General features: G+C 37.7%; 42 protein-coding genes and 2 tRNA genes (1 of these 44 cut by a window edge). 17 read left to right on the top strand and 27 right to left on the bottom strand.

From position 1 onward, the window contains the following. From MR041_RS04780 to MR041_RS04790, 3 genes are all read right to left on the bottom strand, one after another. A protein-coding gene (locus MR041_RS04780) for a triple tyrosine motif-containing protein (protein WP_242092443.1) crosses the window boundary here: on the bottom strand, nt 1-17 show its beginning. Its footprint begins 2,785 nt before the window's first position; the window shows 17 of its 2,802 coding nt (coding positions 1-17); the start codon lies at nt 15-17; the stop codon falls past the left edge of the window. A 438-nt stretch (nt 18-455) separates the two neighbouring features. Further along, nucleotides 456-1,130, bottom strand: a complete 675-nt coding sequence (locus MR041_RS04785; RefSeq protein ID WP_242092444.1) for a head GIN domain-containing protein — start codon at nt 1,128-1,130, stop codon at nt 456-458. Nucleotides 1,131-1,208: 78 nt separating this feature from the next. Beyond that, nucleotides 1,209-3,449 (bottom strand): ribonuclease R family protein, encoded by a 2,241-nt coding sequence (locus MR041_RS04790; protein WP_242092445.1) that lies wholly within the window; start codon nt 3,447-3,449, stop codon nt 1,209-1,211. A gap of 644 nt (nt 3,450-4,093) precedes the next feature. On the opposite strand from MR041_RS04790, the gene rpiB reads away from it, so the two are divergent. The 3 genes from rpiB to MR041_RS04805 are packed head-to-tail and all read left to right on the top strand — an operon-like array spanning nt 4,094 to nt 5,913. Beyond that, nucleotides 4,094-4,528: a ribose 5-phosphate isomerase B gene (gene rpiB, locus MR041_RS04795; RefSeq protein WP_242092446.1), complete on the top strand. Its 435-nt coding sequence runs from the start codon at nt 4,094-4,096 to the stop codon at nt 4,526-4,528. Next, nucleotides 4,529-5,446, top strand: coding sequence for a cation diffusion facilitator family transporter (locus tag MR041_RS04800; protein ID WP_242092447.1), 918 nt, complete (start codon nt 4,529-4,531; stop codon nt 5,444-5,446). Between the two features lie 23 nt (nt 5,447-5,469). Continuing rightward, nucleotides 5,470-5,913, top strand: coding sequence for a GNAT family N-acetyltransferase (locus MR041_RS04805; protein WP_242092448.1), 444 nt, complete (start codon nt 5,470-5,472; stop codon nt 5,911-5,913). 4 nt (nt 5,914-5,917) lie between these two features. Here MR041_RS04805 and MR041_RS04810 read toward each other — a convergent pair whose 3' ends face one another. The 4 genes from MR041_RS04810 to rnpA form a co-directional block, all read right to left on the bottom strand. After that, nucleotides 5,918-7,393: a T9SS type B sorting domain-containing protein gene (locus tag MR041_RS04810; RefSeq protein WP_242092449.1), complete on the bottom strand. Its 1,476-nt coding sequence runs from the start codon at nt 7,391-7,393 to the stop codon at nt 5,918-5,920. Between the two features lie 6 nt (nt 7,394-7,399). Then, the gene (locus MR041_RS04815) at nt 7,400-8,254 is read right to left on the bottom strand and encodes an OmpA family protein (protein ID WP_242092450.1); all 855 of its coding nucleotides are present in this window, start codon (nt 8,252-8,254) and stop codon (nt 7,400-7,402) included. Nucleotides 8,255-8,321: 67 nt separating this feature from the next. Next, nucleotides 8,322-9,956 carry a S41 family peptidase gene (locus MR041_RS04820; protein ID WP_242092451.1) on the bottom strand — a complete coding sequence of 545 codons (1,635 nt, stop codon included), beginning with the start codon at nt 9,954-9,956 and terminating at the stop codon, nt 8,322-8,324. Nucleotides 9,957-10,014: 58 nt separating this feature from the next. Continuing rightward, nucleotides 10,015-10,386, bottom strand: a complete 372-nt coding sequence (gene rnpA, locus MR041_RS04825; protein WP_242092502.1) for a ribonuclease P protein component — start codon at nt 10,384-10,386, stop codon at nt 10,015-10,017. A gap of 165 nt (nt 10,387-10,551) precedes the next feature. Between rnpA and MR041_RS04830 the strand changes: the two genes are divergently transcribed. Together MR041_RS04830 and MR041_RS04835 are read left to right on the top strand one after the other, a co-directional pair. Further along, nucleotides 10,552-12,402, top strand: a complete 1,851-nt coding sequence (locus tag MR041_RS04830) for a CBS domain-containing protein (protein ID WP_242092452.1) — start codon at nt 10,552-10,554, stop codon at nt 12,400-12,402. Nucleotides 12,403-12,409: 7 nt separating this feature from the next. Next, entirely contained in the window at nt 12,410-13,570 is a 1,161-nt protein-coding gene (locus tag MR041_RS04835) for a succinylglutamate desuccinylase/aspartoacylase family protein (RefSeq protein ID WP_277926314.1), read from the top strand. Between the two features lies 1 nt (nt 13,571). Here MR041_RS04835 and MR041_RS04840 read toward each other — a convergent pair whose 3' ends face one another. The 5 genes from MR041_RS04840 to MR041_RS04860 all read right to left on the bottom strand — a co-directional run bounded on the left by MR041_RS04840 (nt 13,572) and on the right by MR041_RS04860 (nt 21,139). Then, the gene (locus MR041_RS04840; RefSeq protein WP_422613559.1) at nt 13,572-15,386 is read right to left on the bottom strand and encodes a M1 family metallopeptidase; all 1,815 of its coding nucleotides are present in this window, start codon (nt 15,384-15,386) and stop codon (nt 13,572-13,574) included. Nucleotides 15,387-15,511: 125 nt separating this feature from the next. Next, a complete protein-coding gene (locus MR041_RS04845) occupies nt 15,512-17,119 on the bottom strand; it encodes a S8 family peptidase (protein WP_242092454.1) in 1,608 nt (535 codons plus the stop codon). 14 nt (nt 17,120-17,133) lie between these two features. Beyond that, complete coding sequence (locus MR041_RS04850) at nt 17,134-17,994, bottom strand: MBL fold metallo-hydrolase (protein ID WP_242092455.1); 861 nt, start codon at nt 17,992-17,994, stop codon at nt 17,134-17,136. A 95-nt stretch (nt 17,995-18,089) separates the two neighbouring features. Then, complete coding sequence (locus MR041_RS04855; RefSeq protein ID WP_242092456.1) at nt 18,090-20,294, bottom strand: SulP family inorganic anion transporter; 2,205 nt, start codon at nt 20,292-20,294, stop codon at nt 18,090-18,092. Continuing rightward, entirely contained in the window at nt 20,291-21,139 is an 849-nt protein-coding gene (locus MR041_RS04860) for a universal stress protein (protein WP_242092457.1), read from the bottom strand. Before MR041_RS04860 ends, MR041_RS04855 begins: the two co-directional genes overlap by 4 nt. A 103-nt stretch (nt 21,140-21,242) precedes the next feature. Here MR041_RS04860 and MR041_RS04865 point away from each other — a divergent pair, with 103 nt between their 5' ends. Continuing rightward, a complete protein-coding gene (locus tag MR041_RS04865) occupies nt 21,243-23,090 on the top strand; it encodes a cation:proton antiporter (RefSeq protein WP_242092458.1) in 1,848 nt (615 codons plus the stop codon). 2 nt (nt 23,091-23,092) lie between these two features. Further along, nucleotides 23,093-23,881, top strand: a complete 789-nt coding sequence (locus MR041_RS04870; protein ID WP_242092459.1) for a PhzF family phenazine biosynthesis protein — start codon at nt 23,093-23,095, stop codon at nt 23,879-23,881. Nucleotides 23,882-23,957: 76 nt separating this feature from the next. On the opposite strand, the gene MR041_RS04875 is transcribed toward MR041_RS04870, so the two are convergent. The 7 genes from MR041_RS04875 to lepA all read right to left on the bottom strand — a co-directional run bounded on the left by MR041_RS04875 (nt 23,958) and on the right by lepA (nt 36,775). Beyond that, a complete protein-coding gene (locus MR041_RS04875) occupies nt 23,958-26,360 on the bottom strand; it encodes a glycoside hydrolase family 31 protein (RefSeq protein ID WP_242092460.1) in 2,403 nt (800 codons plus the stop codon). Between the two features lie 135 nt (nt 26,361-26,495). Further along, entirely contained in the window at nt 26,496-28,406 is a 1,911-nt protein-coding gene (gene glgB / locus MR041_RS04880) for a 1,4-alpha-glucan branching protein GlgB (protein WP_242092461.1), read from the bottom strand. Between the two features lie 3 nt (nt 28,407-28,409). Then, a complete protein-coding gene (locus MR041_RS04885) occupies nt 28,410-30,038 on the bottom strand; it encodes a trehalose synthase (RefSeq protein WP_242092462.1) in 1,629 nt (542 codons plus the stop codon). 1 nt (nt 30,039) lies between these two features. Beyond that, on the bottom strand, nt 30,040-31,980 hold the full coding sequence (locus MR041_RS04890) for an alpha-1,4-glucan--maltose-1-phosphate maltosyltransferase (protein ID WP_242092463.1): 1,941 nt from the start codon (nt 31,978-31,980) through the stop codon (nt 30,040-30,042). Between the two features lie 42 nt (nt 31,981-32,022). Further along, a complete protein-coding gene (locus MR041_RS04895; RefSeq protein WP_242092464.1) occupies nt 32,023-33,288 on the bottom strand; it encodes a glucose-1-phosphate adenylyltransferase in 1,266 nt (421 codons plus the stop codon). 33 nt (nt 33,289-33,321) lie between these two features. Beyond that, complete coding sequence (gene glgA / locus MR041_RS04900; RefSeq protein ID WP_242092465.1) at nt 33,322-34,524, bottom strand: glycogen synthase; 1,203 nt, start codon at nt 34,522-34,524, stop codon at nt 33,322-33,324. Nucleotides 34,525-34,978: 454 nt separating this feature from the next. Then, nucleotides 34,979-36,775 (bottom strand): translation elongation factor 4, encoded by a 1,797-nt coding sequence (lepA, locus tag MR041_RS04905; protein ID WP_242092466.1) that lies wholly within the window; start codon nt 36,773-36,775, stop codon nt 34,979-34,981. 123 nt (nt 36,776-36,898) lie between these two features. Here lepA and dusB point away from each other — a divergent pair, with 123 nt between their 5' ends. Beyond that, on the top strand, nt 36,899-37,894 hold the full coding sequence (dusB, locus tag MR041_RS04910; protein ID WP_242092504.1) for a tRNA dihydrouridine synthase DusB: 996 nt from the start codon (nt 36,899-36,901) through the stop codon (nt 37,892-37,894). 115 nt (nt 37,895-38,009) lie between these two features. On the opposite strand, the gene MR041_RS04915 is transcribed toward dusB, so the two are convergent. Then, nucleotides 38,010-39,227: an ABC transporter permease gene (locus tag MR041_RS04915; protein WP_242092467.1), complete on the bottom strand. Its 1,218-nt coding sequence runs from the start codon at nt 39,225-39,227 to the stop codon at nt 38,010-38,012. Further along, nucleotides 39,228-39,623, bottom strand: coding sequence for a 30S ribosome-binding factor RbfA (rbfA, locus tag MR041_RS04920; RefSeq protein WP_242092468.1), 396 nt, complete (start codon nt 39,621-39,623; stop codon nt 39,228-39,230). A 76-nt stretch (nt 39,624-39,699) separates the two neighbouring features. On the opposite strand from rbfA, the gene mce reads away from it, so the two are divergent. From mce to MR041_RS15680, 3 genes are all read left to right on the top strand, one after another. Further along, the gene (gene mce / locus MR041_RS04925; protein ID WP_242092469.1) at nt 39,700-40,104 is read left to right on the top strand and encodes a methylmalonyl-CoA epimerase; all 405 of its coding nucleotides are present in this window, start codon (nt 39,700-39,702) and stop codon (nt 40,102-40,104) included. Nucleotides 40,105-40,179: 75 nt separating this feature from the next. Further along, nucleotides 40,180-40,253 (top strand) — tRNA-Ile (locus tag MR041_RS04930). A gap of 238 nt (nt 40,254-40,491) precedes the next feature. Continuing rightward, nucleotides 40,492-40,794 carry an Arm DNA-binding domain-containing protein gene (locus tag MR041_RS15680; protein WP_422613560.1) on the top strand — a complete coding sequence of 101 codons (303 nt, stop codon included), beginning with the start codon at nt 40,492-40,494 and terminating at the stop codon, nt 40,792-40,794. A gap of 53 nt (nt 40,795-40,847) precedes the next feature. Here MR041_RS15680 and MR041_RS04935 read toward each other — a convergent pair whose 3' ends face one another. Continuing rightward, entirely contained in the window at nt 40,848-41,447 is a 600-nt protein-coding gene (locus tag MR041_RS04935) for a DinB family protein (RefSeq protein ID WP_242092470.1), read from the bottom strand. Between the two features lie 173 nt (nt 41,448-41,620). Here MR041_RS04935 and MR041_RS04940 point away from each other — a divergent pair. From MR041_RS04940 to MR041_RS04955, 4 genes are all read left to right on the top strand, one after another. Then, nucleotides 41,621-41,692: transfer RNA gene (locus MR041_RS04940), tRNA-Arg, on the top strand. A gap of 454 nt (nt 41,693-42,146) precedes the next feature. Then, a complete protein-coding gene (locus tag MR041_RS04945) occupies nt 42,147-43,535 on the top strand; it encodes a T9SS type A sorting domain-containing protein (RefSeq protein ID WP_242092471.1) in 1,389 nt (462 codons plus the stop codon). 709 nt (nt 43,536-44,244) lie between these two features. Further along, nucleotides 44,245-45,000 carry a hypothetical protein gene (locus MR041_RS04950; protein WP_242092472.1) on the top strand — a complete coding sequence of 252 codons (756 nt, stop codon included), beginning with the start codon at nt 44,245-44,247 and terminating at the stop codon, nt 44,998-45,000. A 293-nt stretch (nt 45,001-45,293) separates the two neighbouring features. After that, on the top strand, nt 45,294-46,487 hold the full coding sequence (locus MR041_RS04955) for a site-specific integrase (RefSeq protein WP_242092473.1): 1,194 nt from the start codon (nt 45,294-45,296) through the stop codon (nt 46,485-46,487). A 46-nt stretch (nt 46,488-46,533) separates the two neighbouring features. Here MR041_RS04955 and MR041_RS04960 read toward each other — a convergent pair whose 3' ends face one another. The 3 genes from MR041_RS04960 to MR041_RS04970 form a co-directional block, all read right to left on the bottom strand. Beyond that, nucleotides 46,534-47,253: a hypothetical protein gene (locus tag MR041_RS04960; protein ID WP_242092474.1), complete on the bottom strand. Its 720-nt coding sequence runs from the start codon at nt 47,251-47,253 to the stop codon at nt 46,534-46,536. 209 nt (nt 47,254-47,462) lie between these two features. Continuing rightward, on the bottom strand, nt 47,463-48,539 hold the full coding sequence (locus MR041_RS04965; RefSeq protein WP_242092475.1) for a serine hydrolase domain-containing protein: 1,077 nt from the start codon (nt 48,537-48,539) through the stop codon (nt 47,463-47,465). Between the two features lie 163 nt (nt 48,540-48,702). Continuing rightward, the gene (locus MR041_RS04970) at nt 48,703-49,437 is read right to left on the bottom strand and encodes a DUF6090 family protein (RefSeq protein WP_242092476.1); all 735 of its coding nucleotides are present in this window, start codon (nt 49,435-49,437) and stop codon (nt 48,703-48,705) included. A 513-nt stretch (nt 49,438-49,950) separates the two neighbouring features. On the opposite strand from MR041_RS04970, the gene MR041_RS04975 reads away from it, so the two are divergent. Next, nucleotides 49,951-51,741 (top strand): TPR end-of-group domain-containing protein, encoded by a 1,791-nt coding sequence (locus MR041_RS04975; RefSeq protein WP_242092477.1) that lies wholly within the window; start codon nt 49,951-49,953, stop codon nt 51,739-51,741. Between the two features lie 248 nt (nt 51,742-51,989). On the opposite strand, the gene MR041_RS04980 is transcribed toward MR041_RS04975, so the two are convergent. Together MR041_RS04980 and MR041_RS04985 are read right to left on the bottom strand one after the other, a co-directional pair. After that, complete coding sequence (locus MR041_RS04980) at nt 51,990-52,655, bottom strand: hypothetical protein (RefSeq protein ID WP_242092478.1); 666 nt, start codon at nt 52,653-52,655, stop codon at nt 51,990-51,992. Between the two features lie 356 nt (nt 52,656-53,011). Continuing rightward, nucleotides 53,012-53,506, bottom strand: coding sequence for a hypothetical protein (locus tag MR041_RS04985; RefSeq protein WP_242092479.1), 495 nt, complete (start codon nt 53,504-53,506; stop codon nt 53,012-53,014). A 19-nt stretch (nt 53,507-53,525) separates the two neighbouring features. On the opposite strand from MR041_RS04985, the gene MR041_RS04990 reads away from it, so the two are divergent. Then, nucleotides 53,526-54,698, top strand: a complete 1,173-nt coding sequence (locus tag MR041_RS04990) for a site-specific integrase (protein WP_242092480.1) — start codon at nt 53,526-53,528, stop codon at nt 54,696-54,698. Nucleotides 54,699-54,816 lie beyond the last annotated feature (118 nt).

Genomic DNA, 54,816 nt, shown 5'->3' on the forward strand with positions numbered 1-54,816 from the left:
CGTCTGAATAGATTCAAAACAATGAATTACTTTATGTTGTGGTACTAAAGTAATAAAAATAAGTGTTTATAGCGTATTTGTAACAGGTATGTATAGTTATAATTTTAGTGAATTTATAGATTATACATTTATAAATAACAAAAAGGAAGGTCTATTAATAGCAATACAATATAATGATCGTTAATTATGAAGCCCTGTTTTCAGAGTGGTTGACTGTAAAGTATGGTGGTAGTGGTTAAGCCTTTTAAATTGTATGCCTTAATTTTAATAACGCTTTGCTTATAAACCAAAAAAGATATAAGCATCTTTCCTTAAAATTGTCCTGTGAATTTCTGAAATTGTCCTGTGAATTTTGAAAATTCACAGGACAATTTTAATCGTTCCTGCTTATGGAATTATAAAATTATACGTAGAACAGAAATGCAATATAACTTATACTTGATAAAAATAAAGGCTTAATCCATACGTTTTACGCGACCACCAAACACTTTATTCTCGTTGATGGTTTCCGGATCACCATAAACAAAGACATCGCCGCCGGCTCGGATTTTGATATCAACTAATTTTGATGCATTGACATAAGCTTCCCCTGCAGCATTAATTGAGACATCTGTTTTTTCGGTTTTAACATCGCTTCCTTTATAGACACCTCCTGTAAACAAAGATACATCCTGATTCGTTGAATTTCCAGTGGCTTTTACAATTCCACCGGTAACCGCTTTTACATTGGTGTATTTAACGTCTATTGGTACATTTATCGAACCGCCTTCCTGAGCCTTTAGATCAATTTCAAACTGTTTTATCAGGTCTTTAGAGTGTACTTTAGCACCTTCATTCACATCAATGATATCAACCCCTGTGTAATAAAGCACAACTTTGGTTTCTGCACCGTCAAAAATTTCTTCGAGGTTCATTCTTATTTTAAGTTTTCCATTTTTATTGTTCACCACAACATCATCTGTATTTTCTCCCGTGATAATGACTCTGTTTGTATTGGATTTAACCATCTCGACTTCAATAAGGTCGTAAACTTTAAGTTCTGTAAATTCCCCTATCTCTTTATCTATTTTGTTCTGAGCAAATAAGCTGATCCCAAAGAGTATAGTTAGTAGTACGACTGTTTTTTTCATTTTTTATGTTTTTTGAATTGATAATTTAACGACATCTTAACAAGAACTATTCCATAACGGTTTAAGAACACTTTAATTTTAAACCTCTTCCTTTTTTCCTAATAAATGGAAATCGAGATGCTTTTTAACTAAATCGGTATTCTTCACTTTTACTAATACTTCATCTCCTAATTGGTACATGGTCTTTGTATGACGACCTATTAAGGCAAACTGACTCTCATCAAAGGCATAATGATCGTCTCTTATATCTCTGATACTTACCATACCTTCGCATTTATTTGATATAATTTCAACATAAATACCCCAATCCGTCACCCCGGAAATAACCCCTAAGAACTCCTGGTCCTTATGGTCCTCCATGAAGCGGATCTGCATATACTTTATTGAATCTCGCTCTGCTTTGGTGGCTAAGTTTTCCATATTGCTGGAATGCTGACATTTTTCTTCGTACGTGTCTTGACTTACAGATCCTCCACCATCCAGGTAATGTTGCAACAACCGGTGCGCCATCACGTCAGGATAGCGTCTGATTGGAGAGGTAAAATGACTGTAATAATCGAAAGCTAAACCATAATGACCTATATTATAAGTGGTATATTCCGCTTTACTCATGCTGCGAATGGTTAAGGTATCTACTAAATTTTGTTCTTTCTTCCCCACAACATCCTGCAATAAATAATTTAATGACGCTGTAGTCGATCTTCTGTCCTTAAAATTAAGCTTATACCCGAAACGGCCGACAATATTTTGTAAAGCAGCGAGTTTACTATCATCCGGTTCATCGTGAACACGATATACGAAAGTTTTCTTTGGTGACTGTTTTCCGATAAACTCTGCTACTTTCTTATTTGCCAGTAACATAAATTCCTCAATAAGCTTATTTGCATCCTTACTGGTTTTAAAAAACACAGCTTCTGGATTATTGTGCTCATCTAAATTGAACTTCACCTCTACCTTATCAAACGAAATTGCGCCTTGCTTCATCCGTCTGTTACGCATGACTTTGGCCAGCCTATCTAAAACAATTATTGCTTCCGCTATTTCTGTTTGGACCTGGTATGTCTTTCCTGTAAGTGCTATTTCTTTAGGAATAACGGTATCTATTTTGTTTAACTGTGACACGTCGTCTGCACTCAGTGTGGTGTTATTTTCAATAATCGCCTGTGCTTCTTCATAAGCAAAACGTGCATCACTATAGGTTACCGTTCGACCAAACCATTGCGCTTTAACTTCGGCTTTTTCATTTATTTTAAACACCGCTGAGAAAGTATATTTCTCCTCTTTAGGTCTTAAGGAACAGGCATTATTAGATAGTACTTCAGGCAACATCGGAACCACACGATCGACCAAATATACTGAGGTTGCTCTTTGATAGGCTTCATCATCCAATACCGTTCCCTCCTTTACATAATGCGATACATCGGCAATATGTATACCTATTTCATACAAACCGTTGTTTAATTTTTTAAACGACAGTGCATCATCAAAATCTTTTGCATCCTTGGGATCTATAGTAAAGGTCAATTCGTTACGCATATCCCTTCGTTTAGAAATTTCTTCCCTGGTAATCGAGGTATCCAGGGTATTAGCAAACTGTTCCACTTTATAAGGAAATTCAGAAGGTAAACCGTATTCCGCCAAAATTGCGTGAATTTCGGTATGGTGCTCTCCCGGTTTACCTAAAACTTTTAAAACCTTTCCATAAGGTGAATCCGCATTTTCAGGCCAATCTTCAAGCTTTACCAAGACCTTATCGCCATCCTGGGCTCTCAAGGTTTTTTTTATAGGTACAAAAATATCTACATACATGGTATTTCTGTCGGTAATAACAAAAGCATAGTTGTTATTCTTTTGAATTTGAATAATACCTACATATTCCGATTTAGCACGTTTAACAATGTTCGTAATTTCACCTTCTAATCGTCCTCTCTTACGTCTTTTGTATATATAAAACTCTACTTCATCACCATCTAAAGCTTTATTTATATTATTTGAGGCTATAAAAATATCATCGTCAAAATCATCACAAATAACATAACCCGAACCACGAGAGGTTATTTCTAAAGTTCCTAAATGGTATTCGGTATTAATTACAGCCTTATATTTTCCACGATCTACCTGGAGGATCTCTTCTTTAGCAGCCAATTTCGTTAAGGTTTTAATAATCTGGTTTCTACTACTAGCATCATTAACTCCCAGTTTCGCTGCAATCTGTTTATAATTAAAGGATTTGTTTTTATCTTTTTTTAAAATACTTAAAATCGTATTTGTTAGGTTTGGAATACCCTTACCGGATTTCCTTTTTTTCTTTTTACTCATGTAATTGTTGTAATCATGTTCATTCCTATAAGATATAGGACATTTGTTTTAAAAATAGCTTTTGGAAGACGAGGTATTGCTATTTATTTATGCAAAGCTACCAATTTAAACTTTAACTCTATTAAATCTTTGTTATATTCTGGTTAACACAAGTTATTCACAGTAAATAGTAAACTATATTCTATTTTTAAAATTTTATAAACTAATAATTGTGATTATTATAGTGTGTTAATAGTAGTTATAACTTTTTACCTATTTTTTTTGATATTTATAAATTTACATTCCATCAATAGTTAATTAACATATCTCAAAGAAATTAATCTATTCATTTATAATGCTTTTCAGTGTTATATACACAATTGTTAATAATTAAAATGAACCGGTATTTACTCATAACTTTTTTAGAAATAAGTGTTGATTTTTAGTGTTATCTATTCTTATAAATGACTTAAAAAAATGCAATTAAATATTTGGTTAAAACCAACTTATTTTTGATTGTAAAAATTATTAAAACATCCTAATTTAAATTTTAAAAATAACGAACACTTATTAACAGGTATTTCATTATGTAATACACAATTTATGTGATTTTCTAATGAAAAAAATCATGTACTTTTGTAATACTTTCTAAAACAAACAATACTATGACTATTTCTTTAGGTAATGATCATGCCGGTACGCAATATAAATTTGCTATCAAGGAATTCTTAGAATCGCAGGGTTACGAGGTTATTAATCATGGAACAGATAGTGATAGCAGTGTCGATTATGCCGATTTTGTTCACCCGGTAGCGAACGATGTAGAAAATAAGACGGCCTCTTACGGTATTCTTCTTTGTGGCAGTGCTAATGGTGTTGCGATGACAGCTAATAAACACCAAAATATTCGTGCCGGTTTATGTTGGAACAAGGAAATCGTTGAACTTATACGCAGTCATAATAACGCTAATATTTTATGTATTCCTGCGCGATTTACAGCCATTCAGCAGGCAGTTGAAATGGTTAATACCTTTTTAAATACCGATTTTGAAGGTGGTCGTCACCAGTCGAGAATAGATAAAATTCCATTATCTTGTTAGATGGGTCATCATCATTCCAATAATCATTCCCACTCCTCATCCAATGTAAAAGGTAGAAATCTTGTTATTTCTATTCTATTAAATATCATTATCACTGCGTCTCAAATCATTGGAGGTGTGATATCAGGCAGTTTAGCCTTACTAAGTGATGCTTTACATAATTTTAGTGATGTGCTCTCTTTATTAGTGAGCTATGTCGCTAATTTATTAGCTAAAAAAAAAGCGTCCATACACAGAACCTTTGGTTTTAAACGCGCAGAAATTCTAGCGGCCTTTGTAAATGCTTCAACCTTAATTATTGTTGCTGTTCTCTTGATTATTGAGGCTATAAAACGATTTATGGAACCGGAAGAAATTGAATCCAATCTGGTTATTTGGTTATCCTTTATAGCAATCATAGCCAATGGTATAAGTGTGCTTTTATTAAAAAAGGATGCTGAAAAGAACATGAACATGAAAAGTGCTTATTTGCATCTGTTAACCGATATGATGGCGAGTATTGCTGTTTTAATTGGTGGATTACTCATGAAGTTTTATGCCATTTATTGGGTGGATAGTGTATTAACCTTTGCGATTGCCATCTATTTAATCTGGATGGGATACGATCTATTAAAAGATTCAACAAAGGTCTTAATGTTATTTACACCTGATGCTATTCCGATTCAACAGATCGTGAAAGAGATAGCTACGTTTGAATCCATTAAAAATGTGCATCACGTACATGTCTGGCAATTGAATGAGGAGGAAATCCATTTTGAAGCCCATATTGATTTCAATGAAGATATCAGTTTATCGGAGTTTGATGTTGTATTACGTCAAATTGAAGATCATGTGTACCATAAGTATGATATCAACCACGTGAACATACAGCCTGAATATGGTAAGAACGATTCAAAAGACATGATCGTTCAGGATTAATACAACTCCTAATTATCGATTTTATGCTAGACATTCAAATAAAGAATTTTTCAGAGCTAACTACAAAGGAACTTTACGATATTTTACAGTTACGCTCTGAAGTATTTGTAGTTGAACAAGACTGTGTGTACCAGGATATGGATGGTAAGGATACTGTTGCATTACATGTTCTGGGGTTTAAAGACACTGTATTGGTAGCTTATGCAAGACTTTTTCAAGCTGGTCATTATTTTAATGAACCCAGTATAGGAAGGGTAGTGGTCACAAAAAATGAACGACATCAGAAATACGGTCATGATATCATGTTAGCGTCAATTGATGTTCTGAAGCAACAGTTTAATGCTTCGGTTATTAAGATTTCAGCGCAATGTTACCTCAAGAAATTCTATAACGATCTAGGCTTTAAGGAAACCGGGAATACCTATTTAGAAGATGGTATTCCGCATATCGCCATGATTAAAAATTAAGACCTTATCGTTTTAAAACAAAATAACCTGTAATAACATCTTTATTTTTTAAGGTTATTTTATACCAATAACTATCCATAGGTAAGGGTTTACTATTAAATTGACCATCCCAGCCCTGGGCATTCGGAAGTAAAAACTTTAATAATTTTCCGTATCTGTCGTGAATCGTAATATAATCAATACCATCAGTGTTATCTACAACATTCCAATAGTCGTTGGTTCCATCGTTATTCGGTGTAAAATATTTTGGAACATCATAAACTTCCTCTAAAATGGTCACCGTAAAACGTGTTTCGTTACTAAAACAATTGTTTTTATTATAGATATAAATAATCTGTGATGTGGTTATCTTATCCTCAGGTTGTAATTGTACACCATTCCCACCTGATTGTGTAAAATAATCACCATTATCAAGCACAGGTAAAGTAAAACTTACACCTGAAAAATCAGGTAAGGTATCAACGGGAATAAAATTAGTACACTCAGACAATTCATTAGCGAAGTTAGAGAAAGGAAACGGTCTCCAATTTGGATAACTTATTGAGGCATCATCAACAATTACACAACTTAAATTTGGATTAAATTCAAAATCCATTATAGGCGCATTATCATTTGTACCATTTTTAATATTCAATAAACAGAGATCATTGTGACTGCAATCTAAATTTAACAATGATGTATTTTTAGACATGTCCAATACGGTAATTTGATTAAACTCGCAGCTCAAATCAGTAAGGAGTACGTTTTGGGTTACATCTAAACTGGTTAGTTGGTTATTAAAACACAATAAAACTCTTAAATTAGAATTTTGACTAACATCTAAATTTGATATTTGGTTGATTCCACAATCTAAGAATGCTAAAGTCGTGTTTTGGGTCACATCCAAACCTGTTAGAAAATTACCTCTTACAATCAAAGAATTTAATAGTTTGTTTTGAGTAACATCAATAACACTTATCAAGTTATTCTCACAGGACAACACCCCTAAATTGGTAGAAACAGTGACATCTAAACTTGAAATTAGATTATCTCCACAATACAAAGAACTTAAACTGATATTATTTATTAAATTAAGAGCTGTGATCTTATTAAAGCTGCACCAAAGTTTTTGTAAACCAATAAGATCTGAAGTATTTAAGCTGGTTAAGCTGTTATTATTGCAATATAGTTCAATAAGGTTCACATTTGTAGAGAGCTCCAAATCTGAAAGATTATTATCAGAACAATCTAAAACGGTTAAACCAACGAAATCCTGAATACCGGTTAAATCTGAAATCGCATTGGATGACACATCAAGTTTGTCAATATCAGCAATATTAATGGTTGGTACAAAGTCATCCAAAGGACCGGAATCGTAACCCAAATTAATTAAAGCTTGCTCGAAATTATCATCAGGAATAAAGGTGGTTTGGGAAATGCAGAACGAACTTATAAAACATAAGCTAAAACTAAAAAGGTTGTTTTTAGGTATACATAACATGAATAATTAATTATCCTTGTCCACATGGGTAATTAATATTTCGACACGTCTGTCGTATTTGGGATCTCCCCCGAGTGGAAATTTTCTTCGCATTCCCATATGTCGCATTCGTTTTTTATTGACCCCTTTTTTTGCCAAATAATCATAGACATATTTTGCACGTGCTTCAGACAGATTTCTTTTTTTGGTTTTTCTATCGACAGCATCCCTACTGTACTGGGTACAACACACATGGCCCTGTATTGTAAAGTAAATATCAGTTCGTTCCACAAGAGACTTTGCGATATCTTCCAATATTTTTTTCGATTCCGTAGTAACCGTACTGTAACCGGTCTTAAACAAAATGTTTTCAAATCGAATTTTATCCCCAACCTTAATATCGCCTTTAATAACCTCGGCCGTGGGCTGCGTTTCTTTTACAGGCTCTTCGACAACTTCTTCTTTTTCAATAATGGGAGGTTTCGGGTTTATTATAATTTCAACTTTCCTGTTTAAACCACGTATTTTAGAAATATCGTTTTCGTTTACTATTTTCAATAAAATCTCACCTTTGCCGTCGACATGTGTGATTAAGGACTCACTGATCTCATGATTCGAGAAAATCGTTTTTATGGCTTCAGCGCGTTGTTTTGAAAGAATCAAATTATAACTCGGTGCTCCAACATCATCACAAAATCCAAAAATGGCAATAGATTCAATATCCACATCCGCCAGTTTTGATATAAACAGCAACAAACGGTTTTCTTCGGTAGGTATCAATGTGTATTCGTCGGTTTCAAAATACACATCGTGTGTAATATTGTGTTGGGCAGAAATTAAACCGCACAGCAAAATTAATATAGTACTAATCAGCCTGGTCATGCTAAAAACGGAAGAAATAATTTAGTAAATATACTATTTTTAATTACTGGAATGAATTTACAAAATATTACCTTAAATAATCGGAATACACCGCAGGATTTTTTAGAATATCCGTGGCTTTCTTTATAGGTGCATCATGTATTTTATAATAGTCGTACAACCCTTCCCTGTAAACATATCGTTTTACGATTTCATCAGTCATTTGTTTCAGCAAATACGCTTTGTTTTCTTCAAGAACCACCGATTTTATGTTATTTAATTGTTGTATTAATTCCTGAAACTCCTTTTCAATATCATCATCTAACTCCTCTTTTTGAGCGCTCTCCAAAACCTTGTATAATTTTTTTTCAGTCTCGGTTTCGAAAGAAAAATCACTGCTAATTAAAAAATCCTTAAAATCTTTAAAATCAGAATCATCAAGCGCGAAGGAGCTGATGTCTTCTATACTGTGATTATAATAGTAACGTGTAGCAAAATCGAAGATTATATTGTCATTTGAAAGTGCTGTCATTATCGGGGTATTTTCGTTTACACCCATACTCACATCCGGGAATATCCCACCGCCGTCAAACACCTTACGTCCGTTTTTTGTTTTAAATTCGTTGTAATTTTCCTGCTTTACCCTTACTGCCTCGCCTTTTTCATTTCTGTTCCAGTAATCTAAGGATTGGATGCACCTGCCCGAAGGTGTGTAATAGCGCGAAATGGTTATTTTCACCTGTGTTCCATAAGTTAATGGTTTTGGGCGTTGCACAAGGCCTTTCCCAAAGCTTCTAGATCCTATGATTACGGCGCGATCTAAATCCTGTAACGAACCGGAAACTATTTCACTTGCGGAAGCGCTACCGCCGTCAATTAAAACCACCAAAGGTATTTCGGTATCCAATGGTTGATTTTTTGTATAATAGGTGCGGTTATATTTTTTTACTTTCGATTTTGTGGTGACCACCAACTGGCCTTTAGGAACAAAAAGATTTACAATATTGACGGCTTCATGTAACAAACCGCCGGGATTACCCCTTAGGTCCAGAATAATTCTTTCGGCACCCTGAGCTTTTAAATCCCGAACAGCGTAACTTGTTTCAGCCGAGGATTTATTATTAAATTGACTTAAAACAATATACCCCGTCTTATCATCGATCAATGAAAAATGGGGCACCGCCTTTATTTCTACCGCAGCCCTTTTTATCGAGGTGGTTTGTGTTTTACCCTGTCTATTGTAGGTTACCGCAATAGAGGTCCCGGGACTTCCCTTCAACAGATTACCGGCATCTTCCTTATAGTTTTCAACCAGGATCTCACCCACTTTTATAATTTCATCACCTGCTTTTAATCCCGCCTTATCCGCCGGATAATCCTTATAAGGCTCCACAATAACCAGTTTATTGTGCTGGGTTCGCACCTTAGCGCCAATTCCCGTATAATCTCCGGTATTGTTTATTCTTGCAGCTTCCACATCCTGTTCGTTCATGAATCGCGTGTAGGGGTCTAAATCCTCCAGCATGCTTTTTATCGCCGTATCCATTAAATCCCCGGGATTGGTCTCATCGACATAATTCATATTCAACTCCTTAAACAGTGTCGTGAAGATTTCTATTTGTTTTGCTATCTCAAAAAAGTCGTTTTTGAAAGCTGAAGTCGTTATAAACAAGACACATACCAGCAAAGGGATGTATACTTTTCGTTTTAATACCTGTTTCATTTGTTGTCTTTTTATTCTATTTCCCGAATGTGATACGATGGCACGCTCCGTGCTTCAATCACTTGATATCGTTCAAAAATTTTGCCAATAGTTGATTCATCTTACTTTCAACCTCTGTATAGGTTGGCATCTTTTTACCAATGTACAAAATCATTAACGCATATTGTGTTGTGATGTTGTTAAAAAAAGCGCCTTTCTTTAAACGATAAGCCTCTCGCATTAAACGTTTTATTCGGTTTCTATCCACTGCACGTTTAAAATGCTTCTTACTGACTGACACACCTGTCTGGGCATGGACATCTGTTTTTAAGGTTGTTTCCAAATACACCAGACGTAAGGGATACGCTGAAACAGATTGACCCTCTGAAAACAACGCTTCGATAAGTTTTTTGCTTTTAAGCCGCTCTTTTTTTGGAAAGGTATTTGTCATGGATTTTCTTAAGAATACAAAAATACGAAAAACCATCAGCACCGTATCTACCGGACTAATATAAACCATTTTATAAGACCTGCGCTTTCAACCCTATGATAATTATCATTGTTTAAAGTGCCAAACCGTTATAATTTTAATACCTTTAAAATAAACACAATTTATATGGGTCAATTAGACGTTTCCAAGCTTTCCAGAACAAAGGATAGAGCAAATTACATTCATCATTTAGTAAATGATATCAAGGCCCTTGAAATTATGTTAGAACGCGGTATGATTGAGGAGGAACCGATCAGAATTGGCGCAGAGCAGGAATTTTGTTTGGTAAACCAACAGTACTCACCGTGCAGCAAATCCTTAGACGTACTCAAGGACATCGATGACTCCCATTTTACGACTGAAATAGGAAATTTTAATTTGGAGGCTAATCTGGACCCGGTGGTTCTAAACGACAGGTGTTTTTCTTCTCTTCATCAGCAACTAAAAACCTTGATGAAGAAAGCCGATGAGGCAGCACACAAGCATGATTCTATGATTGTTCTGGCAGGTATTTTACCATCTTTATCGCTTAAAAATGTGAGCTTGGACACCATGACACCCATGCCTCGCTACGAGGTGTTGAATGAAGCCATTAAGACGACACGCCGAGAGGATTTTAACATCCATATCAAAGGTGTTGACGAACTAAACCTACTACATGATTCTGTGATGCTCGAAGGCTGTAATACCAGTTTCCAGATGCACTTACAGGTGGACCCCAACAACTTTATAGATACTTATAACTGGGCTCAGGCCATCGCCGGACCGATACTCAGCGCCTGCACGAACTCTCCTATTTTGTTTGGTCAGGAGTTGTGGAGAGAAACGCGAATCGCATTGTTTACTCAAAGCATAGACACCAGGACCAACTCTTATGTGCTCAATGAAAATCAATCGCGCGTGAGTTTCGGAATTAACTGGCAAACAGGTAGTGTTACCGATATTTTTAAGGATAATATTTCGAGGTTCAGAAGTTTTTTAACCACATCTTATATAAAGGACAGTGTGGATATGATTGAAAATGGTGAAATTCCCAGATTGAGAGCACTCGATTTACACAATGGCACTATTTACCCATGGAATCGTGTCTGCTATGGCATTTCCAGTGGAAAGCCACATTTACGCATTGAAAACCGATATGTACCTTCCGGACCGACGATGGTAGACGAAATAGCAAATATGGTATTTTGGGTCGGTGTTATGATGGGCAAACCAAAACAATACGATAACATCCACAACATCTGGGAATTTCGGGATGTTAAAAACAATTTCTTTAATGCGGCGCGCTATGGCATGGCGGCTCAATTTTATTGGAACGGCAAATATGTTTCCAGCTACGACCTGATTTTAAATGAATTATTACCTATGGCTTATAAGGGCCTATACCGCTTTGGGGTTTCACCTCAAGACGCCGAATATTATTTGAAGATCATCAAAGACAGGGTGAAATCGCATTCAGGCTCTGAATGGGGAATACGGAGCTACAGAAACCTATTAAAGACTTACAAGAGGTATGAAGCCATGCAGATCCTGACGGCGCAAATTTATAATAAGCAACAAAAAGGGTACCCTGTGTCGACTTGGCAGATCCTCAGACCAAATACCGCCGCCATCGTTAATTCCGACAGAACTGTGAAACATATTATGAATACCGATGTGTATTCTGTTGATAAGAAAGATAGCATCGAGCTGGTATTGCATATGATGCGATGGAAGGACATTCATCATATGCCTGTAACCAATAACGATAAGAAACTTGAAGGTGTGTTGTCATGGAAGGATGTAGAACGCTACCTGGATAAAAAAGATAAAGAAACGACTTCAGTCAACAAGCTGATGAAAAGAGATATTGTCACCATTGAAGAGGATTGTCCGATTGAGGATGCAAAACGGATGATGTCTGAAAAGAATATTAGTTTTTTACCGATTTTAAGACATGGTAAATTAATCGGATTGTTAACCAGCAGCGATTTATAGTTTATCAATGGCCGTGAATAGCAGAATCATTAAACAGATTACCGGCTTAAAACCCGGTCCCACCGTGGTGTTCTTTGGCGGCATTCACGGTAACGAACCCTCCGGCGTCTATGCCTTGGAAAAGGTTCTCGAGCCATTAACCAGGAAGGACATTTCCGGAAACATCTATGCCATAGCAGGTAATCTGCAGGCCCTTGAAAAAAAACAAAGGTTTTTAAAAGAAGACTTAAACCGCATCTGGACCCCACCACGCATCGACAGCATCACAGATCAAACAGAATTGCATTATGAACACCGGGAACTACATGATCTGCATGAATTGTTAAAATCTATTTTACAAGACCATCAAGGGCCCTTCTACTTTTTCGATTTACACACCACCTCGAGTAAAACCTTACCGTTTATTACGATAAACGATGCCATTATTAACCGTTCGTTCTCCAAACAATTTCCTGTGCCAATTGTGCTCGGTATTGAAGAATATCTGGAAGGCGCACTTTTAAGTTATATCAACCAGATGGGTTATGTTTCACTTGGGTTTGAATCCGGACAACACGACGATATACAGGCTGTACGAAACCATATTGCCTTTATCCATTTGGCGCTTGTCTTTACAGGACTTAGGGATCGCGCAGATCTTAAAAAATTCGAGCATTATTTTGAACAATTGAAGTCAGAAGGGGAGTTTGACACCTGCTTTTTTGAGATTATAGATTTGCACCGTATTACCGAGAAGGACCAGTTTAAAATGTATAATGGATTTGATAGTTTTCAAAATATTCGAAAGGGAGAAAAAATAGCCGTACATAAAGAAGGTGTCCTTAAATCGCGTTATAACGGGAAAATATTTATGCCACTGTATCAACAAAAAGGATCAGAGGGCTTTTTCATCATCAGAAGCATTAACCGTGTATTTTTAAAGCTGTCGGTCTGGTTACGACAGATACAGGCAGATGGCCTGCTTAAATTCTTGCCGGGTATTGTATGGCACGATAAGAAAAAGGGCATTTTAAAAGTAGATTTAAAGGTGGCCAAGTTTATGGCCAAGCCCATCTTCCACCTATTAGGCTACAGGAACAAACATATCACCGAAACGAATCTGTTATTATATAACAGGGAGCGCGTTGCCAAAACACATATGTATAAAAAGGAGAAGTGGTATCGCTAAATTAACTTCTGTTATTTCTGAGGTCGATATCGGCCATTAATCCTTTTGGATCGATTTCAACGGATTGTACAGGTTTTTTGGTCTCGAACGTATACGTTGGATAGGCCCAGGCCCAGTCTTCAAGTTGCGTTGCGCTGGTTGGTTTTGCCCCACGCATGATGCGCAAAGGGATATAAAAATCCTCACTCGTCCCGTCGGTGTAGGTAACGGTTAGATCTATAGGCATAGGCATTAATCCGATACGCTCTAAAGTGATGCGCCTTCCCTCAACAGCTTTGACACCATAATCAATGGTATTTGTGGTTTGCGTAAAATCCATTAAATACCAATCGAGCTCTAAACCCGACACCTTTTCTGCCGTACGAATGATATCGTTAGGCACCGGATGCGTAAACGCAAAATCCCGGAAGTAATTTTTAATTGTTTTTTCCTGATTTTCCTGTCCAATAACATAGGCCAACTGGGCTAAAAACACATAGCCTTTATAGTACGCCGAAATCGAGTAGGCCTGTCTTAAATTAAATCGGTCGGCATGAGTCGTCTGGGGTTGTTCTTTACCCGACAGAGCTAAAGAACGGTACAAATCGTAAACGCCCTTGGATGTCTGGGAAAAGTCAGTGTTAAAAATATGACTTTCAGCAAGTTCTCCGAAATATTCGGTAAACCCCTCGTCCATCCAATAATGCTTTAACTCGTTAGTTGCGAGTAAAAATTGAAACCAGGTATGTGCCATTTCGTGAGCGGTAACCCCGAACAAGCCTTCAAAAGTACCTTCACCGAGAATTAGAGTACACATCGCATACTCCATACCCCCATCGCCACCTTGAATTAGGGAATACTGGTCGTAGGGGTAGGGTCCGATATTATTACTGAAAAACTGCATCAGTTCTACCGCTTTCGGCTGCAAATTTTTCCAGTTCTCCAATTTTTCCTTTGTCATGGTGCTTTTGTAGAAAAAATGTAAAACAGGTCCATCAGGAACCTTTAAGGTGTCATGCCTGTAATCCGGATCGGCCGCCCAGGTAAAATCATGGACATTGGGTGCTTTAAAATGCCAGGTTAGTGTTTCACCTGCCGGACGATTTACAGTTCCGGTTTCATAACCATGTCCAATCGCGTTGGGGTTTTGCAGATAACCGGTGCCTCCAACCACATAGTCTTTGTCGATGGTTAATTTCACATCGAAGTTACCCCACACCCCGTGAAACTCCCGTTCAATATAAGGGTCGGCATGCCAGCCTTCAAAATCATATTCGGCGAGTTTGGGATACCACTGAGCCATGGATAAGGCCACCCCTTCGTTGTTGTTCCTGCCTGAGCGACGAATTTGTACAGGGACCTGAGCCTCGAAAACCATATTAAAAACAACGCTTTCTCCGGGTTGAATGGGTTTGTCTAAATCTACCTCCAAAACCGTACCCACTGGTTCATATTTTACATCAATGCCATTCTGCTTCAGAGAATTCACTTTTATGTATCCAATTTCATCAGGCTTCAGTTTGCTAATTCTATCGCCAATGCGCGAATCAGGAAAGGGCGTCGTTTGAGAGCGTATATCCATTTCACTTCCCGGCTGAAAGGCATTAAAGTAGAGATGATAATACACTCGGGTTAACTCGTCAGGAGAATTATTGGTATATGTAAGCTCTTGTTTTCCTTTATATTGATAGTTGTTCACGTCGAAAACAATATCCATTTTGTAATCGACATGTTGTTGCCAATACGCGGGTTTTGTCTTTGTAATCGTACTATTCTGAGACTTCGAAGCTATTCCGAAGAACATGAAACAAAGCAGGACGTACACGCGGTATCTCATAAGATCATTATTTATTAGTTTACCATAAATGAAAACGCAGCCTCTTTAAAAGAGGAGATGCATCAGGGCATTCAAAACGCTATCGCAAATGACTCTTAAAGCCTACAGCCCTTTCAATAAACTGATTAGTTTGCTAATCTGGAAGCCAGGATGAGTGCGTTATAAGCATTAACAATTCTGCCAGAACTGCTCAATTCTGAGAATGGTTTTATATTGTTACTATCACCACCAACAATAACCTTTGTCTTAAGAGGCAATCCGGAATCCATCAAAACTTTCTTTACCTGTGCCGCTGTTAACTTTGGAAAATAAGAACGAATCAAAGCGGCTACACCAGCCACAGCAGGAGCTGCCATGGATGTTCCGTTTTTACTATCGTATTCATTTTCAGGTGTGGTGGAATAAATATCAGCACCCGGGGCAAAAACATCGACATTCTTTTTACCGTAATTCGAAAAGCTGGCCACCATATTAGAGCCGTATTTTGGACTTAGCGCTCCTACCCTTATGTAATTGTCTGATACTTCCACATAATTTACATTGTCGTCCGGAAAATTAGGTTCTACATCCACATCTTTACTGTCGTTACCGGCGGCATGAACAAACAGGACATCGTTTTTACCTGCATAGGCAATCGCGTCTCTAACCCAATCGCTGTGGGGGGAATAACTTTTACCGAAGCTGCCATTAATAATTCGAGCCCCGTTATCCACAGCGTATCGGATGGCTAAAGCAACATCTTTGTCGTATTCGTCACCATTGGGTACCGTTCTTATACTCATGAGTTTCACATTATTGGCTACACCGTTAGCACCCAAACCATTATTGCGTTCAGCAGCAATTATACCTGCCACATGCGTACCATGACTTTCGCTTTTCTTAACCGGTTTTACATTACCATTACCATAATATTTTGTGCTCATATCGTCCGGGTCATCCCCATTAACACGGCCCTTGAGGTCTTTATTTAAATTGTAGTCAAGTCGGTCGTTAATGCTTTCAAGACTATTGGATATTTCTTTTAACGCATCACTTAAGGCATCTAATCCATTGCTGAACATATAGTTTGCTATTTGGGCGGACATTTTTAAATCTTCATCCTCAGTCTCTATTGCAGCAACCTCCTTTTTTGTATAATCCTTTTTACCGAAATGCTTTGCAAGGGTCTCATCTGCAAATTTGACCTGTTGGTAAATCTGGTCGTATTGTACTTTTCGTTCAGACCATTTTTTATACTCCTTTTCGTATTCTGCTTTTGCCGCCGCATATTCGGGATTGCTCGTGTCGCCACTCACTAAAATACGCACCATCTCGAGTTGTTCGTTATAGCCTTCGCCCAAAAAGTTCCATCCATGGACATCATCAATGTACCCGTTGTTGTCATCGTCCTTACCATTATTCGGAATTTCATCTTCATTGGTCCAAACCACATCGTTCAGATCTTCATGATTGATATCGATACCCGAGTCGATTACGGCCACCGTTACCGATTTTCCTTTTTTATTTTTAATGATTTCGGCGTAGGCTTTATCTACACTCATTCCAGGAATGGTATCCTTTAATAAATCCAAATGTCCCCAATTCTGTTGCTCGGCCTCCGTCATTTCGGAAACTTTTAAAGGTGAGGAGTCAATATTCTCTATGGGCGTAGATATTACAAGTGCTGTACCGCCACAGCTTAGTAAGATTAGGGAGGCCCCAATAACTGTTAAAAATGATTTTATTGTTTGCATTAGATAAAATTATATTAATTAAATACTTCTTTAGTTTTAAATGTGTTCTTTAAACTTACACCTTTTTCTGTTTGCTCCACGGTGATTATTTCGTTATGCGCATCATGCTCTAGATACAGGTAATACCCTTTGTCGGCTGCAAGATTAAGGAATGCTTCCTTTTCGTTTAAGGTTAATAACGGCCTGGTGTCGTAACTCATTATATAAGGCAGGGGTAAATGGCCTGCCGTGGGTAAAAGGTCGGCCATAAAGGCAATGGTCTTGTCCTTATAATGAATTAATGGAATCATTTGTTTTTCGGTATGACCATCGGCTAAAAATATATCGAAGCCCAGTGCTGAATTTTCAATTATATTACTGTTCGACAAAGGCATAAAATGCAATTGCCCACTGTCTTCCATAGGCAGTAGATTCTCTTTGAGAAAGGATGCCCTTTCTCTTCTGTTAGGCTCAATTGCCCATTCCCAGTGGTTTTTATTGGTCCAAAACCGGGCATTTTTGAATGCAGGCTCATAACCGGTTCGGTCCTTATTCCACTGAATGCTGCCACCACAATGATCGAAATGCAGGTGGGTCATGAACACATCGGTAATATCGTCCTTGTGAAACCCATATGCAGCCAATGATTTTTCCAAACTATCATTTCCCCACAAATAGTAATAACCAAAAAATTTATCGGATTGTTTATTGCCCATTCCCGTATCAATAAGGACTAATCGATTCCCATCTTCAATCAACAAACAGCGTGCCGTTAAATCAATCATATTGTGGGCATCCGAGGGATTGGTTTTTTGCCATAAAGACTTTGGCACAACACCAAACATAGCGCCTCCATCAAGTTTAAAATTTCCGGCTTTTATGGGGTATAAGTTCATAAGGAGCGCAAATTAACAAATATCTCTAAAATCAATACGCATGTTAAGAATATATTAAGAGATAATGACGACCAAAAGCTTAAAAAAAAGCAACATCATTTAATTATTGATACGATAACCTCACTGAGACGCTTACCGAAGTCCAAAATCGCCTTAATTTCTTTTAAACTTGCCAGGCGCTCTTTAGTAAAAATTAAAATGCCTTTGCCGTTGGATTCTATATGGTAGTAGGGGTTGCTTTCAAAAAAATGTATGAGATCGTCATTAAAAAATTGTCGGATGGCGTCTTCGTTATCCCCCAGCAGATAAAACCGTCTCGAAAAATCGATATGGTCTTCAAAAGGAATATCCTTAAATCCGGCAAAGGCATACATTTTTTCCAAGAACCCCTCTCTATCCAGCGTAAACTCAGGAATCTCTCTTTTCAGGTTGATATGCAGCATGGTAGCATGTATCACCTCTTTTGCAATAAATTCACCTTCTGTAAATTCGATATCAAACAAGCTTATGGTTTTATCTTTGTAAGACAGTTCGTTATAAATATGGTTTATGTTCTTGGTATTAAAGAACAAAAAGTCATTTAAAAAATGCACCTGCCTCTGTTTTTTAAAATTATAAAGGAGACCATAGTCTTTCGCAAGTTCTTCCATGTTGGTTTGCCTGCGGGTTAAGCTATTTTTAATGAGATTCGGAACAGGCAATAATCGTCTTAGCGCAAAAGGATGTTTTGAATCGGTATCGTGCATGTCTAATCCAATGACATCAAAATGTCCTCCTCTTTTATAGAACAGGTCCTGATAGCTGTACATGTTTTCCATGACAGTATGATCTACAAATTCACAAAGAGAAAAATCGACAATAATGTCTTGATTTTCGGGAACAACATCGATATGGCGCTTGAGACGGTAATAATTTAAAAAGCTGGAAAAGTGCTTCACACTGACATAATAGGTGTTTGTATTTTCCTCCTTGTACATTAAGACGTTTGGCTTTAGTACATTTCTGATAAACAGACCCAGACTCCTGCTAATACTAACATGAATGATAAAGGTTATTATTACACCGGCTAAAATACCGGTAATTAATCCCACTTTAATGGTAACAAAGAGCGTTACAAAAAAGATGACGAGTTGCTCCTTACCAATTGAGAATATTTTCGTAATCACGTTTGGCGAGGCTAATTTATAACCTGTATATACCAGAATAGCCATTAAAGCGGGTAATGGTATTCGTGTTAACTGGGTGCTGAATAAAACAATGAACAGCACTAAAAAAACGGAATGAAAAAAATTTGAAGATCGATTTGTGGCACCGTTGTTAACGTTCACAGAACTACGAGCGATAACGGTTACCACATTCAGTCCGCCCATAAATCCGCTGCCCACAGTGGCCAGGCCAAGGGCTTTGAGATCCCTGTTTACATTAGAACGTCGTTTTTCAGGATCTAATTTATCAACGGCTTTGATACTTAGTAGGGATTCAATACTTGCTATAAGAGTCAGGGCCAAAACACTTCCTAAAAAGGACAGGCTGACCACTTTACTGAAATCAAGAACGGGAATATCTGAAATGATATGCTGAAGCGTAGGTATACCCGTTATCATATATTCCTGTGCTATGGGGTTGTGCTCATGTAACACCAGCTCAAAATAATAGCTGAAGGCAATAGATAAGATAACGATCCACATTGGAGCCGGAATGAGCTGTAAATATTTGTTTCGAAGTTTAGAATAGAACATCATGATCGCCAAACTGGTGATGCCGGCCAGGGAGGCAAAAATAAGTCCTTTAGTTTCATAATGTAAAGCGTCATTAACCGTGAAGGGGATTTCCAGCAGATAATCCAGGGTGTCTTCTCTTTTAATTCTATGGGCAAGCATAATATGGAACTGTTTTCCCAATATAATCAGGCCAATGGCGGCCAACATGCCCTGAATGGCTGAAGAGGGAAAGAAATCGGCTAAGGTGCCCATTCTAAAAAAACCGAGAAGAATCAATAAGATTCCGGAAAACATAATAGCCACATATGCCGATTCAAGACCTAAGGTGGTAATGGCAATCAGAATAACGCCAACCAGTCCATTTCCGGGTCCTGTAATGGTAATGTGACTGCCGCCTAAAACAGAAACGACAATCCCGCCTATGACGGCTGAAATGATTCCCGAAATAGGAGGGGCATCACTAGCCATAGCAAGCCCTAGTCCCAACGGCAAGGCAATCAGACTGACCACAAAACCCGAGAAGATGTTTCTTGGTAAGGCTTTAAAAAAGGATTTGATGTTGTTCTTTTTCGGACTCATTGAAGAATTAAGACATCAGTTGGTAATTCGGTTAGTATATGTTCAATATCATGAGGAAACAAACGATCCCAAAACGTCATTTTACTTGGGGCGTTCATAACCAGTAAATCAGCCCGCGAGACCTGGGCATAATGCCCGATAGTATAACCCTGTTTTCCGAATATAGGCTGCGATTTGACCAGGAGGTTTTCGGTGTATTCCTTGGGAATGCTTTCTACAATCTCTTTAATCCTCGAGTTTTCTCGAAGCTTTATGCGTTCTTTTATAATATTAGCTCGTCTGAGGGATTTGTCGTCCTCCACCTTAACTGCAATGGCATCCTGTTTAATTTCTTCAACAATTGTCACCTTTTCAGCGTCCAGCATTTTAGCGACATAGAAGGCGCAGGTAATGGTATTCTTTGTTTTTGGGTCTTTTAATCCGTTTACCACAATATGTTTGCAGGGCACTCTTTTAACAGAAGGCTTTATCAGCAAGAGCACCGAGCATTTGGCCTGTCTCGTAATTTTTCGGGCAATGGATCCGACATAATATTTAAAGAACCGTTCGCGTTGAACAGCACCAAGAATGAGGAGGTCTATTTTTTTGAATTGGCATGTAGATAAGATGACTTCTACGGGATCACCCGGTTTAAACACAACCTCGTAGTCCAGGTTATCTTTTTTAAAGGTATTCAGAATCACTTTTAAGGCTTTTTCCTTATCATCAGACTGGTCACCAACGTGTATCAACACTAATTTAGAGTTAAAAAAAATGGACAGTCTGGCAGCTTCGAACAGGTTAGCCTTTAAATTGGGCGAAAAGGCCACACCAATTCCAATGCTTTTAAAGGGTCTCAAAGTCAAAATAAGCCGTTGTTTAATTCCAAAAATCGAAAGATACTATTTTTTAAAAACATAAAATCCACCGATTTGTTTAAATTAGTGTTTTTAAAAGAGAAACTACTGTATGATTGAACTTGCTGGAATTATCATTTTAGGCATATTAGCACAATGGTTTGCTTGGAAATTTAAAATTCCCGCTATTCTTCCCTTAATCATTATAGGCTTACTGGTGGGTCCCATAGCAGCTGAATTTATATCAGAGGATGGCTCGAAATGGATAGAACCTGTTTGGAATGGAGAGAAAGGACTTTTTCCGGGTGATGGGTTGTATTATTTTGTCTCATTAGCCATCAGTATTATACTGTTTGAAGGAGGTCTGACCCTTAAGCGATCTGAGATCAAGACCCTGGGACCTGTAATTACCAAATTAATTACCCTGGGCTCGGCGGTTACTTTTTTTGGAGCAGGTGTTTTGGCGCATTTTATTTTTGGCCTCAGCTGGCAGATTTCCTTTTTGTTTTCTGCACTCATCATTGTAACGGGTCCGACGGTAATTACGCCGATTCTGCGGAACATCCCACTAAAAAAAGATGTATCGGCGGTCTTGAAATGGGAAGGCATTTTAATTGATCCGATCGGCGCATTGGTTGCGGTATTGGTATTTGAGTTCATAAGTGTTGAAGGAGACAGTGGTTTTACGAAAACAGCACTCATTGAGTTCGGTAAAATCATCCTTTTTGGAACTACATTCGGCTTTACATTCGCGCACGCTTTGGCCTTTGCCATTAACAAGAAACTTATACCGCATTATTTATTGAACGTCGTGTCCCTTTCTACCGTTCTGTTGGTGTTTGTCGAATCTGAAATCTTTGCTCATGAATCAGGGCTTCTGGCGGTTGTGGTCATGGGAATGGTTCTGGGAAACAGTCAGCTTAAAAACATCAAACAATTACTTTATTTTAAAGAGTCGTTAAGTGTTTTATTGATATCGATACTGTTTATATTATTATCTGCAAATATTAATATTGAAGACCTGATGTTGCTGTACACCTGGAAAACAGCGGCTATATTTTTAGCTGTTATTGTTATTGTCAGACCTTTGGCTGTATTTTTAAGCACTACCGGATCGCAGCTTAAATTTAATGAAAAACTGTTTATAAGCTGGGTGGGGCCGCGTGGTATCGTGGCTGCCGGTATTGCCTCTCTCTTCGGGGGCAAGCTCATTCAACAGGGTGTGGAGGATGCCGAATTTATTACCCCCTTAGTGTTTATGATTGTGTTGGGAACCGTTTTACTCAATGCAACTACCGCACGTTTATTCGCAAAACTTATCGGGGTCTTTTTGGTGAAATCGGAAGGCATCCTTATCGTAGGAGCCTCAAAAATTTCGAGGCTGATCGGGCGTTATCTTGAAACCAATGGGCGACACGTGGTTTTAATTGACAGTAATGAGCGCAATGTTGAAAAAGCCAATGAAATGGATCTCGAGGCTATTACTGCTAACATATATTCTGACAGTTTATTGGATAATATCGAATTGAATGACATGGGGTATTTGATGGCTCTAACTGGGAACCCTGATATCAACAAGTATGCTATTGGAAAATTTGGAGATCAGTTTGGTGAAAACGGATCATTTCGTTTGGTGACCACACAGGAAATGCTCGATAGCACTAACAATCCTAAGGAAGGGTTGTTTTCTCATACCGATGACTATAACTCATTGATGGAACTCACTGACAAATACCCATCGATCCTGGAAATCGACCTTGACAACAAAGAGCACTACCTTAAACTTATCGACATCACAAATAATGACAAGGATATGATACCCCTCTTTGTAAAGGATCTGGAAGGTGAATTACATATCATATCCTCCTACAACCTGGACGTTGAGGTGATTGAAAAAGGGTTTAAACTCGTGTATTTAGGCAAACCCTTTAACAATGATACCGTTCAGGAGAAAAGTTAACAATGCCACAACCCATATATCAGGTAGACGCATTTACCAACGCGGTTTTTTTTGGGAATCCTGCCGCGGTCTGTCCGTTGAAAGCATGGTTAGATGATGTTACTTTACAACGCATAGCCATGGAAAACAATCTTGCTGAAACTGCCTTTTATGTTAAGCACGAGGAGACCTATGAAATCAGATGGTTTACGCCAACAATAGAGGTAGATCTCTGCGGACACGCTACTTTAGCCGCTGCATTTGTCTTATTTAATTATGAAGGACACCAGGAAAACACCATCAGGTTCACATCGAAACACAGTGGTGAGCTCTCCGTAACAAGAAGGGGAGAATGGCTGACCCTAAATTTCCCGACCGACCGTATTGAAGAGATTGAAATACCGGGTCAAATAGGCAAGTGCTTTAACCTACAGCCGCAATTGGCCTTTCGCGGCAAAACGGACTATGTATTGCTGTATAGTAATGAGGAGGACATCATAAATCTTACTCCGATATTCACTGAAATTTCAAAATTGAAAGTACGGGGTGTTATTGTAACCGCCAGGGGAAACAAGACCGATTTCGTATCTCGGTTTTTTGCACCTCAGTCTGGGGTTGATGAAGACCATGTAACCGGATCGGCACACACGACCCTTATACCATTATGGTCTGAAAGGCTCGATAAAATTGAGTTAACAGCGACACAGCTTTCCGGCAGAAGAGGGTATTTGCGATGCAAATATTTAAATGACAGGGTTGAAATTAGCGGGCAATGCAAACTCTACTTAATTGGTGAAATTTACCTGGAGTAATCACGCCCTCCATCTTTATAAAGCATAAAAAAAGCCCCATAAGACATGGGGCTGTTGTGACTGTATAGCTAATATCTTAAGCCATGATATGTAATTCGGTAAACTCTTTGGTAAGCACTAGGGTATTGTCGCCATTAAGTTTAATATCCTTGAATTGAATCTCTACATTATCAATCTGCACCTTTGAAATTTTAAACGGCAGTCCATGAAGACTTAACTTGAAGGTTTTATAGGTGGTGAAGAACTTACCGGATTTATGCTGTTGAATAATCAGTTCGTTCTTTTTTCCATGCAGTTTAAAGGTTCTCAAACTGTATCTTCCTTTAATGTAGTCATATCCGTCTGTGGCATCCTCATACACCTCAGACTCTTCTTTCCCAAGCTTGTAATACACATCGAGCAGGAGCTCATCTATAGTCTTTTCACCTACATATTGCTGGATAGGATATTTCGGAATGATAGAGCCGTCTTTGACAAAGATGGGCATGCTGTCCAAATCAGCATCCACCCATAATTCCTGACCGCCAATAACGACATCATCCGTCCAGAAGTTGTACCACAATCCTCTGGGAATATACATGCGACGCCCTTTTTGATTGGGCCCATTTATAGGGCATACAAGAATTTTTTCGCCAAACATGAACTCATCATTTCTATAATGGGTTTGCGGATCATCCTGATCATACAACACAAGCGATTTTAAAATAGGAATACTCTCCTCGGCGTATCGCCAGAACGCCGTGTAAAGGTAAGGTAAGAGCTGGTATCGCAACTCAATGAATTTCTTTACAACGCTTGTGATGGTATCACCAAAAGCCCAGGGCTCCTGGTTACCGTGATCGCCGGAGGAATGCGTTCTGCAGAACGGGTGAAATATACCGAGTTGAATCCAGCGCGCATACAGTTCGCCATTGGGTTGTTCTGCAAAGCCGCCAATATCGGACCCTACGAATGAGTAACCCGACATGGCCATACGCTGGGCCTGTAAATTAGCAATATTCAGATGATCCCATGTAGCCACATTATCGCCCGTCCAGCTGGAAGTATAGCGCTGTGTGCCGGAATAAGCGGCACGTGTAATTACGAACGGACGCTTTGGATAACAGAATTTTTTTAAGCCCTGATAGGTCGCGCGAGCCATTTGCATACCATAGACGTTATGTGCTTTTCTATGACTGCAGGGGTTGCCTTCATAATCGTGGCGGACATCATTCGGGAATGTTTTTCCGGGCACATCCATAACTGCAGGTTCATTCATATCATTCCAAACCCCCTTAACCCCAATGTCTTCAATAAGCTCCTTAAACAGGTTTGACCACCACTCTCTTACTTCCGGGTTTGTAAAATCCGGAAAGTAACATTCACCCGGCCACACTTTGCCCTTCATATATGGGCCATCGGCACGTTTACAAAAATAATCTTTGTCAAGACCCTCTTTGAATACGCTGTAATCCATGTCTATTTTAATACCGGGATCAATTATCACGATGGTTTTAAATCCATCGTCAGCCAGTTCCTTGACCATGCGCTTAGGATCAGGAAAGTATTCCTTGCTCCAGGTGAAGCAGCGAAATCCTTCCATATAATCGATATCCAAATAAATAGCATCACAAGGTATTTCCAGTTCTCTGAATTTGGCCGTGATTTCTTTTACGTTCGATTCCGGATAGTAACTCCATTTACACTGGTGGTACCCCAAAGCCCAAAGCGGCGGTAAAGCATGTGGCTTACCGGTTAAATCTGTATAATTGGCAACCACCTCAGTCATCTCCGGACCATAAATGAAATAATAATTCATTTCACCACCATGCGCCCAAAAACTGGTAATATTTCTTCGCTCATGGCAAAAATCAAAAAAGGACCTAAAGGTATTGTCGAAAAATATACCGTAAGCTTTTTTATTGTGTAAGGCTGTATAAAAAGGAATGGCTTTGTAAATTGGATCGGTATCCCTGCCATAAGCGTATGAATCGGTTACCCAGTTCTCAAAACGCTTGCCTTTTAAGTTATTATCAACGGGTTTATCCCCAAGCCCGTAATAGCTTTCACCGGGTTGGGCGGTTTTAGACATTTTAACCACATCACCACCAAACTCATAACTTTCTTCCCAATGGAACCCGAGTTCATCCTCGCAAATCAGGGTTTTGTCTTTGGCATCATAAAGCGAAACCCTTAAGTCGCTTTTTGAAACATGACAGATCAACTTTGTGGTGGTGATAATGTAGTTAGCCTTATTTTCAGTCACCTCCAGGAAATTGTACCCCCGACTGGCATATTTGGTTATGGCATATGAGAAATCATTCTCGAAAATACCGGTAGTCGTATACCTAAATCGCAAAACACTGTCGCGTCGAACAGTGACCTGCAGCACAACACCATTTGCTGTTTTAAATGAGAGAACATTAAGATTTTTTTCGTATGAAATTATTTTGGAAGGAAAGATATTCCCTTTGTGTTCTAATTCTGTATTTAATATCATAAATTATATGATTTAATTAATTAGCGAAAGTAATAAATATTAAAGGGATATTATCTTTTTATTTTGCAAAAATAATGCTGATTATTTCATTAATAAACAAATAATCAGCAATTTAATTACAAAAGCTTCAACGTGTTAAGGCAGAAACTTAAAAATGGTAACGGCCAGTGGCGGAAGGGTTATTTTTGCAGAATAGTCTTTACCGTTCCAAGGCTGCTTTTTGATGGTAATGGCTCGTTTATTGTGTACCGCGCTACCGCCATAGTTTTTATCGTCACTATTAAAGACCTCTTTGAGCTTTCCTTTCCGCGGCAGGCCAATCCCATAGTCTTCTCTGATGGAAGGGGTTAGGTTACACACCACCACAACATCATTCTCGGGATCCTGACCTTTTCTTATATAGGAGATCACACAATTCTCATGATCGTCGTAATTTATCCATTCAAACCCTTCGTGGCTAAACTGTTTTTCAAACAAGGCGGGTGTTTCTTTGTAAAAGGTATTGAGCGCTTTAAAAAAGGTTTGTAAATTATGGTGCGGCTCGAATTCCAAAAGATTCCAATCCAGACTTCCCTTAAAATCCCATTCGTTATATTGACCAAATTCGCCACCCATAAATAAAAGTTTTGCACCGGGATGCGTAAACATATAGCCGTATAAGAGGCGGAGGTTGGCAAACCGCTGCCATTCATCGCCTGGCATTCTCCCCAGTATCGAGTTTTTACCATACACTACTTCGTCATGGGATAGGGGCAACATGAAGTTTTCTGTAAAGGCATAAGCCAAACTAAAGGTGATATCGTTCTGGTGATACTGTCTGTATATGGGATCTTTTTTAAAGTATTCCAAAGTATCATGCATCCAACCCATCATCCATTTCATACCAAACCCTAAGCCTCCCAAAAATACGGGTCTTGAAACCCCTGAAAAAGCTGTAGATTCTTCTGCAATGGTTTGGACATCAGGGAAAGACTGATAAATTTCTACATTCAGTTCTCTTAAAAAGGAGATGGCTTCCAGGTTTTCTCTGCCACCAAACATATTAGGCTCCCATTGCCCATCTTCCCTGGAATAGTCCAAAAACAACATGGAGGCCACAGCATCAACGCGCAACCCATCTGCATGGTACTGATCCATCCAAAAGATGGCATTACTTATGAGAAAGGATTTGACTTCATTACGACCGTAATTGAATATTAAACTTTTCCAATCCTGATGATACCCTTTCCTAGGATCCGGATGTTCGTACAAATGAGATCCATCAAAAAATCCCAGTCCGTGTGCGTCTTCAGGAAAATGTGAGGGTACCCAATCCAGAATAATCCCTATATCATTTTGATGAAGCTTGTCAATTAAATATTTAAATTCTTCAGGATAACCGAAGCGAGATGATGGCGCAAAATACCCGGTTACCTGATAACCCCATGACGGGTCGTAAGGAAATTCCATAACTGGCATGAGTTCTACATGGGTAAAATTCATGTCTTTGATATAGTTTACCAGGTCATCGGCCAACTCATGATAGGATAAAAAGCGGTTTTCTTCCACGTGTTTTTTCCAGGAACCCAAATGCACTTCATAAACGGAGTAAGGCGCATCCAGGGCATTGTGTTCCTTGCGTTTCTTCATCCATTTCGCATCTTTCCACTTATAGGTGTCGTCCCAAACTATAGAAGCTGTTTTGGGAGGATGTTCGGAACGCCTGGCATAGGGATCTGCTTTTTCCGTTTTTATATTATTATGGTGACTATGAATCTTATACTTATAAATAGCGCCTTTTTCAACCTTGGGAATAAATCCTTCCCAAATACCACTGCTGTCCCACCTGACATTCAGCTGGTGTTCGCCTTCCAACCAATAGTTGAAGTCGCCAATCACTGAAACCGATTTTGCACTAGGAGCCCAAACGGCAAAATACGTGCCTTTCACCCCATCTACCGTAACGAGGTGAGCGCCGAATTTTTCATAAAGACGGTAGTGCTTCCCGGCTTTAAACAGGTTAATATCAAATTCGGTGAATAAACTATGAGGTGTTACGTGAGCCATAAATTAATGATTTATAATATTAGAAATTCCTTTTAGCGGAATTACCGCCCATTGTGGTCTGGAATTGAGCTCATAGCCTAATTCGTAAACCGCTTTTTCCAGAAGACAGTACTTTAAAATAAAAATACGCTCCTGATTGTATCCTATGTTAAGATTGGCATTTTGTGTTTCAGTGACATAAGCACCTAAAAACAAACCGGTAATATATCGGTAGAGCACTTCGCCCGCTTTAAAAAGCAGATCCTGGCTGAACGGATAATTTTCGGCATTGTTAAATATAGTGGCATATATGGCATAGTGAAACGATCTAAAAATTCCGGCAACATCCTTGAGTGGTGATTGTTTCACTTTTCTATCTCGAATCGTGCTTTCGGGTTCACCTTCAAAATCTAGGATATAAAAGTCATTATCCTTCACCAAAACCTGCCCTAAATGGTAATCGCCATGAATTCGGATGCGTTCACCCTTAAGTTTGGTCCAATCAAAATCCACAAAGCGTTTCCTGATGCTATTCTTTTTATCCAAAAACTCATGGGCCAGGTCCAGAGCCAGGCCTTCCAGTTTATGAATGTTGTTCTCAATGGCATTGAGCCTGTTTTGGAACTGATATAAGACCTTGTTCTTAAGCCATACCGTGTAGTCGTCGTTATAATGGGTTGGCGTAAACGCTGTTTCCTCAAATTCTGATCCGAGTGCAATATGCATCTCCGCAGTGCGCCTGGCTAATGTTTCTATTTGTAAGAACAAGTGCAGCCCGGCCCAGTCGATTATTCGTGGTGGGATGTCCTTAATATCTAGGCGCTGGTAGAGTGCAGTATTAGGTAATTGATCGACGGCTATGTTTTTATATTCTAAATTGGAAAACACCTTGTGTAATTCCCTCAGGGAATAATCGAAGGCATCTCCTTCGTTTGGAATCATTTCCTGCATGAGCCCAATGGTTATATTCACACCGTCGGAGTCAACCAAATTGATGCTTCCAAGGTAGGCAGGTGTGTTTTTGAAGCCTTTTTTCTCAGATAAAAACCGGCTCATTTCATAATCGGGGTTCTTGTCTGCAAAGATCCTTCTGAAAAATTTAAGGACATATCTCTCATTGTAAACCAAGGAGGTATTGCTTTGTTCTAAACCCATAAACCGTGAGGACTCATAGCTGCTATCCGTAAACAAATGACTTTTGTGGTATTGGACCTTGGTGGTATCTATGGGCTCAGCCGTTAATATGCGTTCGTATACCAGTTTTCTGAATGATTCCAGGTTGGTCGCATCAATAATAAAGCCTTTTTCATTATTGATTTCTATGGGCAATATCCGATCCTTTTTAGCAAAGTTTTCGTCTGTCACAAAAGCAATGGGCAGAAAGTAGTGCTGGTAAAAGGCCTCAATGAAATTAACTTCCAAAATAAGCCCGTAATAGATTTCGCCTTTCTGCTGAATTTTAAAAAACTCGGCAAGTTCGATATATTTAAGTTGACTTGACTTCCCGCCATACCAACGCTGCTCAACAATATAGTTTTCTAAAACATCAGACAGAAATGTTCTCACAAAATCATCGCTATCCAATAATTCCTCCCATCTCTTTTGAGTCTGAAAAATTGATTCCACTTCGGATGTCGATGTGTTGTCTGCCATTCTATTTGTTTATTTTGAATATATGAAAGGGCAAACTGGGGTGAAGCTCTACAAAACTCCATTCGTTGTACCAATCGTAATGGCTATCTGTAATCAGGTCGTGCATGTCTAAACGGTGCCCGGCATGAACTTCAAGGGCGTCCAGGGGTACCTGGACAGTTCCTTGTTGGGCGTTGTGATCATCCAGGCTTATGATCACCAAAATATGATTGGTTTTAGCATCATTCCATTTATAATAGGCCATGAGGTTGTCGTTGTCGATACGGCAAAACAGTATATTGTTCGTTTGCTGTAAAGCTTCATTATGATTTCTAATATAATTTGTTTTGGCGATAATGGTGGTCAGTTTGTTTTCAATGGTCCAGTCGTAATGCGCAATCTGGAACTTCTCAGAATTCAGATATTCCTCTTTTCCAAGAAGGGAACTTGATAGCATATATTCGAACACAGGCCCATAAATTCCAATACAGGAACTCAGTGTGGCGGCAAGAACATAACGCTGCATGTGTTTGGACTCACCGGAACCCTGCAAGTGAAACGGATTGATATCCGGGGTATTAGGCCAAAAATTAGGCTGCATATACTCTCGTAGCTCACTCTGGGTTAACTCTTCCATATACTCAATGAGCTCGTGCTTGGTATTTCGCCATGTAAAATAGGTATAGGACTGGGTATATCCCTGTTTCGCCAATTGCTGCATGACCTTAGGCGCCGTAAAGGCTTCTGCCAGGAAGATCACATTGGGGTGTTTGGCCTTCACTTTGGAAATAATCCAATTCCAGAAATAGAAGGGCTTGGTGTGGGGGTTGTCGACTCTGAAAATTTCTATACCACAGTCAATCCAATAGAGCAGGATGCTGAGACATTCGTTCCAGAGGTTTTCATAGTCTTCACTTTCCCAGTATATCGGTAAGATATCCTGATATTTCTTAGGAGGGTTTTCGGCATATTGCACCGTTCCGTCAGGCCGCCATTTAAACCATTTCGGGTGCGCCTTAACCCAGGGGTGGTCGGGAGCTGCCTGTAAGGCATAATCCATAGCGATTTCCAGATTATTGTCCTTAGCACGTTGTATGAGCGCCTTAAAATCGTCTAAGCTCCCAAGTTTGGGGTGAATGTCTTTGTGACCGCCAAACCTGGAACCTATCCCCCAGGTCGATCCCACATCATCCGACTTTGCCTCCGTGGTGTTGTTTTTACCTTTTCTGTTCACTTCACCAATGGGATGAATGGGAGGCAGATACACCACGTCGAACCCCATATTTTTAATGCGGGGTAATATGCGCTCACAATCCTTAAATGTGCCGTGTACCCCTTCTTTTTCTGAAGTTGATCGGGGAAAGAATTCGTACCAGGTACTGAATCTCGCTTTCTTTCTATCCACATAGACCTGGTATTCTATGGAGCGATTCTCCAAGAGTTTAATTGGGTTTTGATATAGCAAGGCCTTCAGTCTATCTGAAGTGGCTTCCGTGATGGCTTCACCATACCGGTTTTCGTCCCTGAAGATCGCATGGAGATGCTCCAGATATACCTTATCCTTTTTTGAAGACACCTTATTTAAAATCTCACTGATGTATTCCGCCCCTTCAAGCAATTCAGAAACCACATGCTGGTTGTCTTCAATTTTTCGAATGATGCCATGCCTCCAGTTCAAGGCATAATCTACCCAGGCCTCGACCTTATAGCTGTAAAACCCTTGTTTTTGCACGGTAAAACTTCCATGCCATTCGTCGTTTACAACAAGGCGCATGCGTGATTCTGTCCAGAATTTGTCATCTTCGTGTTTGTAGATAACGGAGGCTCCCAGCACATCATGGCCATCGGCCAGAACATAGGCATTGATGTTTACGATTTCGTTTACAACCCGCTTTATATGGTACTGGCCACAATTTACGCTTGGGGAAACATAATCAATAACAACTCTTCTTTGGTCTTGCATAATCTCAGGTTGGTTGACAATTTAGATTAATTTTATGACGGCTTAAATTGTGAATCCTTTTGGAATCACCGCACCTTTTTTAATTACAACAATACCGTCTTTAACAAAATAGGTGTCGGTTTCGGTATCTTCCAGGTGCGGGCCGCCATTTATTCTCACATCATCTCCAATGCGACAGTTTTTATCGATAATGGCATTCTTTATAAAACAGCGCTCTCCGATACCCATTAAAATATCGATATGATCGGATTCAATCTCTGCAAGGGTCTCATAAAAGTCTGAACCCATCATGTAGGTATTTATGATCGTGGATTCGTTGCCTATTCTGGAACGAATTCCGATGACTGATTTTTCTATTTTGGCCGCACTTATAATACAGCCCTCCGAAACAACCGCTCTTTCCAATATTGTGCCGGCAATTTTTGTTGTTGGCAACATACGTGCGCGCGTATAGATACGTTTGCTCTTGTCGTATAAATCAAATTTTGGGATGTCGTCAGTGAGTCCCAGATTGGCCTCAAAGAAGGAATCAATATTCCCAATGTCGGTCCAATAGCCTTCGTACTGGTAACTCAGGGTCTTGTGTTTTTCAATACTCTGAGGAATGATTTCCTTACCGAAATCGTTCGTGTCGGGGTTCGACATGAGGTCAATCAACAAATCGCGGTTAAAGACGTAAATACCCATAGAGGCCAGGTAATGTCTACCTTGCCTCTTCATTTCGTCGCTCACTTCTGATGTCCAGTCCGGCAATAAACTCGAATCCGGTTTTTCTATGAAGGACTGTACAACATTTTGCTCATCCGATTTCATGATGCCGAACTCCGTAGCCTCCTTGGCATTCACAGGAATGGTGGCAATAGTAATCTCTGCATTGTTAGATTCATGCGCCTGAATCAATAATTCGTAATCCATTTGGTAGAGCTGGTCTCCGGATAAGATAAGGGCATAGTCAAAATCATGTCTTAAAAAATGATGCATGCTTTGTCTTACGGCATCCGCTGTACCCTGAAACCAGGTTTTGTTTTGCGGGGTCTGCTCAGCTGCTAAAACATCGACAAATGCACTGCTAAAAAAACTGAAATGATAGGTGTTTTTAATATGACGATTCAATGAGGCCGAATTAAACTGGGTCAGCACATACATGCGTTTGATGTCGGAGTTGATACAATTGGATATAGGAATATCTACCAACCGGTATTTACCCGCAATGGGAACCGCAGGCTTCGATCTGTCTTTAGTTAGGGGATATAATCTCGATCCTTGACCACCACCTAAAATTATAGCTAATACCTTATTGTTAATCATCTTAGAGTTGAATTAAGTTAGTTAATGTTGTTTTTATAATAATGATTTGTACAGTGATTCCACTTGCTTGGCAATGGCCACCCAATCGAAATAATCCTCAACGCGTTTTCTGCCATTTATAGCCATTTTATGCCGAAGGTTTTCATCCTGAATCAAAGTATTGATGCCCTGTGCCAAATCCCGTGAGAATTTATCCGGGTCTACGGGTTCGAAAGGGGCCTGTTTCTGTTGTTCCAAGGGAATGAGTAGTCCTGTTTCACCGGGAACAACAACTTCCTTTATACCGCCAACAGCACTGGCCACAACCGCTGTGTTGCAGGCCATGGCCTCAATATTAATGATACCAAAGGGTTCATAGATGGATGGACAGCAAAAGACATCGGCATGAGAGTACAGCTGAATAATTTCCTTTTTGGTCACCATTTTATCAATCCATATCACATTCTGGCGTGTTTTTTTCACCTCATGAACACTATCTTCCATTTCTTTTGCAATCTCAGGCGTATCAGGAGCCCCGGCACATAATACAATTTGCGTGTCCGGATCAATATATTTTATGGCATTGACCAGATGGATGATTCCTTTTTGTCTGGTTATTCTGCCTACAAATAGCACATAGGGTTTCGTTTTATCTACACCATAGGCATCAAGGGTATCAGCGTCTGTGGTCACCACGTACTCCTGCAGGTTTATACCGTTATAAATAACTTTAACCTTATCGGCGTCAACATTAAAATAGTTTAGCACGTCGACTTTCGTTTCTTCTGAGACCGCTATAATGGCATCGGCCATTTCAATAGCGGTTTTTTCGACCCAGGAGGAGGCGTCATAGCCCCTACCCAGTTGTTCCCTTTTCCAGGGGCGGAGGGGTTCCAAAGAATGTGTTGTAATCACCAGTGGCGTACCATAACACAATTTAGTCAGGATACCTGCAAATTGAGCATACCAGGTATGACAATGTACCACATCGGCATCTGTGGGATCCGCATTCATATGGATACAGGTGCTTAGGGTTTGAAGCACGGCTTTTAATTTTCCATCGGCCTTTTCGAAAACAGGGTTGTCGTAGGGAAAGCCCTTAATATTTAAATTATGACGGCTGTCATCCTGATCCCCAAAACAACGCACATCGACCTCAATGAGTTTTGAAAGTTCTTCTGCCAAATATTCAACATGAACTCCCGCACCTCCATAAACATATGGCGGAAATTCCCTGGTATAAAAAAGTGCCTTCATATAAAAAAATTAAATTATCTAATGACGCTATCCATCCAGATAATTCATCGGAGCCCATAGAACACCGCTAACAGGCATTACCAATGCGCCCAAGCTGATCGTAAATGCTATTTAAGAATCATTAAATAAATACCAAAAATCACAAATTTGTTAATAACAATAGCGGTTGAAAATTAAAATTAATGTTTAGGTGACATTAAATAAACATAATGATAATAAGCGTTTATTGCAGTTTTGGAAACTAAAATTAACTACTATGTGATAAACATACAAAATAATTATTAACAATTTTGCGGCCTTCCCATTTTTGCGAAAAATGAGGGAAATTTATGTTTGATGAGAATTATTGGTAATAATTTGAGTGATATCGCCAAAAACTTTAAACATATTCACAGAAGGCACCCGCTCAGAGTTCTTATCAATTCTAAAACAATGAAACAAGCAGGTAATTCATCTAGTCGTTTAGTTTCAATACCGCCATAAAAGCCTGTTGCGGTATTTCGACATTACCAACCTGGCGCATTCGCTTTTTACCTTTTTTCTGTTTTTCCAATAGCTTGCGCTTACGTGAGATATCTCCGCCATAGCATTTCGCAGTAACGTCCTTACGTAAGGCTTTTATGGTTTCCCTGGAGATGATTTTTGCACCAATAGCAGCCTGTACCGGGATATCGAATTGCTGTCTTGGGATAAGTTCTTTCAGCTTTTCACACATCTTTTTGCCGATGTGCTGGGCGTTATCGGCATGGATTAATGCTGAAAGCGCATCTACGGGTTGCGAATTCAATAATATATCGACCCGAACCAGTTTAGACGGTCGCAATCCAATGGGATGGTAATCGAAGGACGCGTAACCCTTTGATACCGTTTTTAAACGATCGTAAAAATCGAAAACAATTTCGGCCAGAGGCATATCAAAATTAAGTTCCACGCGATCCTGTGTCAGATAGGTCTGATTGGTAATCATACCTCTCTTTTCGATACATAAACTCATGACGTTCCCCACGAAATCGGCTTTTGTAATGATGGTTGCCTTAATGTAGGGCTCTTCGACCCTGTCCAGTGTTGAGGGATCGGGAAGGTCTGAGGGATTGTTTACTATGATGATATCGTCCGGTTCTTTTTTGGTAAACGCATGGTAGGACACATTGGGAACTGTGGTTATCACTGTCATGTCGAATTCGCGTTCCAAACGTTCCTGTATGATTTCCATATGGAGCATACCCAAAAACCCGCAACGGAATCCGAAACCTAAAGCGGCTGAACTTTCCGGTTGAAAGACCAATGAGGCATCATTAAGCTGTAACTTCTCCATAGAGGCGCGGAGCTCTTCATAGTCTTCGGTATCGACCGGATAAATACCGGCAAACACCATAGGTTTGACATCTTCGAATCCTGAAATTGCATTTTTAGTCGGATTTTTGGCATCGGTTATAGTGTCACCAACCTTAACCTCTTTGGCTTCCTTAATCCCTGTTATAACGTAACCGACATCACCGGCCTTAATTTCGTTTTTTGGTATCTGTTTTAATTTGAGGGTGCCCACCTCGTCGGCGAAATAGTTCTTTCCGGTGGCGATAAACTTAATGTGCTGTCCCTTTCTTATAGATCCGTTTATGACTCTAAAATAGGTTTCAACCCCTCGGAAGGAATTGTAAACAGAATCAAAAATCAAGGCTTGTAAGGGTTCGTCGGGATTGCCTTTTGGCGCGGGGATACGTTCAATGACGGCTTCCAGCACCTTGTCGACTCCAAACCCGGTTTTACCACTGGCATGAATCACCTCCTCAGGGCGGCACCCCAGTAAATCGACAATATCATCGGTGACCTCTTCAGGATTGGCACTTGGCAGATCCACTTTGTTCAACACCGGAATGATTTCCAAATCATTTTCCAAGGCCAGGTAGAGATTAGATATGGTCTGGGCCTGTATGCTTTGTGCGGCATCAACAATAAGTAAGGCGCCTTCACAGGCTGCTATAGACCGCGAAACTTCATAACTAAAATCGACATGACCGGGCGTGTCTATGAGGTTTAAAACATAATGTTCGCCTTTGTACACGTAATCCATTTGGATGGCATGCGATTTTATGGTAATTCCACGTTCGCGCTCCAAGTCCATACTGTCGAGCAGCTGGTCCTGTTTCTCACGATCGGTCACCGAGCCTGTAAAATCCAGCAAGCGATCTGCCAGGGTGCTTTTACCATGATCGATATGCGCAATAATGCAAAAGTTCCTAATATGTTTCATAAATGGATCTATCCCTAGATTGAGTTTGCAAATATAGCTGATTTTTTGTTCCAAGCTGTCAGCTTTTCAATTCCTGAACGGTCTTTTAAAGAAAAACCGTAATTTTGCGCCAAAATATTTGGACTGGTTAAAATAGACAACATAGAACTGCCGGATTTCCCTTTGCTTCTAGCGCCTATGGAAGACGTAAGCGACCCTCCGTTTCGTGCGCTATGTAAGGAACAGGGCGCCGATGTGGTCTACACGGAGTTTGTGTCTAGTGAGGGTTTGATTCGGAATGCTGCGAAAAGTGTCATGAAATTGGACATTTATGAAAAGGAGCGTCCCGTAGGGATACAAATATTTGGGGCCAATTTGGAGAGTATGCTGCGGACCATCGATATCGTGGAGCAGTCCAATCCTGATATTATCGATATTAATTTTGGTTGTCCGGTTAAAAAGGTGGTGAGTAAAGGCGCAGGAGCAGGTATATTGAAGGACGTATGCCTCATGGAAAAACTGACCGCCGAAATGGTCAAACGAACCAAATTACCCATTACGGTTAAAACGCGCCTGGGCTGGGACCATAATTCCATCCGGATTGTTGAGGTGGCAGAGCGTCTTCAGGATGTGGGCTGCAAGGCCATTGCCATTCATGGACGAACCAGGGCACAGATGTATAAGGGTCAGGCGGACTGGAGACCCATAGCTGAAGTAAAAAACAATCCACGCATGCACATTCCGGTGTTTGGAAATGGCGATGTAGACTCCCCGGAAAGGGCTATGGAAATGCGAGACACCTATGGACTGGACGGGGCCATGATTGGAAGAGCGAGTATAGGCAATCCCTGGTTTTTCAAACAGGTGAAACATTTTTTCAAAACAGGGGAACACCTAGCACCGGTAGCTTTGGAAGAGCGTGTTAATGCAGCACGCAGGCACTTGCAAATGGCTATTGACTGGAAAGGCGAGACCCTGGGTGTATTTGAAACCCGAAGGCATTATACAAATTACTTTAAGGGTATTCCACACTTTAAAGCATACCGTACCAAAATGGTAACCAGCGACCGACCTGAGGATGTGTTTGCAACCTTCGATGAGGTCCTTGACAAGTTCGCCGACCATCAATTTATCTCTTAAGAAGATTCCAGTGCAAGAGCGATAGCAGTGGCTAGCTTTTGTAAAACCACTGTTTTGGTTTTTCAAAACTAATAACGGATAGCGCGGTGAGCCGAAGGCGCACTTGCCCTGATCATCAGAAGTCCCTAACGAGCTGTTTTGTAATCCTGGCCGATGCTATTCTGGAAGCCAATACACCCAAAACGGTAATGGTGAAAAAGACAATAAAAACATTAATGATTTTTATGCGCACCGGATAGGGCAATGTGGGTGTTATGAACACTCTGAGTGCCATAGGGCCGTACAACTGGTTCAGGCTGAGAAGCAATCCGAACAGAATGCCGACAAGCCCTCCAATAATGCTCATCATACTGCCTTGAAAAAAGAAAATTTTGCGAATGTCCTTCACGGTCACGCCTAAATTAAAAAAGGTATTTAAAGAGGTCTTTTTATCCAGAATCATCATGATGATGGATCCAATGACGTTAAAAAGTGCTATGATGAGTACCAGTGTAAAGATGAGATATACCGCAAGGTTTTCCGTATTCAACATTTTATACAAGGCGTCGTTGAGTTGTGCCCTGTCCTTAATAACCACTTTACTTCCCAAAACCCCTTGTATTTGGTCTCTGACCACTGCGATATCGGCGCCTTCCCTGAGTTTAAATTCAATGGCTGAAATCTGATTGGGCTCATAATTTAACAGCCGTTGCGCCAGGCTTAACGGGGCAAACACATAGGTGTCGTTCAGTTTCTCATTGATTGAAAACACCCCAACGTTAACCGCATGGACTGTATTGAAAGCTTTTTCCGCGGAGGTTATCTGACCTTTTCCCGATTTGGGAACATACATACTTATGGCTTTGTTATAATCTAAAACCCCGAAAGACAGGTTAAACGAAATACCGGAACCCACAACAATCTGGTTTGTTTTATCCTGGAACCAGGTCCCCTGTTCCAAAATAGAATCGACCACATTCACCCTGGTAAAATTGTGGTCTACCCCTTTGATATAGGCACTGGGATAGGATTTGTTGTCCGACATGATAAACACGCGTTCCTCAACGATCATGGAATACACATCAACAGCCTCAATCTGGTTGAGACGTGCGGCTTCCTCTTCTGTTAGAAAATAGGATTTGCCAATGGCAGATGCTGCCTTAAGATCGGGATCTATAACTGTAGAAAATTGAAGGGTGAAGTCCTTTAATCCTGCAAATCCTGAGAGTACAATAAATAAAGCAGCAGCGCCTAAAATGACTCCAATAAGTGCAATAATGGTGATGATATTGATGGCATTATTACTGCTCTTGGAACGGAGATAGCGTTTGGCTATGTAAAGGGAGACATTCAATTATGATTTCTTTCTTTTTTCCAGGAGATCCGGGTTAGTTATAGGGTCTTCCTTTCCTTTAAGGGACTGTTCTATATTGTCTATGTACTCTAAAGAATCATCAATAAAAAATTCCAGTTGTGGCATACGTCTTAACTGGTGTTTGGTGCGTTGCGCCAATTCATGTCGTATAAATGATCTGTTGGACCTTATGCCATCAAGTATTTCGGAACCCTTGTTGTTCGGAAAGACACTGACATAGATTTTGGCCTGTGACAAATCGACCGTAACCTTAACCTTAGAAACAGAGATCAATACACCTCGCATACCACCATGCGTTGCCGCATGTTGCAATACTTCGGCCAGATCACGCTGCAGTACGGAGGCTATTTTCTTTTGCCTTTGACTTTCTTCCATAGTGCAAAAGTAAATGATATTTAAAGATTATTTACCTTTGGTATAGAAAATTTAGAACAATTACCCCTGGAATCAAATGAATAAAATAGAGCATATCGGGATAGCGGTTAAGAGTATGGAGGCATCTAACGAACTGTTTTCAAAATTATTCGGCACGCCGTGTTACAAAACAGAAACTGTGGAAAGCGAGGGGGTTAAAACCGCTTTTTTCCAAATCGGACCGAATAAAATTGAACTCCTGGAAGCGACGCGTACTGACAGTCCTATTGCCAGGTTTATAGAGAAAAAAGGGGAAGGGATTCACCATATTGCTTTTGATGTTGACGATATTGATGCGGAAATAAAGCGATTGAAGCATTTGGGGTTTACGGTTTTAAATGAAGTGCCAAAACGAGGCGCAGATCACAAGCTGGTCGCTTTTTTACACCCTAAATCTGCGAACGGTGTTCTAATCGAGTTATGCCAGGAGATAAAGGATTAAAAAACCTTGTAGAACTATAAAATATGTAGTAATATTGCACACTCTTTAAATGAGAGTGTTAGCAACATGTTAACAGGTCCTATAACTCAGTTGGTTAGAGTATCTGACTCATAATCAGAAAGTCCCTGGTTCGAGCCCAGGTGGGACCACCTTAAAGCCTAAATTACAAATGTAGTTTGGGCTTTTTTTATGTAGTAAACTTAACTATACATTCTAAATAACAGCATTGTATGCATTAATTGCATTTCGTCTTAAAATAACAACCTACCAAGGGCGGGTAAACTTGGCAAGGTTTTTCTTAAAAAAGGTTGCAATGGAGGTTGCAATCCAAACTAAAAAGGTTGCAGTTTTTCAACCTTAATTAATCAATCTAAAATTTAAAAAATAATGATCAAGCTAAATATACTTATTGTTATTACTTCTAGTAGGATTAGGAGGGATAATAAGGCTAGTCTAATCTGTAGAATTACATACGACAAGTCTAGAAAACAATTCTCTACAGGACTTTTCATCAACCCAAAACACTGGAATTCCAAACAACAATATGTTGAACCGCCAGAACCGGATGCAGAACTAAAGAACACACAATTGAGCCTTATAAAGATCAAACTTAGCCAGGCTTATAATTATTTAGGACACTTATATAAATTTATCAAATCACACCCAATTAAACTAGTGGTTACAGTTTAAACTTATGGTTTTTTGGTCTTTAGACTTGACTAAATTAACCTTGGATAGATTTATCACCACTTATCAAATTTTGATTTATCCGTTTTGTTAATCCTACTATAAGTTCCTCTGATCATTCTAATCTGATACAAATGACCATAAAAATGTGTAGAATGAATAGCTAAAATTGTTTTAAGGTCCACATCAGCTCTTTTATTATCGTAATCATTATAAAGATATTTGGATGGTCTATTTATTTGTTCTACTGTTAGGCCCTTAACCAACGAATCATACTTCTCATGGGCAATAGTAAACCTTGTTTTCATTTCTTCTAGTTTGTCCGCCTGAAAAGAAGTTGAAGGTTGATTTTTAATTAAGTATAAACCCTTATCTTCTATTGCATCACAAGACCATTCTTCAAACCAAATTAGATGACCAATAATCCAGCGGATGGAATTAGCCTCTTTATTAATTTTCCAATCAAGTTCTTTGTTTGAAATACCTTTTAAGATACCCCAAATCCATCTAAAAGAGTCATTGTCTAATTCTCGTAATAATTTAACTTGGGATAACAATTCTTGATTATTTTCGTATAGTATTTTTGGACTGAAGGCAAGCGAACAAAAGCCTGCAGCTGCGGACATTGATCCTAATAGAAATTCTTTTCTTTTCATTTTTAGTTGGATATTTTTTCTGATAAAAATCAAGTTTAGAAGTTAATAAATACCCCAATGGGTTTATTTGAAAAAATACAACTCCATGAGTAGCTTAAATAGTTCAAAAAGCTAGTAAAAATTGGTGAAATATCCCAAAAATTAGGTAAAAAAGAGGCTTTTTTAATTATAACGGCTCCATAGTTCAAGGGATAGAACAAAAGTTTCCTAAACTTTAGATCCAGGTTCGAATCCTGGTGAAGTCACTGTTTTAAAGACTTCTCAATTATTGACTTATCTTAATGGATAGGTCTTTTTTATTTTCTTCTATTTCAATATTACTGCATTGTATGCAATAGTTTCATTTTTGTGTAAAAAACAACTCATTTCAAACAAAAAAGATTTTTAAGAAAAAAATTTCATGGCTTTTTAATTTTTTGTGGATCTATTTTTTAGAAATGAACATGAAAATGCCCATTTTTTAAATTGTTTTTTTGCATATAGTTTGTACAGCCTGACTACTATTCCCACAGTTTATTATCTTCAGAGAAACGAACTATCATAGAATCCACTTGTTCAGACGTGTTCGACAAGGTAAGAAAAATTTTAAATTTGACTATTTCGCGTCAAAATCTTAAATTTAGGAAAGCATATTCAGTTGTGATGGGCCCAGGCACATACAATTTTCAAATAATTGTCGGATTTAAAATTCATTATTTTATGAAGAAATTAGCCATATTACCAATATTATTTCTGGCATATTCGACCTATAGTCAGAATGGTGGTGATACCTGTTCAACAGCAGTTCAGGTATTCCCGGGATCATACAGCAATACAACTATAAGCGGGGGCTCTAATGGTGCTGAAATGTCTGGTGGAGCGTCTTCTTCTTGGTTTTATTATGATGCCACAGAGGATGGAGTTATTTCAATCCGCTCATGCGTTGGAGATTCACAATGGTATTACCAACTTGAAGATACCGATCTGTATGTTGGCACTGGGAGCTGTGGTTCCTTGACTAGTTTGCCGTTGCGTGATGTACAGGGAACTTGGGATGATTTTGATGTTGTACAAGGTGAATACTGTAGTGTAGCTTCAAATATTCCCGTTGCGACTGGCACTAGATATTACATTGAATGGGCTGACACGTACAACCCTGGAAGTTTTGATTGGGAGCTTTCATTCGCTCCATGTAGACCAATATCATACAGTGCTTCGGTAATGGACGATTGTTTAAACGATCAATTCACAATTAGCATAAATGTTTCAGATCTCGGGACGGCGTCAAATTACACAATAGCCAACAGTTATAATGCTAATGTCACAAATATTAACTCTACCGGCAATTATGTAGTTGGTCCTTTTCCCGACATCGTGCTGGTAACTCTAGACTTTGTACACGACAGTAATTTTAATTGTGATATATCGGACACACCATATTTTTCAGGATGTGTGCCTTCAAATGACGACTTTGCAAATGCCATTGCAGTCACAGAAGGAACATATTATGGAAATACCACGAATGCAACTATTGATGAAGCTACAGCTCCTATATATTTGCCAGAAGATCTTATCATAGATGCCCCTAATACCTGGTATACCTACACTGGATCTGGTAATGCAGAATCAGTCACTGTAAGTTTGTGTGGATCATACTATGATACGTCACTAATTGTTTATACTGGAACATCGGGTAATTTAACACCGGTATATGGAAATGATGATTTTTGCGGCCTTCAATCCCAGATAACCTTTACATCTGATGGAATTACCACATATTATTTTACTGTGGAGGGATTTGATGTAGATAGCTTTGGTATTTATTCATTTTATTTTGGTACCGCAACATTGGGGCTTGAAGAAGAATTAGATCAACTAACATTTAAATTGTCACCTAATCCAGTAAATACCCGTTTAAATTTTATTTTACCCGGAAGCTATTCTAATATGCAATACGAAATTTTTGATATTATGGGTAAACGAATCGATAATGCATCATTCATAAATTCAAGACATAGCATAGACGTCAATGCGCTTAGTAAAGGAATTTACCTGTTCAAAATTATTTCAGATGAACGTGTCTTTTTAAAGCGGTTTATAAAAAACTGAATCCAGTCAAAAGTTGGATTAAGTTAAAAGTTCATATGTCAAAAGTATTAGGATATACTTATGGGATGCCATTGGAGAGTTTCTATTTGTGATAATAGGTATTTTTCTGGCATCAGAGGTTAATAATTAGAATGAGGTAATGATTAAATTCTTCAGTAAAATGTCTTAAATTCAATTAACTCGAACTTTTTAAGCATTTTAGAAATTAGATGGCGTTTTAGTTTTACCCTTTTGGAATAGAATTCACCCTACTGCAAGTGAGAAGTCAAAGGTGGGACCACCTTAAAGCCTAAATTACATTTGTAGTTTGGGCTTTTTTTTGGACACAACTGGGCGAGTTTACCATCCTTTAGCAGACTACCTGTCCTGCTGTAAGAAGGAAGCTAAGGTCGTTAAGATTGATGAAGGCCTCTTTGTAGCGATTATATAATAGCGTTATTACACTGAACGCAGTCGAAGTGTTGTTTCAGCATCCAAGAATAAGTTTAAAGGATTTACGTAACTGTAAATCCTTTTTTATTTGCAGTTTATAGCAGATGGACGCTAAAATGGTGACACGATCCTGTCACTTTTCAATACAATATGAATTATTACTATATTAGAGGAAAATAAACCTTATGGATAATAACAGCATGGTGTTTCTCCATAATTTAGGCTCCAATACATAGGTAGTTCAACCAAAAAAACGATTTAATTAAAATTATACAGAATGAAAAAGTTATACCCATATGCACATTGGTGGCTCTTATTGGGATTTATTATCGTAATAGCAGGTTTTATACCATCATATTGGACAAAAGACCTTGCTTCATTTAATCTTTCCGTACATATTCATGGCCTTTCTGCCACCTTATGGTTTATCATTTTGATATTACAGCCCCTGTTTATCAACTTGGAAAAATATAGAACACATCGCTTTTTTGGATATACTTCCTTAATAATAGCTACCGTTGTAGCTGCTAGTGCCGCTGTGGTAACACCTCATAACATAACTATTAATTATGGAGATCCTAACCTATCATTTATGATCTACTATGTGGATTTAATAATGGTCGCCGCCTTTGTGTTTTTTATTATGATGGGTATTCATCATCGTAAAAATATGCAACTTCATTCGCGATATTTGGTTTGCACAGTTTTTATCCCAATACAGCCCGCTTTGGTGAGGTTGCTCATTTACTCAGGCCTTGGATTTGAAATGGCATTACAACTTGGCAATGCTATAATTGTAGCAGCAATTTCATTAATGATCTGGGATGATTATAAAAAAGGGAGAATCTACCCACCTTATTTATTGGCATATATAATAATATTATCCATGGGTATTACATTTCACTTCGTAGGATGCTCTAATTGGTGGCAAAATCTTATAGAGAATAACAGTGTATTATTTGTTTGGATTATACTTCTTGGTCTTATTTCAACCACTTTAATTTTTTTAAAGAAAAAAAGTAAAACTCAGTGAAAGCTAGGCTTTTTTTGGACACAACTGGACGAGTTTACCTGTTGATGGCAGGAGGTTTATCCCGCTGCAAGCGGGAAGCCAAAGGTGGGACCACCTTAAAGCCTAAATTACATTTGTAGTTTGGGCTTTTTTTATGCAGTAAACTTAACTACATATTATAAATAACTGCATTGTATGCATTATGTGCATTTTGTATTAAAATAACAACTTACCAAAGGCAGGTAAACTTGCCAAGTTTTTCAACAAAAAAAGTACCCCATTAGGTACCCCAAAATATTTAAAATTTAATAATTATGAAATTAAACATTCTCTTCTTAGTCAGAAAGACTAAGCTAAATAAAAAGGGTGTATGTCCTATTCGTTGTAGGATAACATACAATAAAAAGAGAAGTCAATTCTCCACAGGACTCTTCATAAACCCGAAACACTGGAACAATAAACAACAATATGTTGAACCACCAGAACCAGATGCAGAACTAAAGAACACACAGTTAAGCCTGATTAAGACCAAACTTAGTCAGGCTTTTTTAATGCTCCAGGTTAAGGAAGAAACCTTTCCGGTAGAGGACATATACCTACTATACAAGGGAGAAAAAACCCAAAAGGAGCAAGGAGTCCTTGAAGCATTCAAACGATATCTGGAGTCCTTAAAAAAGCTTATAGATATTGATATACAACGAGGAACTTGGGTGAAATTTGACTATACCCATAAACATGTAAAAGCATTTATAAAACACAAGTATAATCGCAATGATTACCCTTTAAGTAAATTGAATTTACAGTTTCTGGCTGATTTTGAATATTATCTAAAAACAGAAAAAAACTTGGGTCAAGCTACCATTAACAAGATGATACAGCGGTTTAGAAAGCCTATTAGGATTGCTGTGGCTGAAGGTCATTTGGATAGGGACCCATTTATGCTGTACAAAGCTAAAAGAACCAGGAACAGCATTGTGTTTCTGTCTCCTGAAGAACTTCAAAAACATGAAAAGCATGAATTCTCACAGCCCAGATTGAAATTTGTAAAGGACTTGTTTGTGTTTTGTTGCTATACGGGTTTGCCATACAGGGAACTTATGGATTTGAAGCCCATACATATAGTGAAGGGATTTGATGGCAATAGGTGGATTGAGATAAAAAGGCAAAAGACATCTAAAGCTTTATCCATTCCTCTTTTACCTAAAGCTGAAGCTATATTAGATAAGTATTTAATTGATGAAAAGTATGTTTTTCCAAGGATAAGCAACCAAAAATATAATTCTTATCTCAAAGAAATTGGAGTTATAGTAGGCTTTGATAAAAAACTGACCACTCACATGGCAAGAAGAACCTTTGCAAGTACTGTTTTGTTGTATAATGATGTACCAATGGAGATTGTAAGTGAACTGTTAGGTCATTCCAGTATTAAGATAACTCAGGATAGTTACGCAAAAGTGATGAAGAAGAGAATTAGTTTGGAGATTAATAGGTTGAAGGGGAGTGGTTAGCTCCTCTTTGGTTTTAGCAATGGATTGTTGGTGTTGTTGTAGCCTGTTACTTTTTAACGCTTGTAGATATTTTCTGGATTAATTCTTCAGCCTTAATTCTTAGTTGCAATATCACCTCTTTATTTCCTATGAGAGCATGGTTCACCCAGTAAGTTCTGCTTTCTAATTCTTTATAATGATCTGAAGAAGGATCAAGCAACCAATCCCAATCCATATGTTCCAAATTTACCTGGTAGCTTAATCTAATTATTCTGTTAATGCCGTCACCCTTCATGCTAGCAAGTATGTATCCATATAATTCTTGATTATCTCTGTTCCTTTTACCAGCATGAACATTTGCATATTCATAATATTCACTAATCTTATGAGATAAATTTTCGGAATGCAATTTGTAAACAGCACCTGTATTTAGCATCTCATCAAATGTGATCCTATTTACTGTAATATCATATAAACTTGCTTGTCCTACCAAATAATCCTCTATTGATGAAATTGAATTTGTTGATCCAGAATGTAATAGATTAATAATTTTCTCCGATTGCTCTATCCATGACGTATAAATACTGTCCATTTCTAGAAATCTGTTCACATCTGCATTTAGTTCTATTCTTAGTTTATTGAGGAGCTTTTTTTGTTGTCCTTGTTCTTTCCTTTGATCATTCCAATTATTAAGTATGAAGGCTCCTAAAATACCAATCACTATCACAATTAACTCCAGCAAATATTCCGCCCATTTCAATCTTATTGTATCAAGGATTTTCTTCATAACCTAGAGAATGACCACCAACTTAGGGGTAATCACATTGTGTTTATTTCCAATATGTTTATCTAAAGATACATATTTTTTGAAAGGAGAATTAGTTTGGAGGTAAACAAATTAAAGGGGAGTGGATAGCTTCTCTTTAATTTTGAAAAATGGATGATATCAATGTTATAGCCTGTTGATTTATAGGTTGAACAAGAATCTTTCTAAAATTAATTATCAACAATTGAAAGTAATTCCTCTAATAAATCAATGTCTTCCTTTGTATCAAACCAACTTTGTTTGAAATGTTGAGCTATTAGGATTATTGTATTGCTTTTAGGATTGATTAATATAAATTGGTCACCTGCTCCATAAGCAGCAAAATATATTTTTTCATTTGCTTCCATTATCCACCATAAATATCCATAACCTATCTGATTTACTTTATGTCCGGTAAGTAAAAAGTTCTCATCTGTATCAGCATAATTTTTTAAGCTTTTTTCTGTCCAAAGTGTATCTAGTATTTGCACATTGTTTACGTTGCCTTTCTGAAGGTATAGCGTTCCCAGTCTGGCTAAATCTCTTGGTGTAAAATAGGTGCCACTTCTTCCTGAATAGTAGCCTTCTTCCTTTTGCCAATATGCACAATTTATTTCCAGGGGCCTGAATAAATACGTCTCGGCATATTCTCTGATAGAATGGTTAGTTGCCTTACTAATTATGGCCGATAACATATGTGGAAGTGCGTTGTAATATAAAAATTTGTCACCTGGTTTTGATTCAACTGGAGCTTTTAAAAGGGCATATTTAATACTAGGATTCCACCACTTATCAGGATGAAGCCCTCCAGACATAGTTAACAAATGTTTTATGGTTATATTGTTTTTCCTGTCATCATTTATCTTATCAACATATTCAGGGAAATATGCCATTATTGATTCGTTTTCAGATTGAATTAATTTTTGTTTAATAGCAATCCCTATCAAGGCTGATGTTATACTTTTTGTCACTGAAAAAGTATTGAATGCAGAGTACTTGTCACACCCTTTATAATACTTTTCCAGTATTAGCTTATTATCCTTTATCACTAAAACACTTTGTAAATTCTCCCATTCCGATATTTTGCTTAAAAAAGTATCTAATTTATCTTTTTCAATATTATGATTTCCAATTGATTCAGTTTCCCAATTATAAGGTTCATATGGAACTCTAATAGTTTCGTTTACCTTTAATTCGTCATAATTTTGAGAAGATAAGTTCAAGAACAATTGCAATAAAATCAAAGTAAAAATAAATGTAAGTTTCATTTGTATTATTATTTATACAAGGGATTTATTTAATAGGCTACAACGGTATGGCTAAGATTCCTAAAGATACAGATTTTGTGGAATGGAGGATGAGCTTAGAGATTAATAGATTAAAGAGGAGTGGATAGCTCCTCATTGAATTATAATGATGGATTGTATTTTATTAAAAACACTTATTATAATCTGTTTTCTTTTGTTCACTGTCAATGTCATTTATGATTTCAATTATTTCATGTTTCATTAAAAGCAGGTGATTACAGTAGGTATTAATGTATTCCCAAAAATTAGCCAGATCTAGATTTAACTTTTCATTGTCGCCCTTATATAAGTTATTATAGTTCCATTGAGCTTTTTCAATTGCATATTGCCAGACTATTTTATTTTGTCTTTCCTTCATTGTGCCATATACATTATTTATTCTGATCAGCCACTGTTCATAGAAAGACTGAATCTTCTCAAACAGCATTTCATTTTTTATTATACCAGATTTTCCATCAGCTATTAGTGAACTGTAAGTTCCTTTGGTTGATTGAAAAGAAAGACTTCTTTTGAATAAATTTGCGAGCGGAAAACCTGCTGTGTCAATGTTTTTAATAACAAATTCAGAATCCAATTCCATTGTAGGTTCTATGGATTTCATTATGTTTAAACCATCAACATATAATGAAATGATGTAATCAATATTTTTCACATCCTTATTCAAGTCTCTGTATATGCCCTTGAGATATTTCATTTCTAAATTACTCAGTTTTCTTTCTTCATTCCAATTGTTAATTGAGAGTGCAATTAAAATACCCACAACAACTAGAACAATTTCTCCGATTGCATATTTCAGGTACTTACCAGTCTTGCCTTCCAAGAGTAAATTTTGTCTAATTTTTCTAAAGAACTTTATCATTGGTTGGATTAAACAATACAGAAAGATAAGGAAAATGTAAATAAGAGAGAAGAGAAGAAAACATCATTTATTGCAAAAATTGAACTAATAACTTAATTTTAAGCCTAACTGGTAAACATGCTTTGACTACATACACCCGTCCAGACCAGGACCGAGCTTTAAAAAAATATCCTGTGGATGTTTTTAGCGATGGGGCCAGTTGGCGCGCTGGCATAAAATGTTGTGTTGTTCCTGATGAAATATTCAGGACGTAGTGAAAGTCAAGCTTTGCTTGGCAATCCAATGAGAAGCTTTCCTTTTTTCTTTTTAAGAAAATCGGGATGCTTTTTTGTTTTAGGGGGTTATTTCTTTTTATGAGGCACCCGTATTTTAACTTATCAAAGTAATTCTAGGAATATCTCTACCGATTTATTTGGAAGGTTATTTGTCGTAATCTTAATGGTAATTACCTAATTAAATCAATTATAAAATTTTTCATAATATTCTTATTATCTTTAGCATAAAGACTTTTAAATGAAAGGTTTTTGGGAAGAATTAAAACGCAGAAATGTGATTAAATCAGCAATAGCCTATGTGGTTGTTGCATGGGTGTTGTTGCAGGTTTTGTCAATAGTTTTACCGGCTTTGGGCGCTCCTGAATGGGTAATGAAAACCGTATTATTATTAGTGCTTCTTTGTTTCCCATTATGGCTTCTCTTCTCTTGGGCTTATAATATTTCATCTAATGATATCAAATCATCAGAGAATAGTCAAACTGAAAGTTTAAAAATTAAAAATCGTTTAAATAGTGTTATCATAGGAGCATTGTCAATTGCAGTTGCAATACTTCTTTTCAAGAATATTAATGATAATAATAGTGATAAGGATAATGATTCGGCAGAAAATTTGAGAACTATATCATTAGCGGTATTACCCTTTGAAGATCTAAGTCAGAATAATGATCAGGAATATTTTTCAGATGGAATAAGCACAGAACTTAATAGTTTATTAGTAAAGATGAAAGTTTTAAAAGTGATTGACCCAAGATCTTCTTTTTCATTTAAGGGGAAAAATGTCACTATAAGGGAAATTGCTGAACAGTTAAATGTGACCCATGTACTAGATGGAAGTGTGAGGAAAAGTGGTGAAAAAGTGCGCGTAGTTGTTCAACTAATTGATGCTGATAATGGCACAAGTGTATGGAATCATACGTTCAATAGGGAGATGGGTGAAATATTTTCATTGCAGGATGAGATTGCAAAGGCAGTTATTGATGAGTTAAAGATTGTTCTTGGAAGCGAGTCTAACAGACAATTTAATCAGAGACCAACAAGCAATATTGAAGCATACAATTTTTATTTAGAAGCTTTATACTATATTAATTTATCTGGATTTGAAAATGTTAATAAAGCGCTAGCTTTATTAGAGCAAGCCATTAATTTAGATTCCAATTTTGCCAATGCTTATGCACTTCTCGCAAAAACTTATATACTTAATAATATTGATTTGGAATTCAAGGAGGAATGGAACAGGAAAGCCTATGTGGCTATTCAAAAAGCATTAACACTGGACCCTAATTTAGCAGAAGTTTATGTTGCTAGAGGTATGTGGTATTGGTCTCCTAATAATAATTTTGACCATGAACATGCTATAAGAGATTTTAACAAAGCTATTGAGTTGAATCCTGGGCTTAGTTCGGCATATCAGTCGTTATTATTGGTTCAATTACATATTGGATTACTAGATTATGCCTTGAAGTCGGGTGAAATGGGGTTGAATTTAGATCCAACAAACACATGGTTAAAACATTTCGTTGGACAAGTTTATTATTTTAAAGGAGATTACGATAATGCTCTAAAAATGTATGAAAGTATTCCTTATCAATTTATCCCTTTCTTTAGAATAGCCCTTACAGCTCAAACCCTTAATTATAAAGGAGAAATTGATGAAGCTATAGAAATGGTTGAAAAGGGGTTGTTAGAATACCCAAATGAACCACAACTTAATAGTACTTATGCTATTTTTCTTGCTACTAAAGGACAAGAGCAAAAAGCCTTGGAATATATGCAAAACGCCTTAAATAACCAGACTTTACTTAGACACGTTCATCATCTTTATCATAATTTTGCGAGTATCTCAGCCTTGTTAGGTAATAAGGAGGAGGCTTTATATTGGTTGAATAAAGCTGCAGATTCTGGAATGCCATGTTACCCATTATTTAAAAATGATCCCAATTTAAATAGTCTTGATGGATATAAACCATTTGAAGAATTCTTAAATAAATTAATTGCTGAACGTAATTATTATAAGAATTTGTTTAATTAAAATTATTTTTAAAAAAGAGTATTGTTACCTTGTCCTAAGGTTATAAAAGTTATGTTGTTTACGCCGGACGCGTGACTAAGTGAAAACCCAGTAAAACGGGTTGTCCAATGAGAAGCTTTCCTTTTTTCTTTTTAAGAAGATTGGGATGCCTGCCTTTCTGCAGACAGGCGTTTTTGTTTTAGTGGGTATTGAAAAAAATAAGGTCATATAGAATAATTATATGACCTAAATTAAAAGAAGTTATTTAATTAGTGCAGTTGAACGGATTGATGCATTATTGTTGCGAAAAAATCGTCTTCTATTTTATCCCAATTAAACATGAGTCTGGCTTGAAATCCTTTGCGTTTATTGTCAACTGGACTGTATAGTAAGCCTGCTGCTTTAATTGAGTATGCATTATTATTCTTACTGTCATTAAGGAATGCATTATAATCATTGTCATTATAGTTATAATGAGCCATTCCTTCCGCTAAGAGTTCAGAACCTAAAATAAAATCACAAAATGGAGAGATACGATCCCAGGTGCCTTTAAAAACAATAACATTAACCAGTCCTTGTTGATTAGTAATAATTCTAAACTCATTGGAGTTATTGTTAATAAACTGTGCTGGTACTTGGTCAAAAAGCTCCCAAGAAAAATTTCCATTGCATATTTCTAATTGATTTTCATAAGTAATTCCAATGAGGGCGGTAAGATTTGTTTTTGTATCATAAATAAGAAAAGACCAGACGCCATCACTGGTTCTAATAATAAATGGTCCTGATTGTTCGGGAGCATTAGCAATGCCTTTAGCATTAACCTTAGATAATTCAGCTTCATTTTTCAGGACATTTATGTCCTGTAATGGTTCATTTGTACATGCCGTTGCAAGTAGTGCAATGCATACGTAGATAGAAATAATTTTAGATTTCATGATTTGATTGTTATCTTAAAAATTAAATAAGCAAACAGGTATTAAGACCTTATTGAGTTCATCCAAAACACTGTATCAGGAAGTTTAGTGTAAACTGGAGAGCAAAAATGATTTTAGGGGACCAGTATTAGTAACGAAAAGAGGCTAACCTATTGAGGGTTAAGCATATAAATATAATGAATTAATTTTAGATAGAGGTATTTTTTCTTAATTATTTATCAGGAAATTTTTGTCATAAAATGTAAGATTTTTAATAATCCAATGAGAAGCTTTCCTTTTTTCTTTTTAAGAAAATCGGGATGCTTTTTTGTTTTAGGGGGTTTTGTTTGGTGTGCATTAAGGTGTGGGCTTTTATCCTAAGGTGTGCATAAAAAATAATTCCAAATCCTTTCAACTAAAGGAGATAGTAATAACGCTAAAATTGATATAATCATAGCAATAATTGAAATCGTATAAGCCTGTTGGGCATTCTCTCTAGCCTCTCTTAATTCATAAAAATCTAATAACCTTTTATCACCTTCACCGTTTAAAAAATATTTTTCTTCAATTGTAAACTGGTTAAATGTAAGTTCAATACTGGACACATCATATTTACCAGGATTTAATTCCTCTTTAAAAGAAATATAAAATTTACCAATAACTCCTAGATCTTTAGTAGGACTAGTTCCAATTTGAGTACTAGACCAATAATGGGTGTCCAAAACAAATTTGAAGAATGAAATTAATGATTCAGCATTAAACTTTGTTTTAAAGGTTGTTTCAATATAATCACGTAACTCTTTAAATGTTACTCCATCAAATGGTTTTTTAGAGCTATACTCTAAAGCTTTTAAATAATGACTTTCTTCCATAAACTAAAATATTAAAAATATGAAAACACGATTTTTTATTATACTCAGTAGACTCAACAAAATAGGCAAATCTGCAGTAAAATGCAGAATAACTTATAAACATAAACGTAAGGAATTCTCTACAGGATTGTTTATAACTCCTAAGTATTGGAAAAGTAAAAATCAAAAAGTAGTACCTCCAGAACCGGATGCGGAACTAAAGAACATGCAATTAAGCCTGATTAAGACCAAACTTAGTCAGGCTTTTTTATTTCTACAGGTTAAGGGGAGTGATTTTACTGTAGATGATATCTATAAACAATACAAAGGTGAGACCCCTAAAAAGGAGTTTGGAGTGATGGAAGTCTATAACCTGCATAGTGACAGAATAAAGAAGCTAATTGGTATAGATATACAATATGTGACCTATTCTAAATACATTGAATCTGGAAGACATTTACAGTCTTTTATTAAGCATAAATTTAAGGCAAAAGACATCCAATTAAAGGCTCTTAAAAGTAGTTTTTTGGAGCAATATGAATATTTCCTTAAAGTAGAAAAGAAGTTCCAGCAGAGCACCTTAAATAAGGCTATACAGCGCTTTAGAAGGGTTATTAGGTATGCTGTGGCAGAGGATTATCTGGCTAAAGACCCCTTTATGTTGTATAGAGCTAAAAGGGTTAAAAAAGAAGTGTTATTTCTATCACCAGAACAGCTTAAAAAACTGGAGGAGACAGACTTTTCAATAAAGAGAATCCAACAGATTAAAGATATGTTTGTGTTCTGCTGTTATACTGGATTAGGCTTTAAGGAAATGGTGAATTTAAAAAAGTCTCATTTTACTTTAGAGTTTGATGGTGAACTGTGGATTACTGTGCATAGGAATAAGACTAAAAGAATCTATAAAGTACCATTATTACCTAAAGCCAAAGAGATAAAGGATAAGTATGATAATGTAACTAATGAATATGTTTTTCCAAGTATATCAAATGCTCATTTTAATGGGTATTTAAAAGAGATTGCAGATGTTGTGGGGATAGAGTTTAACTTGACCCATCATATAGCTAGAAAGACCTTTGCAAGCACCGTTTTATTGTATAATAATGTGCCTATGGAAGTTATTAGTAGATTACTTGGACACAGTAAACTACAGACTACACAAGATAGCTATGGAAAGGTGGTTGAGAAGAGGATTAGTTTGGAGTGTATGTAGTCAAAGCATGTTTACCAGTTAGGCTTAAAATTAAGTTATTAGTTCATTTTTTGCAATAAATGATGTTTTCTTCTCTTCTTGATTGTTTTAATTTTAATTATCTCTCTTTGTTTTAATA

The sequence above is a fragment of the Aestuariivivens sediminicola genome (assembly GCF_022662015.1).
GTDB classification, from domain to species: domain Bacteria; phylum Bacteroidota; class Bacteroidia; order Flavobacteriales; family Flavobacteriaceae; genus Aestuariivivens; species Aestuariivivens sediminicola.

Bases quoted from the DNA above. Each gene is read 5' to 3' on its own strand.
- MR041_RS04965 (WP_242092475.1), bottom strand. From the start codon at position 48,539: ATGAAACTTACATTTATTTTTACTTTGATTTTATTGCAATTGTTCTTG.
- rbfA (WP_242092468.1), bottom strand. From the start codon at position 39,623: ATGGAAGAAAGTCAAAGGCAAAAGAAAATAGCCTCCGTACTGCAGCGT.
- MR041_RS04805 (WP_242092448.1), top strand. From the start codon at position 5,470: ATGCTAGACATTCAAATAAAGAATTTTTCAGAGCTAACTACAAAGGAA.
- MR041_RS04790 (WP_242092445.1), bottom strand. From the start codon at position 3,449: ATGAGTAAAAAGAAAAAAAGGAAATCCGGTAAGGGTATTCCAAACCTA.
- MR041_RS04950 (WP_242092472.1), top strand. From the start codon at position 44,245: ATGAAAAAGTTATACCCATATGCACATTGGTGGCTCTTATTGGGATTT.
- MR041_RS15680 (WP_422613560.1), top strand. From the start codon at position 40,492: ATGATCAAGCTAAATATACTTATTGTTATTACTTCTAGTAGGATTAGG.
- MR041_RS04985 (WP_242092479.1), bottom strand. From the start codon at position 53,506: ATGGAAGAAAGTCATTATTTAAAAGCTTTAGAGTATAGCTCTAAAAAA.
- MR041_RS04945 (WP_242092471.1), top strand. From the start codon at position 42,147: ATGAAGAAATTAGCCATATTACCAATATTATTTCTGGCATATTCGACC.
- MR041_RS04890 (WP_242092463.1), bottom strand. From the start codon at position 31,980: ATGCAAGACCAAAGAAGAGTTGTTATTGATTATGTTTCCCCAAGCGTA.
- MR041_RS04800 (WP_242092447.1), top strand. From the start codon at position 4,529: ATGGGTCATCATCATTCCAATAATCATTCCCACTCCTCATCCAATGTA.
- MR041_RS04960 (WP_242092474.1), bottom strand. From the start codon at position 47,253: ATGAAGAAAATCCTTGATACAATAAGATTGAAATGGGCGGAATATTTG.
- lepA (WP_242092466.1), bottom strand. From the start codon at position 36,775: ATGAAACATATTAGGAACTTTTGCATTATTGCGCATATCGATCATGGT.
- MR041_RS04820 (WP_242092451.1), bottom strand. From the start codon at position 9,956: ATGAAACAGGTATTAAAACGAAAAGTATACATCCCTTTGCTGGTATGT.
- MR041_RS04855 (WP_242092456.1), bottom strand. From the start codon at position 20,294: ATGAGTCCGAAAAAGAACAACATCAAATCCTTTTTTAAAGCCTTACCA.
- rpiB (WP_242092446.1), top strand. From the start codon at position 4,094: ATGACTATTTCTTTAGGTAATGATCATGCCGGTACGCAATATAAATTT.
- MR041_RS04815 (WP_242092450.1), bottom strand. From the start codon at position 8,254: ATGACCAGGCTGATTAGTACTATATTAATTTTGCTGTGCGGTTTAATT.
- MR041_RS04980 (WP_242092478.1), bottom strand. From the start codon at position 52,655: ATGAAATCTAAAATTATTTCTATCTACGTATGCATTGCACTACTTGCA.
- MR041_RS04975 (WP_242092477.1), top strand. From the start codon at position 49,951: ATGAAAGGTTTTTGGGAAGAATTAAAACGCAGAAATGTGATTAAATCA.
- MR041_RS04835 (WP_277926314.1), top strand. From the start codon at position 12,410: ATGGCCGTGAATAGCAGAATCATTAAACAGATTACCGGCTTAAAACCC.
- MR041_RS04845 (WP_242092454.1), bottom strand. From the start codon at position 17,119: ATGCAAACAATAAAATCATTTTTAACAGTTATTGGGGCCTCCCTAATC.
- MR041_RS04850 (WP_242092455.1), bottom strand. From the start codon at position 17,994: ATGAACTTATACCCCATAAAAGCCGGAAATTTTAAACTTGATGGAGGC.
- MR041_RS04870 (WP_242092459.1), top strand. From the start codon at position 23,093: ATGCCACAACCCATATATCAGGTAGACGCATTTACCAACGCGGTTTTT.
- MR041_RS04955 (WP_242092473.1), top strand. From the start codon at position 45,294: ATGAAATTAAACATTCTCTTCTTAGTCAGAAAGACTAAGCTAAATAAA.
- MR041_RS04840 (WP_422613559.1), bottom strand. From the start codon at position 15,386: ATGAGATACCGCGTGTACGTCCTGCTTTGTTTCATGTTCTTCGGAATA.
- MR041_RS04935 (WP_242092470.1), bottom strand. From the start codon at position 41,447: ATGAAAAGAAAAGAATTTCTATTAGGATCAATGTCCGCAGCTGCAGGC.
- MR041_RS04895 (WP_242092464.1), bottom strand. From the start codon at position 33,288: ATGATTAACAATAAGGTATTAGCTATAATTTTAGGTGGTGGTCAAGGA.
- mce (WP_242092469.1), top strand. From the start codon at position 39,700: ATGAATAAAATAGAGCATATCGGGATAGCGGTTAAGAGTATGGAGGCA.
- MR041_RS04830 (WP_242092452.1), top strand. From the start codon at position 10,552: ATGGGTCAATTAGACGTTTCCAAGCTTTCCAGAACAAAGGATAGAGCA.
- glgB (WP_242092461.1), bottom strand. From the start codon at position 28,406: ATGGCTCACGTAACACCTCATAGTTTATTCACCGAATTTGATATTAAC.
- MR041_RS04970 (WP_242092476.1), bottom strand. From the start codon at position 49,437: ATGATAAAGTTCTTTAGAAAAATTAGACAAAATTTACTCTTGGAAGGC.
- glgA (WP_242092465.1), bottom strand. From the start codon at position 34,524: ATGAAGGCACTTTTTTATACCAGGGAATTTCCGCCATATGTTTATGGA.
- MR041_RS04810 (WP_242092449.1), bottom strand. From the start codon at position 7,393: ATGTTATGTATACCTAAAAACAACCTTTTTAGTTTTAGCTTATGTTTT.
- MR041_RS04865 (WP_242092458.1), top strand. From the start codon at position 21,243: ATGATTGAACTTGCTGGAATTATCATTTTAGGCATATTAGCACAATGG.
- MR041_RS04875 (WP_242092460.1), bottom strand. From the start codon at position 26,360: ATGATATTAAATACAGAATTAGAACACAAAGGGAATATCTTTCCTTCC.
- MR041_RS04990 (WP_242092480.1), top strand. From the start codon at position 53,526: ATGAAAACACGATTTTTTATTATACTCAGTAGACTCAACAAAATAGGC.
- MR041_RS04885 (WP_242092462.1), bottom strand. From the start codon at position 30,038: ATGGCAGACAACACATCGACATCCGAAGTGGAATCAATTTTTCAGACT.
- MR041_RS04785 (WP_242092444.1), bottom strand. From the start codon at position 1,130: ATGAAAAAAACAGTCGTACTACTAACTATACTCTTTGGGATCAGCTTA.
- rnpA (WP_242092502.1), bottom strand. From the start codon at position 10,386: ATGACAAATACCTTTCCAAAAAAAGAGCGGCTTAAAAGCAAAAAACTT.